Here is a 56,293-nt window from a genome sequence, read left to right as displayed (position 1 = left end):
GACTTCGGGTTCAACTACGTGGTGCGGGCCAACCGCGGCTGGTTCAAGAAGGCAGGCAACCTCAACCACGCCTTCGAGAAGACCGACGGCGAGCACATCCTCATCCTGGACGCCGACTTCGCGCCGCGCGCCGACCTGCTCGACGAGCTGCTGCCGCACATGGACGACGACGAGAAGGTCGCCATCGTGCAGTCGCCGCAGTTCTTCCGCATCGTCGACCGGCAGAACTGGATCGAGCGTGGCGCGGGCGCCGTGCAGGAGCAGTTCTACCGCTCCGTGCAGACCTCCCGCGAGGACAAGGACGGGTCCATCTGTGTCGGCTCGTGCGCGATCTACCGGCGCGCGGCCCTGGAGCAGACCGGCGGCATCACGCTGATCGAGCACTCCGAGGACATGTACACCGGCTTCGACCTGCGGGCCCTCGGCTGGAAGCTGCGCTACGTGCCCGTCGCGCTGTCCGCCGGTGTGTGCCCGGACACGGCCGGCGCCTTCCACAACCAGCAGTACCGCTGGTGCATGGGTTCGCTGGAGCTGATCACCAGCAAGCGGTTCTGGGACATGGACCTCAAGTTCAAGACGCGGCTCTGCTACATCTCGGGCTTCCTCTACTACCTCCAGACCGCGCTCGCCACGTTCATCGCGCCGATCATCCCGCTCGGTCTGATGATCCTGCGCCCCGACCTGATGCGCGCCGAGGCCGCCCTGTGGGTGCTGCCCAGCGTCGCGTACGTCACGCTGGTGCTGCCGCTGTGGCATCGGGCGCCGTACCGTCTTGAGGCCTGGTCCGTCCGCATCATGTACGGGTGGTCGCACGTCTTCGCCGTCTGGGACGTGCTGCGGGGCCGCCCGATGGGCTGGAAGCCGACCGGCTCGGCGGGCGCCAAGAAGAACGGCATGCGCCGCTACTGGAACTGCATGATCTTCTGGACCGGTGGCACCGCCGTGGTCTGGATCGTCGTCGCGGCCTGGCGCATGCTCACCCTCTATCCGCCGGATTTCGCGCTGATGCTGTCCGCCGGCCTCTTCTACGCGATGGTCGTCGGCCGTGTTCTCGTACAGCCGCGTGCCCAGGAAGTGCAGGAAACGACCGTATGAGTTTCTCCGTACACCAAGTACGGGCCCTGCGTCCCGTGCGGGCCCTGACCGCCGCGCTGCTCGCAGGCGCGCTGCTGGCCGGGTGCAGCACGTTCTCCGAGGAGGGCCGCGACCAGTACGAGCGCGGCCAGGGCGCGGAGCCGAGTGCCGACAGCACCGGCGAGGCAACCGAGTCCGCGAAGCCGGAGCCGCCGTACGACGTACGGCCGCTGCTGGAGCCGAAGAAGAAGTACCTGGGACTGGCAGCCGACGGTGCCCCCGCCAAGATGAACTCCGTCGAGGACTTCGCGAAGCGGGCCGGCAAGAAGCCCAACCTGATGGAGTTCTACTCGGCCTGGGGTGACCAGTACGAGCAGAAGCTGGTGCAGAAGTCCTGGGACTACGGCTCGCTGGCCTTCATCGCCTGGGAGCCCTTCGAGACGAGCCTCAAGGACATCGCGGGCGGCAAGGAAGACGAGTACATCCGCGAGTACGCGAAGTCCGTCAAGGAGCTCAACCTGCCCGTGGCGATCAGCTGGGCGCACGAGATGAACGGCTTCTGGTACCCGTGGGGCACCAGGAAGGTCACCGCTGCCGAGTTCACCGCCGCGTACAAGCACATCCACGACATCTTCGACGAAGAGGGCGCGACGCAGGTCATCTGGGTGTGGAGCCCGAACGTCACCCACCCGATGCCGAAGGTGAAGCTCAAGCCGTACTGGCCGGGCGAGGGCTACGTCGACTGGGTCGGCGTCATCGGCTACTACGCGGCCACCGGTCCCAGCACGTACCAGACGCTGTACGGGCCGACGATGACCCAGATCCGGACCTTCACGAAGAAACCGTTCATCATCGCGGAGACGGCGGCGCAGGCCGGCGAGCGCAAGCCCGCCGACATCAAGAGCCTCTTCCAGGGGACCGCCGAGCGCGACGACGTCATCGGATTCGTCTGGTTCAACTTCGACAAGGAAACCGACTGGCGCATCAACAGCGGCCCGCTGTCCGAGAAGACCTTCCGGGAGCAGGCCAAGAGCCCCAGCTTCGGATTCGATGTGAAGAAACCATGACCGACCGACGCACGCCTACCTGGGCGGACGACTCCGACTTGGGCGACCAGTACGCGTACGGGCAGCAGCAGAACCAGCAGCAGAACCAGCAGCAGAACCAGCAGCAGTACGGCAACGGCAACGGGTACCCGCAGCAGAACGAGCAGCACCAGCAGTACGGCCAGGGAAACCGGCAGCAGTACGGCCAGGGAAACCAGCAGCAGTACGGCCAGGGCAATCAGCAGCAGTACGGCCACGATGACGAGAGCCAGCAGCGGTACGCGCAGCAGCAGAGCCTGCGGCAGTACGCGCAACAGGCCCAGACCCGGCCTCGGGTGCAGCCGACCTACCCTCCGTACCAGGAGCAGGCCGGCGCCTATCAGGGCGGCTATGTCACCGAAACCGGCAGCTGGCGCTTCGACGTCCGCGACCGGACGTCCTCGTACACGGACCAGCAGGCGTACGACACTTACGCGCCCTACGACCCGTACGCCTCGTACACCGCGACCGAGCCGGAGCCGGTCGCCGAGCCGGTGGCGCCGGAGCCGGAGAAGCCGGGCTACACGCTGCCGCCGGTGCAGGAGTCCGCGTGGTCGCTGGACACCGGGCGCAGCCGGTTCCTGGGGCGCTGGGTGCTGCTCTGCGTCCTGGTGATCCAGGCGGGTCTTTCGCTGCGGCTGCGCGGCACCGCGTTCCAGGACGAGGCGCTCTACATCGCCGCGGGCCACTACGAGGTCGCGAACATCCTGGACGGCACTCCCGTGCCAGGAAACTTCGAGGGCTACTTCTCGGGCTACCCGAAGCTGTACCCGGTGCTCGCCGCGATGGTCGACAGCGTGGCCGGGCTCACCGGGGTGCGCATCGTCAGCCTCCTGTTCATGCTCGGCGCGACGAGCCTGCTGTACGCGACCACCCGCCGGATGTTCAACGTCCGGGCGGCGCTGGGCGCGGCGGCCCTCTTCTCGGTCATCCAGTCGACGTCGTTCCTCGGCAACTTCGCCACCTTCGACGCGGCGGCGATCTTCCTGCTGGCCCTGGCGATGTGGATCGTCGTACGGACCGGCCGGGCGAACGTCTTCGCGGTCGTGCTCGCGGCGCCGCCGGCGTTCCTGGCCTTCGGCACCAAGTACGCGTCGGGCCTGTACCTGCCGACCCTGGTGGTCCTGGCGGTGCTGACCGCGTACCGGTACCGCGGGGTGCTCGCGCTCGCCCGCGGTGTGCTGCTCGGCGCGGCCATGGTCGCCCTGCTGGGCGTCGCCTATGTCCTCACCGGGTCGCTCGGCGGTATCAGCCAGACCACCACCGACCGCCCCAAGGGCACCGACACCGCGCAAACGATCCTGCAGCACAGCGCGGAGTGGGGCGGCCTGATGTTCCTCGCCGCCCTCGGCGGTTCCATCGCCTACGCCATCCGCCCGGGAATGGGTGAGATGCCATGGCTCGACAGGCAGGGGCCCGGGCGGTGGCGGCGCATCTCGCTCGGTGTCCTGCTGACCGGAACCGCGCTGCTCGCCCCGGCCTACCAGATCAACCTCCAGACCGAGATCTCGCTCTTCAAGCACGTGGGCTTCGGTCTGCTCTTCGCCGGGCCGATGGCGGGCCTCGGCATGTCACGGCTCGTCGGACCGCACTTCCGGCACCCGCAGCTCGGGATCATGCTCTACGTCCTGACGCTGGTGTTCGGCATGGTGCAGTCGCAGTACGCGTACAGCTTCGCGGACTCCAAGGAGATGACGGCCATCCTGCGCACCATGGTCGACCGCAAGGGCAGCTACCTCGCCGAGGAGCACGAGGTCCCGGCGTACTACCTGCGGGACAAGACCGACTACGAGCAGTGGCAGAGCACGTTCGGCATGGACTACAAGGACAAGAAGGGCAAGCAGTACTCCGGCCCCGACGCCTACCGTGCCGCTGTCCGGGACGGGAAGTTCGACATCATCGTGTTGCGCGGGACGGTCACGCCCGAGGTCGACCAGGCCGTGATGGACGCGCTGCGCGGCAATTCCCACTATCGCCTGGCGGCCGTGACGCGCTTCACCGCCAGTAGAGGCCCCGGCGAGTTCCGGATTTGGGTGAAGCGATGAGCGTCAATTCCTCTCCTCCTTACGGCGGCGGATATCCCGAGGCCCCGGGCGGCCACGATCCGTACGCGGGTCAGGGCGCCTACAGCGGTCAGGGCGCGTACGCCGGGCAGGGCGGCTACGCCGATCCGGGGCAGGGCACGTATGCCGACCCGGGCGCGTACGCGGCTCCCGGTCAGTACGCCGATGCCGGTCAGTACGCGGATCCCGGTACGTATCCCCGGCAGCAGGACACGTACGCCGCCCAGCCCGTCGCACCGGAGCCCGTCGCACCGGATCCGGTCGCCCCGGAGCCGCCGGCGGACGAGCCCGGGGAAGAAGAGCCCGACAGCTCGAAGGGCGGGCGGCTCGCCGCCGTGGTGACCTTCCTGCTGCCCACGGTGCTCGCCTTCGCGATGATCCTGCGCGGGATCGGCGACCGGCAGCTGTGGCGGGACGAGCACGCCACCTGGTGGGCGGCCCAATTGTCGTTCCACGACCTGAGCCTGCTGATCCGCACCATCGACGTGGTGTTCACGCCGTACTACGTGTTCATGCACCTCTGGATCTCCGTCGCCGGGGACTCCGAGACCGCGATGCGCATACCGGGCGCGGTGGCCATGGCGGCGGCGGCCGGTCTGCTCGGCCTGCTCGGGCGGCAGCTGTTCACCACCCAGGCGGGGATCCTGGCGGGGCTCGCCCTCGCCGTCACGCCGATCACGACGCGATACGGGCAGGAGATCCGGCCGTACTCCTTCGCGGTGGCCGCGGTGCTGTTGTCGACGCTGCTGCTCGCGAGGGCGCTGGACAAGCCGTCGTTCAAGGTGTGGGTCGCCTACACGCTGTCGGTGCCGTTCATCGGCTGGAGCCACCTGGCCTCGCTCGCGGTGCTCGCCGCGCACCTGGTGATGATCCTGATCGCGCGGCGGTCGGGCGACAAGATCGTGAGCTGGGCCTACGCGGCGGCCGTCACCCTGGGCATGTGCTTCGTCTTTCCGATGGCCGTCTCGGGCTCGGGGCAGAGCGGCCAGATCGCCTGGAACCAACCGACGTTCGAGAACCTCCTCGAGTTCCCCAGGGACCTCTTCGGTTCCTGGGAGGTGGCCGTCCCGGTGATGGGACTGGGCGCGCTCGGGCTGATCTTCGCGGGCCGGTGGGCTCTTCCGCTGGCCGTCTGGATCGTGCTGCCGCCCGTGCTGACGTACGTCACCGCCGACCAGCTGCACCTCTTCCTGGCGCGCTATCTGCTGTTCACGGCTCCCGCGTGGGTGCTCCTCGCGGCCGTGGCCGTGGGCCGGCTCGCCGGTCCGGTGGCCGGGGCGAAGGCCGGTTCGGGCGCGGCTGCGCGGCGCGGCCTCGGCTGGGTCCTCGTGGCGGCCACGGTCGCCGGGATCGGCTTCCAGTCGCTGCCCGCCATCCGCGAGACCCGCCAGAACCCGTGGGGCGAGCCGGACTACCGCAGGGCCGCGCAGATCATCGAGGCGGAGCAGCGCAAGGGCGACGGCATCGCCTTCAGCGGTGTGATGGCCGAACGCCGGGGCATGGACTACGAGCTGCGCGACGCCGCCGACCGCCCGCGCGACACGCTGATGTACCGCACTCCGCAGGACATGGGCTCGTTCGGCGCGCTCGAATGCCCGCAGCCCGCGAAGTGCCTGGCGAAGGCCGACCGACTCTGGGTCGTGACGACGACGCTCGACGGGAAGCCGTACAGCGGCATGCCGAAGGAGAGCGCGACCGCGATCGAGAAAGGCTTCCGGGTCGTGAAGACGCGGAAGCTCAAGTACCTCCAGCTGGTGCTTCTCGAAAGGAAGCCCGACGCGAAGGTCGATGACTCGTCGGACGAAAAGGACGACGCGGCCAAGCGCAAGGTGCATACCTGAGCTGGATTTCCGGATGCGGGATGTCCCGCGTCCGGTGGGGGGCAATCAAATGGGGAGGGGAAAGAGATGACGTACGACGTGGGGGCGGGCGTGGCTGTCACCGTGGTGATGCCTACGTACAACGAAGCCGCCAACTTGCCGAGAATGGCCGAGGCGGTGCTTCAACTACCGCTCGACGGGCTCCACTTGAAGATCGTGGACGACTCCAGTCCGGACGGCACCGGGCGGATCGCCGAGGAGCTGGCGGAGAAGTACAACTGGGACGGGCGGCGCCGGATGAGCGTGCTGCACCGGACCGAGAAGGACGGCCTCGGACGCGCGTACGTCGCGGGCATGAGCGCCGCGGTCGACGAGGGCGCCGACTACGTCGTGCAGATGGACGCCGACGGCAGCCACCCCGTGGAAGCGGTCCCACGCATGCTCGGCACCGCCGTGGCCTCGGGTGTCGGCCTGGTCATCGGCAGCCGGTACGTCGAGGGCGGCCAGCTCGACGACGACTGGGGCGCGCACCGCGTACTGCTGTCCCGCTTCGCCAACCGGTACGCGCGCACGGTGCTCGGCACGAAGATCCGCGACATCACGGCGGGCTTCAACCTCTGGTCGGCCCAGACCCTCCGCGACGTCGACCTGCACTCCCTGGACAGCGCGGGCTACAGCTTCCAGGTCGAACTCAAGTTCAAGGCCGTACGTGCCGGCCACGCGGCCGTCGAGATCCCGATCCGCTTCGATCAGCGGATCGAGGGCGTTTCGAAGATGACCCTGCGCACGCAGCTGGAGTCGGCCGTGGTGCCGGTGAAGCTGCGGCTCAAGCACAAGTAGCGGTCAGGGGGCGGCCTGCCTGCGGGCGGGCCGCCCCCTTCGCGACCGGCCGGTGGCCGGTGGTGCCGGTGGCCGTGGGCGCGCCGGCCCGTCCAAAACGCGGCCTAGTTGTTGGCCGCCGCCGAAGCCTGGGCCTCGCCGCGGCGGTGGATCTGGCGGAAGGTGAACTCGCCCAGGTCGTCGCCGGTGGTGAAGACCGCGGTGTCCTTCTGGGTCACGTCCTTGCCGTTGGTGAAGCCGGCGACCGTGAAGTAGGTGTAGCGGCCGTACGAGTTGGTGGTCGAGCGGCAGATCGCCGAGCGGCAGAAGTCGGGGACTCCGGAGCCGGAGAGGGACTGCACGACGCTCTTGTTGTCGGCGTCGTTCTTGGCCTTGAGCGCTTTGGCCGCGGTGTCGAAGACGGCCACGCCGACCGTCACGGCCACGCCGTCCTTGGAGTACGTGACGCGCATCAGCCGCGTGCAGTCGTTCTTGGTGAGGACCGTGCCGAGCGTGCCCTGGGCGGCCGTCGCGCACCTCTTGGTGGACGCCATCTCGCCCTTTTTGTAGACCGTCTCACCCATGGTCAGGCGCGTACCCGGGAAGAGCAGGTCCGGGGCGAGCGGTGCCGTGTCCTTCGTGGCGCTGGATATGAAGTCCTTCGGGTCCAGCGGCGGAGGCGCCGAGGTCTCCGCGAAGGACGGGCCCGTACCGGCGGTGTCCGACGGGATGTCCGCGGTGGCGGGCAGCTGGGAGGCAGGCCTGTTCGCGGCCTGTTCGCTCCCGCCGTCCGCCGAGACCACGGCCACGGCGACCGCCGCGCCCACCGCGATCGTGCCGAGCGCGCCACCGCCGACCAGCAGCCATCTGCGGCGCCGGTTGCGCGCCTGGGACGCCTCGGCGAGTGCCGCCCAGTCCGGGGTCTGATTGCCCCATTGCGGCGGCTGAGAACCCGATCCCCCGGGGCCCCACTGGGGTCCCCCCTGCCCAAAGCTCATGGGCCGCATCTTAGACGGGACAAGGGGTGTGCTGGTCCGTATCAGGCAGCACTCGAACCTCTGGCGTGACAAGCGTGAATCAGGCCAAAGGGGGCATCTCAGGGTGGTTGGTACGGGCGGCGTCCTGGCGTGCGTGGGTGGTACAAGGGATGGCGCTGTGCGCCGGCGTCGCCGTGACCTCCCCGCGTCCAGCCGAGACCTCCCTGTGTGCAGGGGTGGCGGCGGTCGCGTGCGGGCGGAGGGACTGGTCGTGTGGCGGGCGGAAGGACCTCGCGTGCCCGCTCGGCGGTACCCTGAAACCCGGCGGACGCCCGCGGGCGACGTCGCGTTTTGACCCGTACGGGCCAGCAAAGGTATTCTTGCGGTTCGTTATGTGTATTGGCTTGCCCATTCTCACGTGGGGGGCCCTTACACCGGTCCACCGGGGCCGATGACCAGCGACCCACACGGTATGCGTCACCGATGTGCGGTCAGGGCTGTCGTGATCGTCCGTGGTGGCCTTGTCAGGACCCAACCACTGAAGAAGCGAAGGCTACGAACCGTGCGTACGTACAGCCCCAAGCCCGGCGACATCACTCGCCAGTGGCACGTCATCGACGCTCAGGACGTCGTCCTGGGTCGTCTGGCGACCACCGCCGCGACCCTCCTCCGGGGCAAGCACAAGCCGATCTACGCGCCGCACGTCGACGCTGGTGACTTCGTCATCATCATCAACGCGGACAAGGTTCACCTGTCCGGCAACAAGCGGACGCAGAAGATGGCTTACCGCCACTCCGGCTACCCGGGCGGTCTCCGCTCCGTCCGCTACGACGAGCTGCTCTCCAAGAACCCCGAGAAGGCCGTCGAGAAGGCCATCAAGGGCATGCTTCCCAAGAACACCCTGGGCCGCCAGATGCTCTCGAAGCTGAAGGTCTACGCGGGCGAGAACCACCCGCACGCTGCTCAGCAGCCGGTCCCGTACGAGATCACCCAGGTCGCGCAGTAGTTCCGGCCACCCCCTAAGACGAAAAGAAATCTGAGGAGAATCGTGGCCGAGACCACCGTTGAGCAGCCGGTCGAAGAGACCGAGGTTGTCGACATCGAGAGCTACACCACCGAGTCCGAGGCGCCCGTCGAGGGTCAGTTCAGCACCGAGGGCGAGGACCTCGCGGGCCGCTTCGGCGACCCGCAGCCGGCCGCCGGCCTGGGCCGTCGCAAGAACGCCATCGCCCGCGTCCGGATCATTCCGGGCTCCGGCAAGTGGAAGATCAACGGTCGCACCCTTGAGGACTACTTCCCCAACAAGGTGCACCAGCAGGAAGTCAACGAGCCCTTCAAGGTGCTCGAGCTCGACGACCGTTACGACGTTGTCGCCCGCATCTCGGGTGGCGGCGTGTCCGGCCAGGCCGGCGCCCTGCGCCTCGGCGTGGCCCGCGCGCTGAACGAGGCCGACGTGGACAACAACCGCGGCGCCCTCAAGAAGGCCGGCTTCCTCAAGCGCGACGACCGTGCGGTCGAGCGCAAGAAGGCCGGTCTCAAGAAGGCCCGTAAGGCCCCGCAGTACAGCAAGCGCTAAATCGCGCCCAGCTGTTCTGTCAGCTGTTCTGCACGAAACGCCCCGGCGGCACGTTCTGTGCCGCCGGGGCGTTCGTTTACCACGGCTGCCAACGGCTACCACAGCTTTGGAGCAGGCCTGGGAGATATACAGGGCCGGAAGATATACAGGGCCGGGGGATATACCTGACAGGGGTCGTAGCCGCACCCTGACAGGGGTCATAGCCGCACCCTGACAGGGGTCATAGCCAGGCCCTGACCGAGGTCATAGCCAGGCCCTGACCGAGGTCATAGCCAGGCCCTGACCGAGGTCACAGCCGGGCCCTGACCTAGGGCCAGAGCTGAACTCCCGGCCCGGGCCGCACGTTTCTGAGTAAGTCTGAGCAAGTTCTGACCAAAGTTCGGAGGACACCAGTGGGACGACTCTTCGGGACGGACGGCGTACGCGGTGTCGCCAACGCGGATCTGACGGCCGAGCTCGCGCTCGGCCTCTCCGTGGCGGCGGCGCACGTACTGGCCGAGTCGGGCACCTTCGAAGGCCACCGGCCGACGGCGGTGGTCGGCCGGGACCCGCGCGCGTCCGGGGAGTTCCTGGAGGCCGCCGTGGTGGCCGGCCTCGCCAGCGCGGGCGTGGACGTGCTGCGCGTCGGCGTGCTGCCGACGCCGGCGGTGGCGTATCTCACCGGCGCGCTCGGCGCCGACCTCGGCGTGATGCTCTCGGCCAGCCACAACGCGATGCCCGACAACGGCGTCAAGTTCTTCGCCCGCGGCGGCCACAAGCTCGCCGACGAGCTGGAGGACCGGATCGAGGCCGTCTACGAGGAGCACCGCACCGGCGCTCCCTGGAACCGGCCCACGGGCGCGGGCGTCGGACGGGTCAGGTCGTACGAGGAGGGCATCGAGAAGTACGTGGCCCATCTCGTCGCGGCGCTTCCGAACCGTCTGGACGGTCTGAAAGTGGTCCTCGACGAGGCGCACGGCGCGGCCGCCGAGGTCTCGCCCGAGGCCTTCACGAGCGCGGGTGCCGAGATCGTCACGATCGGCGCCGAGCCCGACGGCCTCAACATCAACGACGGCTGCGGCTCCACCCACCTGGGCAAGCTGCAGGCCGCCGTCATCGAGCACGGCGCCGACCTCGGCATCGCGCACGACGGTGACGCCGACCGCTGCCTCGCGGTGGACCACACGGGCGCCGAGGTCGACGGCGACCAGATCCTGGCCGTGCTCGCGCTGGCGATGCGGGAGCGTTCCGCACTCCGCTCCGACACCGTTGTCGCGACGGTCATGTCCAATCTGGGCTTCAAACTGGCCATGGAGCGCGAGGGGTTGTCGCTCATCCAGACCGCGGTCGGTGACCGTTACGTCCTGGAGGAGATGAAGGAGCACGACTACGCGCTCGGCGGCGAGCAGTCCGGGCACGTGATCATTTCGGACCACGCGACCACCGGGGACGGCACGTTGACGGGGCTGTTGCTCGCGGCACGGGTCGCCCAGACCGGCCGTACGCTGCAGGACCTCGCGTCCGTGATGGAGCGGCTGCCGCAGGTGCTCATCAATGTGCCGGACGTCGACAGGTCGCGGGTGAAGACCTCCACCGAGTTGGCGTCGGCTGTTGCCGACGCCGAGCGTGAACTTGGGGCCACGGGGCGGGTGTTGCTGCGGCCGTCCGGGACCGAGCCGTTGGTGCGGGTGATGGTTGAGGCCGCGGATATTGATCAGGCTCGGTCTGTGGCCGGGCGGTTGGCCGATGCGGTGAAGTCTGCGCTGGGGTAGGTGCGTTCCGGGTATGGGGTGGGGGTTCTGTTGTTGGCGGGCCGCGGGTTCGTCGTGGCTTGTCGCGCAGTTCCCCGCGCCCCTGAGGGGCGTGCCCCTCACGGGGCGTAGCGGCGGCCTCCCAGTCTTGACCACAGCCACTTCTGGGCGAGCAGGGTGAGGGTGCCGGCGAGGATGATGCCCAGCAGGTTGAGCAGGAGTTGCTCCGTCGAGCCCCAGGTCTGGCTCATGTCCCCGTAGCTCAGGGCCACCGCCGCGTTGGCGGCCGCCGGGACGGTCGTCACGGAGATGGCGACGCCGACCAGTGCGCCCGACTTGGCGGAGGTCAGCGAGAGCGTGCCGGCGGCGCCGGCGAGGGCCGCCACGATGAACGAGAACGCGTCGGGTGCGTAGACGAAGGCGGTGTTGGGCCGGTCGGCCTCCAACTGGCCCTCGCTGAACTGGCCGACGGCGTCCATGAAGAGGCTGAAGCCCACGGTCACTGCCATCGCCACGGCGAAGCCCACCAGGAGCGCGACCAGCGAACGCACCGCCAGCCGCGGATGACGCTGCACGACCGCCGTGCTGAACCCCGCGAGCGGTCCGAACTCGGGGCCCACCGCCATCGCGCCCACGATCAGGATCGCGTTGTCGAGGACCACACCGCAGGCCGCGATCATCGTGGCGATCGTGATGAAGGCGATGTACGTGATGGAGAGTGTCGACTCCTCGTGCGTGGCCTCCGCCAGGTGCTCCCACAGGACCGCGTCCGCGCCCTCGCCCGGCGCGTCCGCCTCCGCCTTCTCGGCGCGCTTCGACAGCGACAGGTGGATGTCGTCGACGGCGATCGAGCCGCACTTGTCGATGTCCAACGCCTGTAGCCCGCTGATCAGTTCGTCGCCCGCCTCGCGTGCGACGTCGCACGTCACGATGTCCCCGACCGGATTGCGGGCGGCTCCCGGAATGACGACGAGATGGGTGGCGCCGATCGTCTCCTCTATCAGGCGGACCACGTCGTCGGTCTTGTCGGCGGGGGTGATCAGGCGCAGGTGCAGCATGGGGGCAGAGTATCCGTGCCTGATTACGGCTGGTGGATCACAGCTGGTGGATCACGGATGGTGGGTCACAGCTTGCGCAGGCTCAGCCGCTGCACCTTGTGGTCCGGGCCCTTGCGTACGACGAGGGTGGCGCGGCCGCGGGTCGGGGCCACGTTCTCCAGGAGGTTGACCTTGTTGATGGTCCGCCAGGTGGTGCGGGCGTAGTCGAGGGCCTCCTCCTCGGAGACCTGGGTGTACTTGCGGAAGTACGAGGACGGGTTCTGGAAGGCCGTCTCGCGCAGCCTGCGGAAGCGGTTGAGGTACCAGCGCTCGATGTCCTCCGCGCGGGCGTCGACGTACACGCTGAAGTCGAAGTAGTCGGCGAGACCGACGCGGGTGCGACCGTCCTTGCCGGGGAGGGCGGGCTGCAGGACGTTCAGGCCCTCGACGATCAGGATGTCGGGGCGGCGGACGGTGAGCCGCCTGCCGGGCACGATGTCGTAGATGAGGTGCGAGTAGACGGGGGCCGTCACCTCGTCCTTGCCGGCCTTGATGTCCGCGACGAAACGGGTCAGCGCGCGGCGGTCGTACGACTCCGGGAAGCCCTTGCGGGACATCAGGCCGCGCGCCTGGAGCTCCTTGGTGGGCAGCAGGAAACCGTCAGTGGTGACCAGTTCCACGCGCGGGTGCTCGGGCCAGCGGGACAGCAGGGCCTGGAGGAGGCGCGCGACGGTGGACTTGCCGACGGCGACCGAGCCCGCGACGCCTATCACGAACGGCGTACCGGACTGGGATCCCTTCTCGCCGAGGAAGGTGTTCAGGGCGCCGCGCAGGCCGTCGGTCGCGCCGACGTAGAGATTGAGGAGCCGGGACAGCGGCAGATAGATGTCCCGTACCTCGTCGAGGTCGATGACATCGCCCAGGCCGCGCAGCTTCTCCACCTCCTCGGCGGTCAGCGGGAGCGGCGTCTTCTCCCGCAGCGCACTCCACTCCGAGCGGGTGAGGTCGACGTAGGGAGTCGCCTCCGGCCTGGGCCGGTGGGCGCTCCGCGGCAACGAGGAGACCGGTGAGATCACAGTCCATTGTTACGGGAGTTGGAACGGTGTGGCGGGTGGGGTCCGTCACGTCGGTGCGTTCTGCACGCGTCACTGGGTCTGTGCCGGGCGTGTGATCGGTATGTGCTCAGCATGTGCTCGTTCTGTGCTCGAGTCTGTCCGCAGGTCTGGACCGAGAGGGTGTACCGGGAATAGCGTCCGCCCATCCGGGAGTAAGCCGTCTTCCGGTGTGCTGGGGGGTTGGGGTGGTCGTCATGGCCGTACGTATCCGTGATCTTGTGCGCCGTAGACAGGCTCCCGTGTCTTCGGAGCCGGACGGACAGGAGCTGGCCGGACGCGTGAGCAGCGAACTGTCCGTCGATCTGCCGGACGAGGACTTGGGGGAGTACCTCTACGACTGCATCGACCTGTACGAGATGGGCAGCAAGCCGCGCTGCGAGGAGGTCGAGTACCTGGGGCTGGTGCAGGACGCGATCGACCGGGTCGAGCGGGGGGAGTAGCCAGATAGGCCAGATAGGCCAGATAGGGCAGGCAGTCAGGAAGGAACGGACCGCACGGGCGGGGATTTTCCGATATCGGGCACGCGGTGCCGGGGTGGGGCGTGGGCCGGCCCTTAGGCTGCCGCCATGTGCGGAATCGTGGGATACGTGGGGTCGCAGTCGGCGCTCGATGTGGTGGTGGCCGGGCTGAAGCGGCTGGAGTACCGGGGGTACGACTCGGCGGGTGTCGCGGTGCTCGCGGATGGTGGGATGGCCGCCGCCAAGAAGGCCGGGAAGCTGGTCAACCTGGAGAAGGAGCTGGTCGACCGGCCGCTGCCGACCGGATCCACCGGCATCGGGCACACGCGGTGGGCCACCCACGGAGGGCCGACCGACGCGAACGCCCATCCGCATCTCGACAACGCCGGACGCGTCGCCGTCGTCCACAACGGCATCATCGAGAACTTCGCCTGTCTGCGCACCGAGTTGGCGGAGCGCGGCCACGAACTCGCCTCCGAGACCGACACCGAGGTCGTCGCGCATCTGCTTGCCGAGGAGTTCTCGGCGTGCGCGGATCTCGCGGAGGCGATGCGGCTCGTGTGCCGGCGGCTGGAGGGGGCCTTCACGCTGGTCGCCGTGCATGCGGATGAGCCGGATGTGGTGGTCGGGGCTCGGCGGAACTCACCGCTCGTGGTGGGTGTGGGGGATGGTGAGGCCTTTCTCGCCTCCGATGTCGCAGCGTTCATTGCCCACACGCGGTCGGCGATCGAGCTGGGGCAGGACCAGGTGGTCGAACTGCGCCGGGACGGGGTGACGGTCACCGGGTTCGACGGGCGGCCCGGCGAGGTGCGGTCGTACCACGTCGACTGGGACGCTTCGGCGGCCGAGAAGGGCGGCTACGACTACTTCATGCTCAAGGAGATCGCCGAGCAGCCGAAGGCCGTCGCCGACACGCTGCTCGGGCGGATCGATGCGGGTGGGTCGCTGACGCTCGATGAGGTGCGGATCTCTCCCCGAGTGTTGCGGGAGGTCGACAAGATTGTGGTGGTGGCGTGCGGGACGGCCTTTCACGCCGGGCTGATCGCCAAGTACGCCATCGAGCACTGGACCCGGATCCCGTGCGAGGTCGAGCTGGCCAGTGAGTTCCGGTACCGGGATCCGATCCTGGACGCGCAGACGCTGGTGATCGCCATCTCGCAGTCCGGGGAGACCATGGACACGCTGATGGCCCTGCGGCACGCACGGGAGCAGGGAGCCAAGGTGCTGGCCGTCTGCAACACGAACGGTTCGACGATTCCCCGGGAGTCGGACGCCGTGCTGTACACGCACGCCGGGCCGGAAGTCGCGGTCGCCTCGACGAAGGCGTTCCTGACGCAGCTCGTGGCCTGTTATCTCGTGGCGCTGTATCTGGGCCAGGTGAGAGGGACCAAGTGGGGGGACGAGATCGGAGCTGTTGTTCGGGATCTGTCCCGGATCTCGTGCGAGGTCGAGCGGGTGCTGGAGACGATGGAGCCGGTGCGGGAGCTGGCGCGTTCACTGGCGGACAAGGACACCGTGCTGTTCCTGGGGCGGCACGTGGGGTATCCGGTCGCGCTGGAGGGTGCGCTCAAGCTCAAGGAGCTGGCCTACATGCACGCCGAGGGCTTCGCGGCGGGGGAGTTGAAGCACGGGCCGATCGCTCTGATCGAGGAGGATCTGCCGGTGGTGGTGGTCGTGCCGTCGCCTCGGGGGCGGTCCGTGCTCCACGACAAGATCGTGTCGAACATCCAGGAGATCCGGGCGCGAGGGGCTCGGACGATCGTGATCGCGGAGGAGGGGGACGAGGCGGTCGTCCCGTACGCGGATCACTTGATCCGGATTCCTGCGACGCCGACGTTGCTTCAGCCGCTGGTGGCCACCGTGCCGTTGCAGGTGTTCGCTTGTGAGTTGGCTACGGCTCGGGGGAACGAGGTGGATCAGCCTCGGAACCTGGCGAAGTCGGTGACAGTGGAGTGAGTGGTCTTTAGGGCGTCTATGAAGGGGGTGAAGGCTTCGGTCGGGAAGGTGATGGTGGCGTAGGTGGGATCTTTGGAGTCTCGTATGGCTACTCGGGTGCGGTCGCCTGCTATTTCCACGCAGGAGTCGCCGTCGCCGGGGCCTGAGTAGGACGACTTTCGCCAGTTGTCGGGGGTGTCCATGGGGTGCCTCACAGCTCTTTCGCCAGCCTGTGGATGAAGTCGCGAGACCGTTCGGGGTCGAGTGAATCGGCCTCCACTTTACGGAAGAGCGTTCGAAAGGCGTCGAGTTGGGCTTCGGAGTCGATGAAGGCCGCACCCTGGGGCGCATCGCGTACGACCGTGTCCAGCTTGGGTACGGGGCCTCCCACGTACGTCATAGCGCTCGCGGCGCCGGCGAACCGATCACCCGAACAATCCATCCCTTGATCCACATAGGTTGCGCACATGGTCACATCAGCTCACGAGGGCATGCACCGGATCTTCCAGGAGCGGCCCGAGATCCTTGCTCCCGTGTTCGGGTTACTGGGTGTCCCGTTTTCCGCCGAGGACCCGGAGGTTCCCGGGACCACTCATGAGCAGGCCTGAGCATTGGCCGATCAGCAAGAGGGGCAGCAGGACGACTCGCCGGAGCTGTTCAACCTCCTCCGGTTCGCTACGGCTTGTCTCGCGCTGGGCATTTTCCCGGACGAGGTCGACGAGGCGGCTGGTGACTACTTGTCAGGGCTGCACGACCTCAGACGGCAGGGGGTTCTCCGCCTCGAGGACCTGACTCAGGTGTACTCAAGAGATCCGGAGCATGTCGAGCGCTGGGCTGCCGGCTTTGCCGCGGGGTATCTCTCGGCCTGGGCCGCAGCGGTACTGCGTGTCCTGGACAGGCCCGATGTCGTCGTCGACAACCACGTTCTCCGGGCTCTCGACCTGTGCCCCGACGCGGATCTGCTCACCCGCTTCCTGGACCGGGCCGTCACCGCGGCGCGCAAGTCCGATCCGATCGTCGGGGAGGCGGGCCGCGGGGCGCCGGGTGGATCGTAGAGTGCCCGGATGAGCATCATCGGCGTCGGAATCGACGTGGCCGAGATCGACCGGTTCGCGGCGTCGCTGAAGCGGACGCCCGGGATGGCCGAACGGCTTTTCCTGGAGAGTGAGTTGCTGCTGCCGAGCGGTGAGCGCAGGGGTGTCGCCTCGCTCGCCGCCCGCTTCGCCGCCAAGGAGGCGCTGGCCAAGGCGCTCGGTGCGCCGCCTGGTCTGCACTGGACGGACGCCGAGGTCGTCGTCGAGGACAGCGGGCAGCCGCGCCTGCGGGTGACGGGGACCGTGGCGGCCCGCGCGGCGGAACTCGGGGTGCGCTCCTGGCACGTGTCGCTGAGTCATGACGCGGGGGTGGCTTCGGCAGTGGTGATCGCGGAAGGGTGACGGTTCTCGGGCAGCCTGGTCCCACTCGCCCGGAGGGCTGTTCTCGGTCGGCTACTGGCTCTATCGACGGGGGTATCTCAAGTGACGGCAAATCAGGTCAACCTCACTGTGTCCGTGGTGGCGGTTCTTTGTGCCGCGGAACTCGGCGCTGCCTACTTCCTCGGTGGTGGCCTGGTCCTGGACGGCATGGGAGTCGACTGCGACGAGAGCGGCAAGCGCATGGCGCAGGTCTCCTCGGCGTCCGTCGTCCCGCCGCCGCCCGTCGGTGCCACCCTTCTCGAGGGGCATGAGGACGCCGGTAGCGAGTGTGTGGACGACAGTGGCCAGGTGTGGCTCGCTGTCGACCGCTACTACCGGTTCGACGGTGACCAGGGGGCCGTGATCACCCATTACCGGCAGGCGGCGGAGAAGAGCGGCTGGACTCCGAGCAGTTCGGAACCAGCGGATGCGAGTGCCTCGGGGGCACCCGCCGATCTCTGCTTCGGCAAGGATCTGGCGGGCGCGCCGGCTCTCCTGCGGCTGCACGTCGACACGACGCGGACATTCCTTACGAGCGTCGAGTCCTCGCTGGACGGAGAGCCGATGGAATGCTGACGCGTCGTTGACGCCGGCTGTTCCAGCAGAAGCGACGGTTTCGAGAGAAACTCGTCTCCATGCGTACTGCGTACAGCGTGGAGACCGTAAGAACCGCTGAGCGGGAGCTGATGGCGCGGCTTCCGGAGGGCGCGTTGATGCAGCGCGCGGCCGCCGGACTGGCCGCCGTCTGTGCTCAGTTGCTGGGCCGGGTCTACGGCAGTCGGGTCGTGCTGCTCGTGGGGAGCGGTGACAACGGAGGCGACGCGTTGTACGCCGGGGCCCGGCTGGCCCGGCGTGGCGCGGGAGTCACGGCGGTGCTGCTCGCGCCCGAACGCACCCACCCCGGCGGGCTCGACGCCCTGCGCCGGGCAGGCGGCACCCTGGTGCGGGAGGCGGCCGCGGCCGAGGGCCCGATCCGTCGGGCCGACCTCGTCGTGGACGGCATCGTGGGCATCGGCGGGAAGGGCGGACTCCGGCCCGATGCCGCGCCGCTCGCGGACCTGGCCCGTGAGTCCCGGGCCGCCGTCGTTGCCGTCGACCTGCCCAGCGGCATCGACGCCGACACCGGTGAGGTGCGCGGAGCCGCCGTACGGGCCGATCTGACCGTGACCTTCGGAACGCACAAGCCGGGGCTGCTGGTCGATCCCGCGCGGGAGTACGCGGGGTCCGTACGGCTCGTCGACATCGGGCTGTCGCTGCCCGGTGAGGCCGCCGAGCTGGAGGCGTTGCAGCACGCCGACGTGGCGGCGCTGCTGCCCGTTCCGGGGGCCGAGAGCGACAAGTACCGGCGGGGGGTCGTGGGGATCGCCGCCGGGTCCGCCCGGTATCCCGGGGCGGCCGTGCTGGCCGTCGCCGGGGCCCTGCGCGGCGGAGCCGGGGCCGTGCGCTACGTCGGGCCCGCCGGGGACGCCGTGATCGCCCGCTTCCCCGAGACGCTCGTGTCCGACCAGGGGCCCAAGCGGGCCGGGCGGGTGCAGGCATGGGTCGTGGGACCCGGGGCCGGGGAGGACGCGGACGCCGTGGAGGCCGTGCTCAAGTCGGACGTGCCCGTTCTGGTGGACGCGGACGGTCTGCGGCTCGCGGACCGTGAGGTCGTACGAGCCCGTCGGGCGCCCACCCTGCTGACGCCGCACGCCGGTGAGGCCGCCGCGCTGCTCGGTGTCTCGCGCGAGGAGGTCGAGGGGGCGCGGCTGGCCTCCGTACGGGAGCTGGCGGGGCGGTACGGGGCGACGGTGCTGCTCAAGGGGTCGACCACGCTGGTGGCCGACTCGGGGGGTGGCGCCGTGCGGGTGAACCCGACGGGGACGTCCTGGCTGGCCACCGCGGGGAGCGGGGACGTGTTGTCGGGGCTGACCGGGTCCCTGCTGGCTGCCGGTCTCGGCGCCTTGGACGCCGGCAGCGCGGGGGCGTATCTCCATGGGCTGGCGGGGCGGTTCGCGGCGGACGGGGCACCGGTGGGGGCCCATGACGTGGCCGACGCGATTCGTATGGCTTGGCGGGACATCATGAGCTGAGGGCGGGGGTGGCGGAGTGCGCCGGTACGCCGCCGTCTGCGTGCGCACAACGGGCGACCCCTCCGCGCGGCTGACGCCGACACACCGCGCCGTGACGTTTCGCTGAGGGCATGGTCTGTCGAGTCCGTCACAGAACGGTGGCCGCCCTACTGGCCGTCGTCGTCCTGCTGCCCGTGCAGCAGAGTGCTGTCGCCCTGCCCGTGCAGCAGAGTGCTGTCGCCCTGCCCGTGCAGCAGAGTGCTGTCGCCGCGCCGCCGCCAGCCCCGCCCGCCCCGGGCGCCCCCGCCTCGCTCGGCGAGCTGGTGCCCGGGGTGCCCCCAGGTCCGTATCACCCCTGGCCGTTGGACACCCCCGACCAGGCACTGGCCCCGAAGGTGTACACGCCGACCGCCGAGGAGGACGCCGTCGAGCCGTGGGACGCCGCCGCGGAGAGCGACGCGCTGATCGAGTACGTGCCGATCAGTGACGCCGTGGCGAGGCACGCCGGGCGTGTGGTGTGCAGCAAGCGGACGGGGCCGTATCAGCGGCAGGTCGAGCGGTGGCTGCGGCGCACGGTGGACGGGAAGCAGTCGCCGAAGGACTGCGTGGCCATCCGCCGGTTTCAGACACGGCAGGGAATCCGGCCCGACAACGGCTTCGCCGGGCCTGTCACCTGGGCCAGGATGACGCTGCTGTCCGCGAAGCGGAACCCGAACGCCGCCGGAAAGTGTCCCGTACGGACCTACCGGACGGCCTGCGTCGATCTCACGCGGCAGCTGACCTGGGTGCAGCAGGGCAAGAAGGTGCTGTTCGGGCCCGTGGCAGTGCGCAGCGGCAGGGCCGGGTACCGGACCCGTACCGGCCGGCACCGGATCTACTGGAAGCACAAGAACCATTGGTCGTCGCTCTACAACACCCCCATGCCCTACAGCCAGTTCTTCAGCCGCGGCCAGGCCTTCCACGCCATCCGCGGCAGCGTCCACAACCCGCCCGGTTCGATGGGCTGCGTGAACCTGAGCCTCGCCGACGCCCGCACCCTGTGGAGCGTGCTGCGCAAGGGCGACCGCGTGTACCTGTGGGGCCGCAGGCCCGGCACCTGAGGGCCCTGTCGTACCCCTCTGAGACACTGGGCGCGATGACTGGAAATGCACCCGCGCGTGCCCGCGCCGAGATCGACCTGGCCGCCCTGAGGGCCAATGTGCGGACCCTGCGTGCCCAGGCGCCCGCCGCCGCCCTCATGGCGGTGGTCAAAGCGGACGCGTACGGGCACGGGGCGGTCCCGTGCGCCACGGCTGCCCTGGAGGCGGGCGCGACCTGGCTGGGCACGGCCACGCCCGAGGAGGCCCTGGCCCTGCGCGCGGCCGGCCTGTCGGGGCGGATCATGTGCTGGCTGTGGACCCCGAGCGGCCCCTGGCGGGAGGCCGTCGAGGCCGACCTGGACCTGGGGATCAGCGGGCTCTGGGCGTTGAAGCACGTCATTCGGGTCGCGCGTGCGTCCGGTCACACCGCCCGTGTCCAGCTCAAGGCCGACACAGGGCTCGGGCGCAACGGCTGTCAGCCCGCCGACTGGCCCGAGCTGGTGGCTCAGGCCCTGCGCGCACAGGCCCAGGGCCTCGTCCGCGTCACCGGCATCTGGTCCCACTTCGCCTGCGCCGACGAACCCGGCCACCCCGCCATCGCGGCCCAGCTCGACCGCTTCCGCGAGATGCTGGCGTACGCGGAGGGGCAGGGCGTCCGCCCCGACGTGCGGCACATCGCCAATTCGCCGGCCACGCTCACGCTCCCCGAGACCCACTTCGATCTCGTACGCACCGGGATCGCGGTGTACGGCGTCTCGCCCAGCCCCGAGCTAGGTACCCCGGCCGACCTCGGACTGCGCCCGGTGATGACGCTGGCGGCCTCGCTCGCCCTGGTGAAGCACGTTCCGGCAGGTCACGGCGTCAGTTACGGACATCACTACGTCACGGCCGGCGAAACGACCCTCGGCCTGGTGCCCGTCGGATACGCGGACGGCGTCCCGCGCCACGCCTCCGGGACCGGCCCTGTCCTGGTCGGCGGCAAGTGGCGTACCGTCGCGGGGCGGGTCGCGATGGACCAGTTCGCGGTCGACCTCGGCGGGGAAGAGCCGCCGGTCGGCGAGCGGGTGATCCTGTTCGGACCCGGCGACCACGGCGAACCGACCGCCGAGGACTGGGCCCAGGCCGCGGGCACCATCGCGTATGAAATCGTCACCCGGATCGGAACCCGGGTGCCGCGCGTCTACGTGAATAAGGAACAAGAGGGGTAACCCGCATAGGTGTCCCGGGCGGGACAGCGGGAACCAGCGGCACCGGCAGTGCCCGCACCACCAACAACAGAACGAACCAGACCCAGTAGCACCGGCCAAGTAACCCAAGTAACACAGACCCAATTGCACAGGCCAAGTAACACAGACCCAATTGCACAGACCAGTAGCACAGAACCAGGCATCACCCTGGTGAAGAGGAGCGGTACGTGAGCGAGAGCAGTGCGGAGGCCGCCGCGGAAGCGGCCACGGCCGCAGCCTCGGCCGTGGCCGCAGCGGGGGCCGCCGGGAACTGGCGCCGGGCCGGCCTCGCGGGCGCCGCGATAGGCGTGGTCGCCGCGGGCGCCGCCGCCGGAGTCGCGATCGAGCGACTCACGGTCGGCCGCGGCATACGCCGGAAGGCCCAGCTCGCCCTCGACTCGGCGGGACCGTACGGCTCGCTGCGCGGCATGCCCGGCACGGCCACCGCTGACGACGGCACGGAGCTGTACTACGAGATCGACGAGGTCGAGCAGGACGCCACCCTCACGCCCCGGCGCCGCAGACTCTTCGGACGCAAGGCCCCGGCCCCCGTCACCGTCGTCTTCAGCCACGGCTACTGCCTCAGCCAGGACTCCTGGCACTTCCAGCGGGCGGCGCTGCGCGGTGTCGTACGCACGGTCCACTGGGACCAGCGCAGCCACGGCCGCTCCGGGCGCGGAGTCGCGCAGACGAAGGACAACGTGCCGCTCGACATCGAGCAGCTCGGCCGCGACCTGAAGGCCGTCATCGACGCGGCCGCTCCCGAGGGCCCGCTCGTGCTCGTCGGCCACTCGATGGGCGGCATGACGGTGATGGCCCTGGCCGACCAGTACCCGGATCTCGTGCGCGAGCGCGTGGTCGGTGTCGCCCTCGTCGGTACGTCGTCGGGAAACCTCGGCGAGGTCAACTTCGGGCTGCCCGTGGCGGGCGTCAACGCGGTGCGGCGGATACTGCCCGGTGTGCTGAAGGCGCTGGGGCAGCGGGCCGAGCTGGTGGAGCGCGGGCGGCGGGCCACGGCCGACCTGTTCACCGGGATCATCAAGCGGTACTCGTTCGCGTCCAAGGACGTCGACCCGGCGGTCGCGCGGTTCGCGGAGCGGCTGATCGAGGGCACGCCGATCGACGTGGTCGCCGAGTTCTACCCGGCGTTCGCCGACCACGACAAGACGGAGGCGCTCGCGTACTTCGCCGAGCTGCCCGTGCTCGTCCTGGCCGGGGTCAAGGACCTCGTCACGCCGAGCGAGCACAGTGAGGCCATCGCCGACCTGCTGCCGGACGCCGAGCTGGTGCTCGTACCGGACGCCGGGCACCTGGTGATGCTGGAGCATCCGGAGGTCGTCACGGACCGTCTCGCCGACCTCCTCACGCGCGCGGGTGCCGTCCCGGCGGGCGCTACCGTTAGTGGCTATGGAAGCACCAGCAGCACCGCACAACCCGGCTGAGCCAGCGGAATCCTTGGCGCCCCCGGAGCCTTCCGTGGCCGGCATCAGCACCGAGATCACCGTCAACTCACCCGACCAGATGCGGGAGTTGGGCCGTCGGCTTGCCAAGCTGCTGCGCGCCGGCGACCTCGTGATGCTCACCGGCGAGCTCGGCGCCGGCAAGACGACGCTGACCCGCGGGCTCGGCGAGGGGCTCGGGGTGCGGGGCGCGGTCACCTCACCGACCTTCGTGATCGCGCGCGTGCACCCCTCCCTCGGCGACGGTCCGCCGCTCGTCCACGTGGACGCGTACCGCCTGGGAGGCGGGCTCGACGAGATGGAGGACCTCGACCTCGACGTCTCGCTGTCCGACTCGGTGATCGTCGTGGAGTGGGGCGAGGGCAAGGTCGAGGAGCTGACCGACGATCGGCTGCACGTCCTCATCCATCGGGCGGTCGGGGACACGACCGACGAGGTACGGCACGTCACGCTGACCGGGGTCGGGGAGCGGTGGGCGACGGTCGACCTCGACGTGCTCTCGGCCTGATCCCAGCCACTTCCGCGGCCTGCTCCCGGCGGCTTACCCGGCGTGATCCCAGCCGCTTCTCCGGCCCGTTCCCAGGCCGTTTCACAGTCCCGGCACACCAGCCTTCGTATCTTCGCCCCAACGTTCCGACAAGACGTCGGGAAGATGTTGCGCCAGGTGGCTTCGGCGTGTTCACATGGATGGAGGAGTTGGTTAGGTCTACCTAACCACGTCTGCTCCGGGAGCCCACAGGAGGCCGCCATGTCGACTTCGGAACGTGATGCGACGCGGCGTGTTCCTGCCGAGCCCGGCAGGGTGTCGATGCGCGAGCTGCTCGCGGCCGGTGCCGCCGCCCGTGCGGTGTCCACGCCCCCGCGCCCGCCGGCCCCGCCGGTGCGCGTGGAGGACGAGCGCCGCCGAGCCGCGTAAGCGCTCCGCTGGGAGCGCCGTCCGGGAGACGGCGTATGGAGACTGCGGGTCGGTTGCGGCTGGGCGCGCGGTTCCCCGCGCCCCTGGCGGGGACCGGGGCGCGGTCGTTTCCTACGTGATCACGTCCTACTTGATCACGAAGACCTTTGTGCCGATTATCGCGAACTGCCACATGGCGTCGCCGTCCTCGCGGGACTCGCGGATGCCGCCGAGCTTCTTCGGAGGGTTCGAGGTGTCGGGGGCGTCGGGGGCGGAGGCCGAGCCGTTGATCGCCGCGCTGAAGCCGACCGGGACGTCGTCCACGTTCGCGAAGCGGACGACGTGCTCGACAGGGACGCCGTCCGAGCCGGTGATCCTGCCGGAACGTGAGGTGACGACGTAGGTGGCGGGCGCCGGATCCACCGTTCCGGGCGCGACCGTGAACGTGCGCTTGACCCTGTCGCCCGCGCCGACCAGCCACACCCGGTCGTCGTCCACCGAGTAGACGACCCGCCGGCCCGTGCCCGACCCGGCGGGCAACGCCGTCGGGTGCTCCTCGTCCCGCGGGGCCTTCGCCGCGGTGGCCGCGGACGACTTGTCGGGCAGCTGTGTGCCCAGGTCGTCCGGCGCGTTCGCCGACGCCTGGTAGGCGAGGAATCCGATCGCGGCGAGCGCCGCCGCGGTGAGCCCGGCCACGATTCCCGAGCTGCTCCTAGCCACCTTGCGTGCCCACCTCTCGTACGGCATTTGTCCGTCCTGACACGGTATGACGGTAGCTGTGACGGTAGCAGCAGGTCCAAGCGGGATTGGGACGGCGATCCCTCGCACGTGGGCGCCGTAGGCTGTTCGCGTGCTCTTGCTCGCTCTGGATACCGCCACCCCCGCCGTCACGGTCGCCCTGCACGACGGGACGTCTGTCATCGCCTCGTCAAGCCAGGTGGACGCTCGTCGGCACGGGGAACTGCTCCTGCCGGCCGTCGACCGGGTGCTCGCCGAGGCCGGGCTGCGGCTCGACGCCGTCACCGGGATCGTCGCCGGCGTCGGCCCCGGCCCGTACACCGGGCTGCGGGTCGGCCTGATGACCGCCGACACGTTCGGGCTCGCGCTGGGGGTGCCCGTGCACGGACTGTGCACGCTCGACGGCCTCGCGTACGCGGCCGACATAGAGGGCCCCTTCGTCGTGGCGACCGACGCCCGGCGCAAGGAGGTCTACTGGGCGCGGTACGCCGACTCGCGCACGCGGATCACCGAGCCCGCCGTGGACCGGCCCGCGGACCTGGACATCGGCGGCCTGCCCGCCGTCGGCGCGGGCGCGCTGCTCTACCCCGACACCTTCCCGGTCGTGTACGGGCCCGAGCACGTCTCGGCGGCCGCGCTCGCGTCCCTGGCGGCGGAGCGGCTGGCGGCCGGCGAGGAACTGGAGGCCCCCCGGCCTCTGTACCTGCGCCGCCCCGACGCCCAGGTGCCCAAGAACTACAAGGTGGTCACCCCCAAGTGACGACCGCGGTGCTGCGTGAGATGCGCTGGTGGGACATCGAGCCCGTACTGGAGCTCGAGAAGGTCCTCTTCCCCGAGGATGCCTGGTCGCGGGGCATGTTCTGGTCGGACCTGGCCCACGCCCGAGGGCCGGAGGCGACACGGCGCTATGTCGTGGCCGAGGACGGCGGGCGGATCGTCGGGTACGGGGGCCTCGCCGCCGCCGGGGACATCGCCGACGTACAGACCATCGCCGTCGCCCGCGAACACTGGGGCACCGGACTCGGCGCGCTGATCCTGACCGAGCTGCTGAGGGCCGCGACCGCCTTCGAGTGCCCCCAGGTGATGCTCGAGTGCCGCGTCGACAACATCCGCGCCCAGAAGCTGTACGAACGCTTCGGCTTCGAGCCCATCGGGTTCCGGCGCGGCTACTACCAGCCGGGGAACGTGGACGCACTCGTGATGCGACTGGACAGAGCGTCCGACAGCGGCTCGGCCACAGGCTCAACCTCCGCACAGGGAACAGATATCCATGACTGACGAACCCCTCGTCCTCGGCATCGAGACCTCCTGCGACGAGACCGGCGTCGGCATCGTCCGCGGCCACACGCTGCTCGCGGACGCGATCGCGTCCAGCGTCGACGAACACGCGCGCTTCGGCGGAGTCGTGCCCGAGGTCGCCTCCCGCGCCCACCTGGAGGCGATGGTGCCGACCATCGACCGCGCGCTGAAGGAGGCGGGGGTGAGCGCGAAGGACCTGGACGGGATCGCCGTCACCGCCGGGCCCGGGCTCGCCGGCGCGCTCCTCGTCGGGGTTTCGGCCGCGAAGGCGTACGCGTACGCGCTGGGCAAGCCGCTCTACGGCGTCAATCACCTCGCGTCCCACATCTGTGTGGACCAGCTGGAGCACGGCGCGCTGCCCGAGCCGACGATGGCGCTCCTCGTCTCCGGCGGGCACTCGTCCCTGCTCCTGTCCTCGGACATCACCAGCGACGTACGGCCCATGGGCTCGACCATCGACGACGCGGCGGGCGAGGCCTTCGACAAGATCGCGCGCGTACTGAACCTCGGCTTCCCCGGCGGCCCGGTCATCGACCGGTACGCGCGAGAGGGCGACCCGGCCGCCATCGCCTTCCCGCGCGGGCTCACCGGCCCGCGCGACGCGGCGTACGACTTCTCCTTCTCCGGTCTCAAGACCTCCGTGGCGCGCTGGATCGAGGCCAAGCGGGCGGCGGGGGAGGAGGTGCCGGTGCGCGATGTGGCCGCGTCCTTCCAGGAGGCGGTGGTGGATGTGCTGACGCGGAAGGCCGTACGGGCCTGTCGTGACCAGGGCGTCGACCACCTCATGATCGGCGGCGGCGTGGCCGCCAACTCGCGGCTGCGGGTCCTCGCCCAGGAGCGGTGCGAGGCGGCCGGGATCCGGTTGCGGGTGCCACGGCCCAAGTTGTGCACGGACAACGGGGCGATGGTCGCCGCGCTGGGTGCGGAGATGGTGGCGCGGGGTCGGGCCGCCTCAGACTGGGATCTGTCGGCGGACTCGTCGTTGCCGGTGACGGACACGCATGTGCCGGGGCGCGCGCATGGCGACGATCACGACCACGATCATGTGCACGAGGTCAGCAAGGACAACCTCTACTCATGACCGTCGCGCTGATGTGGGAGGCCCGGGCCGTAGAAGGGCGGGGCGAGGAACTGCTCGCGTGGGTGCGGACACAGGACCTCCCGGCGCGGCCCCTGCGCCGGGAGGTCCTGCGGGCTCCGCAGGACCGGGTGCTGGTCATTACGTGGTGGGACGCGGCGTACGACGCCGACCTGCCCGAACTACCCGAGCCGGACGGCGAGTTGGTCACTCGGGCAGTACATCGGTGGCGGTTCGAGTCGGTGCCGGAGGACTGACGGGGGAGAAGGAAGCCGGCAGTTCGTGGTGTACCAACCTGTCATCGCATCCCCGGTGCTCCCCGCGCGGAGGTCATCCCACCCCCGACACCTCCGCCTCGCACCGCAGCCTCCGGTCCGGGCCCAGTACGCGTACCGGACCCGTGAGGGTCAGCCGCGCCGTGTGCCGTACGTCCGCGCTGGACGCCGACAACCGTAGTTCGAGCGCGCCCGGCTCAACCACCCGGCGCCCGGAACGGTCGGTGAACGCCGAGAGATCTCCGTGGAATCGGAAGGTCACCCGGCTCGCCTCGCCCGGCGCCAACTCCAGCCGCTGGTAACCGATGAGGCGCACATCGGGACGGGTCACGGAAGCCACCGGGTCGTGGAGGTAGAGCTGGACGACCTCCGCGCCTTCGCGGGGGCCGGTGTTGCGGACGGTGACCGAGACGTCGTAGGAGCCGTCCGTGCCGATCTCCGTCTCCGGCGGCGTCTCGGTGGCGTCCTCCCAGGTGAACTCCGTGTACGACAGCCCGTGTCCGAAGGCGTGCAGCGGCGTCGGGTCGAGGTTGCTGACCGAGCCGGCGAGGCCCAGTGGGGGCTGGAGGTAGGTCCAGGGCTGGCCGCCGGGGGCGTGCGGGACGCTCACCGGCAGCCTTCCCGACGGGTTGACGCGGCCCGACAGCACTCCCGCCACTGCCGGGCCGCCCTCCTCCCCCGGGAAGAACGCCTGGACCGACGCGCCGAGTCGGGTGTGCCAGCGGCCCAGCGCGTACGGGCGGCCGGTGAGCAGGACCAGTACGACGGGCGTGCCGGTCGCGGTCAGCACGTCCAGCAACTCGGCCTGCACGCCCGGGAGTTGGAGGCCCGCCACGTCGCATCCCTCGCCCGACGTGCCCCGGCCGAAGAGGCCGGCCCGGTCGCCCAGCACGGCCACGCAGACGTCCGCCTCGGCCGTCCGTTCGATGGCTTCCTCGAAGCCGGCGGTGTCCGGGTCGGTGGTGTCGCAGCCCTCGGTGAATGTGATCTTGGCGTCGGGGAGTTCCGTGCGGAGGGACTCCAGGAGGGACGGGATCTCGATGCCCATGGACGTCTCGGGGTGGTTCGGGAGCACGTGCGACGGGAACGAATAGCAGCCCAGCATGGCCAGGGCGTCGGCGGCCCGCGGGCCCACCACGGCGATCCGGGTGTCGGGGGCGAGGGGAAGCAGGTCGGCCGGGTTGGAGAGCAGGACGACGGATTCCTCGGCGAGGCGGCGGGCGAGGTCCCGGTTCTGGGCGGAGTCCAGATCGATCGTGGTGGTCCGCTCCGGGGTCCAGTCCTCGTCCAGCAGGCCCAGTTCGCACTTCTGGCGCAGGACCCTGGCAGCGGCCCGGTCCACGAGTGACTCCGGGACGTCGCCGGACCGTACCGCGTCCGCCAGTGCGTCCCCGTAGCAGCGCACCGTCGGCAGTTCCACGTCGATCCCGGCGGCCAGCGCCGCGTGCGCGGCCTCCGCCGTGGTGCCCGCGACCCGGTGCAGGGTCTGCAGGAAGCCGACGCCGAAGTAGTCCGCCACCACCGTCCCCGTGAAACCCCAGTCCTCGCGCAGGAGTTGGGTCAGCAGCCGCGGGTCCGCCGAGGCCGGGACGCCGTCGATCTCGTTGTACGCGGCCATCACCGAACGCGGCCCGCCCTCGCGCAGCGCGAACTCGAAGGGCGGCAGGGTGACGTCGGCGAACTCCCGGACACCGGCCCGTACCGGAGCGAGATTGCGGGCGCCGACGGAGGACGCGTACCCCGCGAAGTGCTTGAGCGTGGCGATGATCCCGGCGGACTCCAGGCCGCGCACGTAGGCGGCGCCGACCGTGCCGACCAGGTACGGGTCCTCGCCGATGGTCTCCTCGACCCGCCCCCAGCGCGGGTCGCGGACGACGTCCAGGACGGGGGCCAGACCCTGGTGGACGCCGACGGAGGCGAGGTCCTGGCCGATGCGGCGGGCCATCTCCTCGACCAGGGCCGGGTCGAAGGTGGCGCCCCAGGCCAGCGGTACGGGGTAGGCGGTGGCGCCCCAGGCCGTGAAGCCCGCCAGGCACTCCTCGTGGGCGATCGCGGGAATGCCGAAGCGGCCCGCCTCGCTGATTCGGCGCTGGGCGCGGGCAAGGGCCTGCGCGCCCAGCGCCGGGTCCACGGGGGCCGTACCGAAGGGGCGCGTGAGCTGGCCCAGGCCGCGGGTGATCAGCTCGTCCCAGTCGTAGTCCGAGGTCATCTCGTGCTGATGCGGGGCGACTCCGTCGCCGTCTCCGTCGGCGCCCACCCACACGCCGTACAGCTGGGCGGTCTTCTCCTCCAGGGTCATCCGGGCGAGCAGGTCCTCGACCCGGGTCTCCGGGAGCAGGGCGGGGTCGCGCCAGGGGGCGGTGGTCATGAAACTCCTGTCAGATACCGGAAGTCGGTTGTCACTTGCCGCCCACGCCCATCAGGCCGCCCACCAGCGCGCGGCGGGCGACCAGGTAGACGACGAAGATCGGGATACCGGAGAGAACGACCGAGGCGAGCAGGGCGGGGATGTTCACGCCGAACTGGCTGACGTAGTTGAACAGTCCGAGGGTGAGGACGCGCGGGCCGTCCGACTGCGTGAAGATGAGGGGGAAGATGAAGCCGTTCCAGGCCTGCAGCGACGCATAGATCACGACCGTGCTGATACCGCCCTTGGCCATCGGGATCGTGAGCTGGAACAGCATCCGCTGCGGCGAGGCGCCGTCCAGGGCCATCGCCTCGTACAGCTCCTCCGACACGTCCCGCAGGCTGCCCACGAGGACCAGCACCGATACCGGCATCGCGAAGGCCGCCGTCGGCAGGATGACCGCCAACAGGCTGTCGTACAGGTCGAGTTTGGCGATCATCAGGTAGAGGGGTACGACGACTGCCTGCGCCGGGATCGCCACGCCCAGCAGGAAGACGCGGAAGGCCGTGCCCGACCAGCGGTTGCGGGTGCGTACGGCGACGTAGGCGAGCGGGACGGAGAGGCCGAGGACGATGGCCACGACCGCCACGGCCACGATCGCCGTGTTGCTGAGCAGATGGCCGAAGCCGCTGTTGAGGACGGTGTTGTAGTTGTCGAGCGTCGGACTCGTGGGCGGCTTCAGCGGGTTGCCGGTGAGTGCCTTGTCCTGGCTGGTGAGAGAGGCCGACAGCATCGCGTAGATCGGAATGATGACGACCGCGAGCCAGACGACGGAACCCAGGCCCGCGAGGGGGTTGCCGCGCTTCGTCCAGTGCCGTCGGCGGCGTGTCGGCGGGGGCTGCGTGGCCGGCTCCTCGGTCTTCGCGGGACGCGGCAACGTATCGTGTGACACTCCGTCACATCCCTTCGCGGGTACTGCGCATGCCACCGAATCCGGTCAGCCGCACGAGGATCAGGGACAGCACGGTGGCGGCCAGGACCAGGAACGACGCGATGGCGCTCGCGTAGCCGAAGTCGTAGCTCTTGAAGCCCGCCTCGTACATCAGGTACGGCAGGATCGCGGTGTCCGTGCCCGGGCCGCCCTTGGTGAGGATCAGCACCGTCTCGAAGTACGTCAGTGAACCGACCACCATCAGGACGGTGGACGTCGTGATGGTGTGGCGCAGCTGCGGGAGTGTGATCGAGAAGAACTGGCGGTAGCGGCCCGCCCCGTCGATCGCCGCCGCCTGGTAGAGGACTCCGGGGATCTGACGGGCCCCGCCCTGGTAGATCAGGGTGTGGAAGGGGATGAACTGCCAGCCGCCGACGAACACGATCGCGAGGAACGCGCCGCTGGACGAGCCGAGGGTGTTCTTCTGGATGATGCCGAAGTTCGGGTCGAGCAGGGCGTAGAAGAGCAGCGCGATCGCCGTCGAGGAGAGCAGGAACGGAACGAAGAAGATCGCGGAGAGGACCGCCCGGTTGCGCTGGCGGCCGGCCGCCCAGACGCCGAGCAGTAGCGCGACGACCGTTTGGAACACCCAGCTCGCGGCCGTCAGCAGCACGGTCAGCCACAGCGACTGCATCATCCGGTCGTCGTTGATCAGCTTCTGCCAGTTGTCGAGGCCGACCGGTTGCGGGTCGCCGAGGCCGTCCCAGCTGGTGAAGGAGAGGTAGAAGGCCAGGCCCATCGGGACGACGGCGAAGAAGGCGAAGAAGAGCACGCCGGGCAGGGCCCAGGCTGCGTGCGGGCGGCCGACCGTGGCGGCTCTGGACTTCGTCTTCGGCGGCCGGACCTGGCCCCTCTCGTTCTCCTTCTCCGGAGTCAGTACGCTCACTTGAGCTCCTTGAGCGCCGAGACGAACTCGCTCGGCGAGGACTGCCCGACGAACAGCTTGTTGATCTCGGTGAGCATCGGCGTCGCGATGTCCGCGCCCAGCGCCTGGTCCCAGGAGAGCGTGAAGGCCGGCGCCTTCTCGACCATCTCGTACTGGAACCTGGCGAACTCCGGGTTGGGCGAGGCGTCGAGGAGTTTGGCCGCGTTGGAGGTCGTCGGGATGTCGCCGTTGGCCACCAGGGCCTTCGCGTACGTCTCCGACGCGCAGTCCTTCAGGAAGGCGATCGCGGCGTCCTTGTTCTTCGTACGGGCGTTGACGGACCAGTAGTTGGTGGGGTTGCCGACGACATTGCGGATGTCGCCCGTGCCGCCCTCGACCGTGGGGAACGCGAACCAGCCCAGGTTGCTCTTCGCGAAGTCCGGGAACTTGCCGAGCTGCGTCGAGTACTCCCACGAGCCCATCAGGTGCATCGCCGCCTTGCCCTTGGCGAAGACCGCCGGAGCGCCGCCGTTCACGTACGACACCGAGCTGAACTTGGAGCCGAAGGCGCCGTCGTCGATGAGTTCCTTGATCGTCTCAGCGGCCTTGAGGACGGCCGGGTCGCCCCAGCCGGACGTGTCGCCGCCCTGGATCTTCGCGAAGACCTCGGGTCCGCCGATGCGGTCGACCAGGTACTCCAGCCACATCAACTCGGTCCACGTGTCGGCGCCGCCGAGTGCGAACGGGGTGATCCTCGCGGCCTTGAGCTTGGCGTTGATGTCCTGCAACTCGGCCCAGGTGGTGGGTGGTTGGAGCTTGTGCTCGGCGAAGACCGACTTGTTGTAGAAGAGGATCACCGGCTGCATGCCGCGCATCGGGATGCCGTAGTTGCGGCCGCCGAGCTCGCCCGCCGCGAGCACCGCGGGCAGGAAGCCGTCCTTCAGGGCCGGATCGCCCGCGATGGTGTCGGTCAGGTCGACGAGCTGCTTCGCCTCCTGGTACGCGGTGATGGAGCCGCCGCCCCAGTTGAAGAAGACGTCCGGCTGGCGCGGGGAGCCCATCGCCGTACGGAGCTTGGCCGTGTAGTCCGAGCCCGGCACCTTCTCCAGCTTCACCTTGCCATCGGCCGACTTGGCGGCCGCGGACTTGTTGAAACGGTCGACCGCCGCCTGCTGGACCTTCACCGCGTCGTCCCCGTACACGAAGGCGGTGATCGTGCCGCCGCCCCCGCCGGAACCGTCGCTGGAGCCGCAGGCGGTGAGTCCGGTGGTGAGCAGGGTGGTGGCACCGGCGCCGAGGACCCAGCGCCTGCTGAACGTCCGGCTGCCCAGGCCTCCGACGCTCCCGGCAGTAGTGGGCTGCCCGCCTGTGGGCTGCCCACCGTTGGACTGCCCGCTGATCGACTCCATACAGCACCTCTCACGAACGGTTCAGGTGGCACTTCGAATACGAATGTTTCGCGTGTTACTTCGAATGTTCCGGGAACGTATGACCGTCGAAGGGCTTCGTCAAGAGGTTGCGCAGGGATACGATCCTGACCATGACTCGCCCGAATCCCGCCGTAGCCCAGTCAGCGACGCTGGCCGAGATCGCCCGCGAGGCGGGAGTCTCGGCCCCGACTGTTTCGAAGGTGCTCAACGGCCGTGCCGATGTGGCCCCCTCGACCCGGACCCGGGTCGAGGAGCTGCTGCGCCAACACGGCTATCGGCGCCGCCGCGCCGAGGCGTCCCGCTCGCCCCTCATCGACCTGGTCTTCCACGAGCTGGAGAGCGCCTGGGCGATGGAGGTCATCCGGGGCGTCGAGAACGTGGCGCGGGACGAGGGGCTGAGTGTGGTCCTCTCCGAGAGCGCGGGCCGGCTCACCCCCGGCCGCACCTGGGCCGACCAGGTCGCCGCCCGCCGCCCGCACGGCGTCGTCCTCGTCCTGAACGGGCTCGACGAGTCGCAGCGGGCGCTGCTCACCAGCCGCTCCATCCCGTTCGTGGTGGTCGACCCGGCGGGCGACCCCGGCGACGACGTGCCGTCCGTGGGCGCCACCAACTGGCAGGGCGGGCTGGCGGCGACCCGTCATCTCGCGGAGCTCGGCCACCGCCGGATCGGCGTGATCAGCGGGCCCTCGCGGATGATGTGCAGCAGGGCCCGGCTCGACGGCTACCGGGCCGCGCTCGACACGGCCGGGCTGCCGGTCGACCCCGAGCTGATCCGCACCGGCGACTTCCACCACGAGAGCGGCTACCGGGCGGGGCTTGAGCTCCTGAAACTTGCGGACCGCCCGACGGCCGTCTTCGCAGGCAACGACCTACAGGCCCTCGGCCTGTACGAGGCCGCCCGCGAGCTCGGTCTCCGCATCCCCGAGGACCTCAGCATCGTCGGCTTCGACGACCTGCCGGTGGCCCGTTGGGTGGGCCCGCCCCTGACCACCGTGCGTCAGCCGCTCACGGAGATGGCCGAGGCGGCGGCCCGGCTCGTCCTGGACCTGGGACGGGCGGAGCGGCCGTCGACGGCGACACGCGTGGAGCTGGCCACGAGTCTGGTCGTGCGGAGCAGTACCGCGTCGCCGGCGGGGGAGACGCGGGCGGCGTATTACGGGGCGTAGTGGGCGCAGGAGTCGCAGAGGTCGCAGGAGTCGCCCGAAACTTTCGAGAGCGCTGTCTGAGAAAAGGCCGCCAAATATGAGAATCTCTCAAGAAATCAAGTAAGGGGCTACTGCTCGTAATAATTCGGACTTACGTTCCTGTGTGTGAGTGGTGAAGAGGATCACGGGGACGGGGGCACCGGGGCCGGCAACGCGGGCCCCGCGAGACGCAGTCGACGAGGCTCACGGCTGTTCAAGGCGGCGGGAATCGCGCTCGGTTGCGTCCTGGTCGTCTCGGTCGCCGGTGCGGGCTGGGCGTACTGGCACCTGAACCAGAACATCAAGAGCGTCGACATCGACAGCGCACTGGGCGACGACCGCCCGCCGAGGGTGATGAGGGCGCCGACGAACTCCGCGTCCCCCTCCGCGTCCCCCACCCCGGTCCCGAGCGGCGCGCTCAACATCCTGGTCCTCGGCTCGGATTCGCGCAGCGGCAAGCGGAACCAGGAGCTCGGCGGCGGCAGCAGCACGGGCGCCCGCTCCGACACGGCGATGATCGTCCACCTCGACGAGGGCCGTACGGAGGCGACGGTCGTGAGCATCCCGCGCGACACCCTCGTCACGCGCCCCTCGTGCCCGCTGGATTCGGGCGGTTCGACATCGGTGGCGTACGGCGCGATGTTCAACAGCGCGTACTCGGTCGGCGGCCCCGTCTGCGCGGTCAAGACGGTGGAGTCCATGACGAACGTCCGCATGGACCACTACATCGAGATCGACTTCGCGGGCTTCGCCGACCTGGTGGACGCGCTGGGCGGGGTCACGGTGACGACGGACGAGGACATCTCCGACGAGGACAGCCACCTCGAACTGAAGGCGGGCACCCACGTCCTCGACGGCGCACAGGCTCTGGCCCTCGCCCGCACCCGGCACGGCATAGGCGACGGCAGCGACCTCGGCCGCATCGGCCTCCAGCAGAAACTGGTGAGGGCCCTCCTGGAACAGGTCGCCTCCACCGACCTCCTCACCAGCCCCACCCAGCTCTACAGCGTCGCCGACGCCCTGACCGGCAGCCTCACCACGGACACGGGCCTGAACTCCCTGAACGAACTGATGAGCCTGGGCGAGAGTCTGAAGGCCCTCTCCTCCGCCGGCACCGAGACGGTGACGATGCCGGTGGTGCCCGCGCCTTCCGACCGGAACCGGGTGGTGGCGGACGAGCCGGAGGCGGGGGAGTTGTGGGAGTCGTTGAGGTGAGGGGTTTTAAGTCCAACTACTCGCCGGACGCGATTACTTCGTTCGGGACTCGAAGCTCAACCGATCGGTGAAGGCCCCGAGTTGACCGTCACCGCCTCTGCGTGGGGGGGAGTTCGTCGCGTGCATCGGGGCTTGAGCTTCGAGGGTCGGGATTCGAGACTCTTCTTGTAAGGAATGGGAGGGTGGCTCAGCCCACCCTCCCTCCCCTGTGGCTGTGCGCGGCGGGCTCAATCGGCCCTCGGGCCAGGGGAGATGACTTTTTGTGATCGGGTCGCGGCGGAGCGTGGCGGGCGTGTAGCGTGCGCCGCAAAGAATTCGACCCCCGTAGGTGTTCTCAGCACCAGGCGGGGGTCTGACCACGATCGAATCGAGCCTTCGACCCATGGCTGTTGCCCAGCTTAGTGCTGCCCCGCGCCCGTCCGCCCATCCCATGGCCAATCCGGGGTACGGGAAGAAGTCGGCGCCCGATCAAGAGCCCCGCAGTGGACGGGACTTCGGCCATCTGCCCGCTCGCGAGGCATCGATCGCCGGGTACCTCGACCGGCTCGACGACGAGTCGGACATGTCCATCAAGACTCTGGCCAAGCACCTCTCGTACGGCCAGTGCGCGATCGGCACCGCCCTCAACAACCTCTCCGCCGCAGGTCATTTGCGCCGCGTACGCCGTCCCGTCACCCTCGACGGCTGCCCCCGCTGGGTGTGGCACACCTTCTTCTCACGGACGGCACGCGATGACGCCTGGTGGGACTCCTTTCTCGGCGGGGAGGTGCCGGTCACCGAGCCCTCGCGTACGGCACGGTCGACCGTGTACGACGCACTCGCCCGGCTCGGGCGTATCGACGCCCGGCTGACGCTCTCCGCTGCCGAGTGCGGTTCGCTGGAGGAGCAGGCCGCTGAGTGGTTCGCGCGGGGCGCGGGTGAGGCGCAGCTCGTGCAGGGAGTGATGGCGGGGCTTCCGGAGAAGGTGGAGCACCCATACGGGTTCGTACGGGCCCGGCTGCTCGGCAAGCTGCCGCCGGAGCTGCCCGAAACGCCGCGCCACGAGGCCCACTACGAGGTCGTGTGCACGGCCTGCGGTGAGCCGAGCGAAGGCGCTGGGATGCGAGGTGGGCTGTGCGAGGGCTGCCGGGGCAGGCGGCCCGGCCTCGCCGCCGATCAGGTTCACGCCCATGCGGGGCAGGTGCGCGCCGCCATGCGCACAGGGCGCACCGGGCGGCGTATGGAGAAGGGAGCACGCGCATGACGACCTTGCAGCACGGTCCGCCAGTGAGCGGGGCAGGATGGAAGGGAGGAGGCGACGCCATGAACCCCATGACTTCCGATCAGCCCCAGATGCTCGTCGAGGATTTCGAAGAGCTCGCCCGCCATGCGCCCGAAACGGTGTCGCTGGAGTTCTTGAACGGAAAGGTCGGGGTCAAGCCCATGCCGGACGGCAATCACGGGACGATCGTCGCCTGGCTCCTCCAACGATGTATGCAGCATCGTCCTGACTTGTTTCTCTTCCCTGAACAGGGGCTCAAGGTCGAGGCATACCGCAATGGGAGGGCCCGCCCGGACGGGTCGCTGGCGCCGCAGACGTTCTTCGAGGGCAAGGGTGAGTGGTCAGAACCCGAGGGAGTGCTGATGGTCGTCGAGGTCACGTCCCGTGACAGCGACGCGAACCGGCGTGACCGGATTGAGAAGCCGACCGGCTACGCGACCACTGGCATCCCCGTCTACCTGCTGATTGATCGTGAGGCGGCGACCATCACCGTCTACTCGGAGCCGAAAGGCGGCAGGTACCGCTCTGGTACCCCACAACCGTTCGGCACCGTGATCGAGCTGCCGGATCCTGTAGGGATCACCCTCGAGACCGCGAGGCTCAAGGACTTCGCCGACTGATGTGACCCGTCACCTGTGGAAAGGACCCCGGCGGAGATTCTTTCGAAGGAATCCGGCGAGCGTGTCGATCCCGCCGCCCCCCGTCCGACGCACAGGTGAGAGGCGGGAAGAGACCCCGCCCCGCAACCTGGACTGGACGGTGGGGACGTCCCCCCCCGCCCGCCTACCGAAGGAGTCACCATGCCCCGCTACCTCTCGATGGTTCGTATCGACGAGCAGAACGCCCCCGCCGAAGGCCCGAGCCCCGCGCTGATGGAGCGGATGGGGGAGCTGATCGAGGAGATGACGAAGGCGGGCGTGCTGCTGGACACCGCCGGGCTGACGCCGACCTCGGAGGGGACGCGCGTGCGGTGGGAGGGCGGCGAGCTGTCCGTGACCGACGGGCCGTTCACCGAGGCGAAGGAGGTCGTCGGCGGGTACGCGATTACGCAGGCCAAGGACAAGGCCGAGGCGATCGAGTGGACCAAGCGGTTCCTCCAGATCCACGAGGAGCACTGGACGGTCACCTGCGAGGTGCGGGAAATCGGCGAAGGCTGAGCCCTTGAGGCGTTGAGACTTGGCCGTACGGCCCGGTGGGTGTCTGATGGTGGTGCGTGAGACCAGAGCCAGCAGACCCAGCAGACACCCCGGGCCGCCGCCCGGCGGAGCCAGGCACGGCAGACCCCGCCGCCCGTGCCATCGAAACCGTCTTCCGCATGGAGTCGCCCCGCATCATCGCCGGCGTCGCGCGCATCGTGCGGGACGTCGGTATCGCCGAGGAGCTCGCGCAGGACGCGCTGGTCGCCGCGCTGGAGCAGTGGCCGCGGGACGGTGTGCCGGACAATCCCGGTGCGTGGCTCATGGCCACGGCCAAGCACCGCGCGATCGATCTGGTGCGGAGGCGGGAGCGGTACGCGCGCAAGCTGGCCGAGATGGGCCGCGACCTGGAGACGTCCGCGGCGCACGGCTACGGCTACGTCGACGAGCCGTCCGATCCCGATGACATCGATGATGATCTGCTGCGGCTCGTCTTCACCGCCTGCCATCCGGTTCTGTCCGCCGAGGCCCGCATCGCCCTCACTCTGCGGCTGCTCGGCGGGCTGACCACCCCCGAGATCGCCCGCGCCTACCTCGCCCCGGAGGCGACCGTCGCCCAGCGCATCGTGCGCGCCAAGCGGACGCTGGCCGCGAAGGGCGTCGCCTTCGAGGTGCCGTACGGGCCGGAGCGGGAGGCGCGGCTCGGGTCCGTACTGGAAGTCATCTATCTCATCTTCAACGAGGGGTACGCCGCCACGGCGGGCGACGACTGGCTGCGGCCCTCGCTCTGTGAGGACGCCCTTCGACTCGCCCGCGTGCTGGCCGAGTTGATGCCAAAGGAATCCGAAGTGCACGGGCTGGTCGCGCTGTTGGAGCTCCAGACGTCGCGGTCGGCCGCGCGCACCGGGCCCTCGGGGGAGCCGGTGCTGCTCAAGGACCAGAGCCGGTCCCGCTGGAACCGCATGCTCATCCGCCGAGGTTTCGCCGCCCTCGCGCGCGCCGAGGCCGTGTCCACGGGCGGTGGACCGGGGCCGTACGTCCTCCAGGCCGCCATCGCCGCCTGCCACGCCCACGCCTACACGTACGAGGAGACGGACTGGACGCGGATCGCCACGCTGTACGGGCTGCTCGCCGCCCGTATGCCGTCGCCCGTCGTCGAGCTGAACCGCGCGGTCGCCGTCTCGATGGCGGAGGGACCCGAACCGGCCCTCGCCCTCGTCGACGCGCTCGCCGCCGAACCCGCTCTGCGCGACTACCACTTGCTGCCCAGCGTGCGCGGGGATCTGCTGGCGCGGCTCGGGCGTACGGAGGAGGCGCGGACGGAGTTCGAGCGCGCGGCCTCGCTCACGCGCAACGAGCGGGAACGGGAGCTGCTGCTGGCGCGGGCAGCGGAGTGCGGCGGCCGGGGACCGGGCGCCTCGTAGGGCCCAGCGCGGGACGTACCCCATACGCCCCACCCACCGAGACCGCGCCCCGCTCCCGTGTCACGGTGGCTGTACCTGTCGCCACCATCGGACCCCGGAGCGCCGCCATGGCTGATCTGCAGGACGAACTGCACACCACCGCCGAGGCCGTCGAACTGGACCACCCTGCTCTTGAGGACGAGTTCGAGCCGGATCTCCTCGATGCCCCGGACGACCTCGAGGTTCCGGACGACCTTGAAGCCGGGGGCGAGCTCGAACCTGCCGATGCCGATGCCGATGCCGACGCGGCCGGTGACCTCCTGGCCCATGCGCACGCACTGCTCGCCGCCCACCCCGTCGCCGACGGATACAGCGGGCTGCCGTGGGCGCTGCGGCATCTGCCCTGGTACGACCTGGAGCTCGGGGAGAGCGCGATCGACACGGATATGCCCAGGCTGCGGGAGGGGCACGTGGGCGCGTTGTTCTGGTCGCTGCATTTGCCCGAGGGGCTGGTCGGCGAGCGGGCGGTCGGGGCGACGCTGGAGCAGCTCGACCTGGTGAAAACGGTGGTGGAAGCGCATCCGGAGGGTCTGCGGATGGCGTACAGCGGGGCGCAGGCCACGGATGCCAGGAACTGCGGGCGGGTGGCCGTGCTGCTCGGACCGGCGGGCGCTGCCGCGCTGGACGACTCGCTGGGCATCCTGCGCGCGCTGCACACACTCGGCCTGCGCGTCCTCACCCTGTCCGGCGTGTCCTGGGCCGGCGAGAACGGGCTGACCAGGTTCGGCGAGGAGGTCGTCCGTGAGATGAACCGGCTCGGTGTGCTCGCCGATCTCTCCGGAGCCTCCGACCCGACCGTCCGGCGTGTCCTGACGGTCTCGAAGGCCCCGGTGCTGTTCACCCGCTCCGCGTCCCGCGCCCTGCGTCCGCATCCGGCGAACCTCCCCGACGACGTGCTGGCCGAGCTCGGCGCGGGCAAGGGCCTGTGCCTGGTGCCGCTGACGGCCGCGCAGACGGGCCCGTCGGTACGGGACGTAGCGGACCACCTCGACCACGTACGCGCGATCGCGGGCCCGGAGTGCGTCGGCCTCTCGGGGACGTACGACTCCGGGGCCGCGCACCCGCAGGATCTGCCCGACGCCACGGGCTACCCGAGGCTCGTCGCCGAACTCCTGCACCGCGGCTGGTCCGAGTCCAACGTCGCCCTCCTCACCTGGGGCAACGTCCAACGCGTCCTGCGTGGCGCGGACTTCACGGCCCGCGCCCGGAGCCGCCGCGAGCCGTCCACGGCGAAGATCGCCAAGCTGGACGGCTGAATCAGCAGGCGCACAGGCAGAACGGGTGGCCGGCCGGGTCCGCGTACACCCGCCAGGTCCGTGTCCGGTCCTCCGTGTCGAGCGCCTTCGCGCCCAGCGCCAGGACCTCCCTCTCCGCCGCGTCCATGTCCTCGACGGTCAGGTCCAGGTGGAACTGCTGCGAGGCGTCCGGCGCGGGCCACTTCGGTGGTACGTGGCCGGGGGCGGCCTGGAACGCCAGCGTCTGTCCGTCGGGCATCCGCAGGTCGAACCAGTCGTCACCGTCCGCCTCGACGGTGCCGCCGAGCACCTCGGCGTAGAACCCCGCGAGCGCACGTGGATCCGGACAGTCCAGGACAACGGCACCCAGCTTGGCGAGAGCCATGACTCCTCCTAGTTACCTGTAGGCCGCTCTAAGCGGTAACGGTTACTGCATGCTCCCGCATAAGGGGTAACGTCGCAACCATGAATGACCGAGCGCCCGCTCCCGGCGGACTGGCCCTGATCCAGTCACTGGTGAACACCCTGGACATCGAGTCGGGCGCCGACTCCCTGGACACGGCGGAGGGGCGTGCCGCGCTGGGCCTGACGGAGGCGGGGGCGGAGGCAGAGGTGGCGGCGGAGGTGGCGGCCGCGCGCGAGCTGCGGGAGTCGCTGCGTGCCGTCTGTCTCGCGCACGCGGGCCACCCGGCACATCGCGAGGTACGCCCCCTCGACGAGCTGCTCGCGTCGGCCCCGCTCATCGTCACCGTCTCCGCGGCGGACGGCTCGGCGACCCTCCGCCCCGCGGACCCGGCCTCCCTCGCCTCCCGGGTGGCCGAGGCCGTCGCCGAGTCCCTCGCGGCCGGCACCTGGCTCCGCCTCAAGGCCTGCGAGGCCCCGGACTGCCACTGGGCGTACTACGACCGCAGCCCGGCGGGCCGCGGTCGCTGGTGCTCGATGTCGGTGTGCGGGGCACGGGCGAAGATGCGCCGCTACCGCGCCAGGTAGCCCGTGCCCGTGTCCACAGCTCGTTCTTCGGGGCCCTCTCTACTTCGAGTCCTGCCCCTCCCTCGCCGCGGAGCGCGAGCCCACCACGAGGAGGCACAGTACGGCGACCCCGGCCACCGATCCGGCCCCGGCACTCACGCACGCTCGTCAGAAGTCATACGGCGCCCAGCGCCAGCCTCTTCCGACATTGTTCTGTGCAATGCGGCTGCGAAGAATTCGCGCACGGTGCGGCAATTCCATCACTACTCCAATGCAATTCGAACCCATTGGAGAGGTGAAGTGCAGGGTATATCCCTGACAGGGCCGAGGGGTGCGACTCAGGCCGACGGCCGTCCCATCGCCCGGTACCTCCAGCCCGCCGCCCGCCACGTCGCCGGGTCGAGGGCGTTGCGGCCGTCCAGCAGCACGCGGTCCGTCGCGACCTCGCCGAGCGCCGCCGGGTCCAGCTCGCGGAATTCCCGCCACTCGGTGAGGTGCAGGACGGCATGGGCGCCGCGCACGGCGTCCACCGCGGTCTCCGCGTACGCCAGCGTCGGAAAGAGCCGCCGCGCGTTGTCCATGCCCTTGGGGTCGTAGACCGTGACCTGACCGCCCTGCAGATGAATCTGCCCGGCGACATTCAGCGCGGGTGAATCCCGGACGTCGTCCGAATCCGGCTTGAACGTCGCACCGAGTACCGCGACCCGCTTCCCGAGGAAAGAACCGCCGCCCAACGCCTCACGCGTCATTTCCACCATCTGACCGCGGCGCCGCATATTGATCGAGTCGATCTCGCGCAGGAAGGTCAGCGCCTGGTCGGCGCCCAACTCGCCCGCCCGGGCCATGAACGCGCGGATGTCCTTCGGCAGACAGCCGCCGCCGAAGCCGATCCCCGCGCGCAGGAATTTCTTCCCGATCCGCTCGTCGTACCCGATCGCCTCGGCGAGCTTCAGCACATCAGCGCCGGCGGCCTCGCAGACCTCGGCCATGGCGTTGATGAAGGAGATCTTGGTGGCGAGGAAGGAGTTCGCGGCGGTCTTCACCAGCTCCGCGGTCGGGAAGTCGGTCAGCACGAAGGGCGAGCCCTCTGCCATCGGCGTCGCGTACACCTCGCGCAGCAGCTTCTCGGCGCGCTCGCTGCGGACGCCGACGACGATGCGGTCGGGGTGCAGCGTGTCCTGGACGGCGAAGCCCTCACGGAGGAACTCCGGGTTCCATGCGAGCTCGGCGTCCTCCCCGGCGGGGGCGAGCTCCGCGAGCGTCCGCGCCAGCCGGTCCGCCGAGCCGACGGGCACGGTGGACTTGCCGACGACGAGCGCGGTGCCCTTCAGGTGCGGGGCGAGAGAGGTGAAGGCGGCGTCGACGTACGACATGTCAGCCGCGTACTCACCGCGCTTCTGCGGTGTGTTCACGCAGACGAAGTGGACGTCGCCGAATTCCCCGACCTCGGCCCAGTCCATGGTGAACCGCAGCCGCCCGCTGGAGCCCTCGATCCCGGCGACATGCTTGCGCAGCAGGTCCTCGAGCCCCGGCTCGTACATCGGGACCTGGCCCTGCTGGAGCATCTCGATCTTCTCGGGGACGACGTCGAGTCCCAGCACCTCGAAGCCGAGTTCGGCCATGGCCGCGGCGTGCGTGGCGCCTAGGTAGCCGGTGCCGATCACGGTGATCTTGAGGGCCATGGGTGTGCTCCTGGGTGGGCGTCCTTGGGTGCGCTGCCTGAGCATAGTCGGGGCTTGCGCGAGCCCCTCACCGGGCAGATTTCCCCCTGTCGTCAAGCTCACGTATCACTCGCGTGGGCGGACCTCTAAAATTTGGGTTACTTAACGGTAATTAGCGTCTTTGGAGCGTGAGAGACCTTGGCCGGATCGGCTGATTTCGACCTGTACCGCCCGTCCGAGGAGCACGACATGCTCCGCGACGCTATCCGCTCACTGGCCGAGGCGAAGATCGCGCCGTACGCCGCCGTGGTGGACGAGGAAGCCCGTTTCCCGCAGGAGGCCCTGGACGCGCTGGTCGCCTCGGACCTGCACGCGGTGCACGTACCGGAGTCGTACGGCGGCGCGGGCGCCGACGCGCTCGCCACCGTCATCGTGATCGAGGAGGTGGCCCGCGTCTGCGCGTCCTCCTCCCTGATCCCCGCCGTGAACAAGCTCGGCTCGCTCCCCGTGATCCTGTCCGGCTCCGAGGAGCTGAAGAAGAAGTACATGACGCCGCTCGCCAAGGGCGACGGGATGTTCTCGTACTGCCTCTCCGAGCCCGACGCGGGCTCGGACGCGGCCGGGATGAAGACGAAGGCGGTCCGCGACGGCGACCACTACATCCTCAACGGCGTGAAGCGCTGGATCACCAACGCCGGCGTGTCCGACTACTACACGGTGATGGCGGTCACGGACCCCGCCAAGCGCTCCAGGGGCATCTCGGCCTTCGTGGTCGAGAAGTCCGACGAGGGTGTCTCCTTCGGCGCCCCGGAGAAGAAGCTCGGCATCAAGGGCTCGCCGACCCGCGAGGTCTACCTGGACAACGTCCGCATCCCGGCAGACCGCATGATCGGCGACGAGGGCACCGGCTTCGCCACCGCCATGAAGACCCTGGACCACACCCGCATCACCATCGCCGCCCAGGCCCTCGGCATCGCCCAGGGCGCCCTCGACTACGCCAAGGGCTACGTCCAGGAGCGCAAGCAGTTCGGCAAGGCCATAGCCGACTTCCAGGGCATCCAGTTCATGCTCGCGGACATGGCCATGAAGCTGGAGGCGGCTCGTCAGCTGACGTACTCGGCGGCGGCGAAGTCGGAGCGCGGCGACAGTGACCTGACCTTCTTCGGCGCGGCCGCCAAGTGCTTCGCCTCGGACGTGGCGATGGAGGTCACCACGGACGCGGTCCAGTTGCTGGGTGGGTACGGGTACACGCGGGACTATCCGGTCGAGCGGATGATGCGTGACGCCAAGATCACGCAGATATATGAGGGTACGAACCAGGTCCAGCGGATCGTCATGGCCCGCAATCTGCCCTGATTCAGCCCTGATTCAGCCTTGATTAAGGGGTCATTCAGCCCTGATCAAGGGGTCGTGGGGAGGGGAGGCGGCCTTCGGGCCGCGCCTCGCCACGCGTATGCCCCCGGCGGCCCGGGGTCACCGATGCTCGGCAGGCCGGTCGCCACCGGCCGGCCCTCGATCACGAACAGCCGGTGCCTGGCCTCCATGCCGGACATGGCCATGATCCCGCCCGTCGGCTCGCCCTCCTCGGCCAGGTGCGCGATGTCGGGGAACAGCGCCACCGCCCGTTGCCAGGCGCCGGGTTCACGCAGGGCCCGCAGCGCGCGGTCGCCGGCGGACACCCCCAGGGACAACGCCCAGGTTCCGGCGTCGCCCTCGATGGCGACGGTCGTCACGCTGTCGTAGTGGGCCACCCGCCAGACCGTCCACTCGGGCCCTCCTTCTCGAACGCCTCGGTCGTGGGCTCGTCTAGCCGGCCGTCGACCTCGACCGCCGAGCGTCCCGCCGTGCGTGCCTCGGCCGCCAAACGGCGCAGCAGCGTGGACTTCCCGATGCCGCCGGGCCCATGCACGTACAGCACGACGGGCGCCTTCGCGTCGCCGGACAGCGCGCGGAGCGGAAGACGCCCCTCGGCCGCCCGCCCCGCGAAGACGCGGTTCCGCGCCCGTTGTACGCGGTCCCCCACTCTGTTCGTTCCGTCGTCGTTCATGGCCCCCCTCTTCCGACCAACGGAAGACTCACTCACAGAGGCTCGCCGGCAAACTGACTGACCTTCATGAGTGCGGTGGGGCAAGGGGTTGCTGTCCTGGGCGATCGGTTGTCCGCGACAGGATGATCGGAGCCTGTCGGATTTCCTCAACTGCCTCACAAGTAACGGCCGTTGGGTCAAGATCGGCTCAGTCTCCGCGCACACCGGTGCGGCCGGGAGCGACTCAAGAATGAGAAAGGGCGTGCATGAGCACCAAGACCGGACCCCAGCGCTACCCCGGCTCCAGCCGCGCGAACTGGTACCAGGACGACTTCCCCGGGGACGCGATGGAGATCAACGTCGTCGTCCTGCACACCACGGAGGGCCGCTCGCTGCCGGGCTACGGCGGCGGCTCCTCGGCACCCAACCTGACCGCGGTTCCCGACTTCGCGGCCAAGAAGCTCAGGTGGTACCAGCACTTCGACATCGAGACCTCCTCCCGGGCCCTGGTCAACCTTCGTGGCGGCGTCGACACCAACACCCTGAACGTGTGCCAGGTCGAACTGGTCGGCACCTGCGACCCCAAGACCCACGCCAAGTGGAAGGCCGCCGACCAGGCACACGTCTACTGGCCGGACGCCCCCGACTGGGCCCTCCAGGGCGTCGCGCGATTCCTGGCCTGGACGCACGAGGAACACGGCGTGCCCCTCTCCGCCCCCACGTCCTGGCCGGCCTACCCGAAGTCGTACGCGAACGGCGGCGGCCAGCGGATGACCGGAGCCCGGTGGTCCGCGTTCAAAGGCGTGTGCGGCCACATGCACGTCCCCGAGAACAGCCACGGCGATCCCGGCGCGATCGACTTCGCCCGGATCCTCAAGTACGCCGGGGCCGAGCTGGACCTGGACGACGACACCCCGGAGACGCCCGCGCCCGCCAAGCCGACGGTGCCGGCGTTCCCCGGCCGGAAATACTTCAGCGCCGGCGCATCGAACCAGTACGTCCTCCAACTCGGCAAGCAGCTGGTCAAGCGCGGCTTCGGCGACCACTACAAGGTGGGCCCCAGCCGGACGTGGGGCGAGGCAGACCGCCTCAACGTCCGCGACTTCCAGAAGTCCCGCAAGGAGCTCCGCGGTGACGCGGACGGCCGGCCCGGGCCACTGACCTGGCGTCTGCTCTTCTCCTGACCGGAAGGCCCCGCTCCTGACCGGGCGAACTCCGGGCTGGTCCCGCACGGCCGACCCCGCACGGCCGGGGCCCCGCCGAATGGATCGGCGGGGCCCCGGGCGCGTATGGCGGAAGCGGATCAGGAAGCGGGTCAGTTGCCCGACACCGTCACCTTCTCGTCGTTCTTCAGCTGGTCCACCAGGGTCTTGACCTTCGCGGTGTCCCACTGGAGGTTGCCGTTGGCGGAGTTGCCGGAGATGGGCATGTTCATGGACTTGCCCTCGCCTCCGGTGACGCCCTTCATGGCCCAGAACATGGAGGCGAGGTTCCAGAGGGACATGTCCTTGTCGACGGTGAGGGTGTCGAGGCCGGAGCCCAGCGTCGGGTAGAGCTTGAAGGGGTTGAGGACCGTGGACGGGGTCGCGGTCTGGCTGGCGAGGGCCGCGAGGAACTTCTGCTGGTTCTTCGTGCGGTCCAGGTCACTGCCCGCGAACGCGTACCGGGTACGGACGAAGGCCAGCGCCTCCTCGCCGTTCAGGGTCTGCTTGCCCGCCTCGAAGTCGGCGCCGGAGTTCTTGTCCTTGAAAGCCTTCGGGATGTCCATCTCGACACCGCCCACCGCGTCGACGATCTTCGCGAAGCCGGCGAAGCCGATCTCCGCGTAGTGGTCGATGCGCAGCCCGGTGTTGGCCTCGACGGTCCGCACGAGCAGCTCGGGCCCGTCCTCCGCGTAGGCCGCGTTCAGCTTCACCTGGCGGCCCGTGCCGGGGAAGGTCTTCCCGGACTCGGAGCCCACGAACGTGGGTATCGTCACGTTCGAGTCGCGCGGCAGCGAGATCATCGTGTTCCCGTTGTCGCCGACGTGCAGGATCATCATCGAGTCCGTGCGCTTGCCCTCGGCGGAGCCCGTGCGGAGCTTCTTCTTCTCCTCGGCGGACAGGCCCTCGCGGCTGTCGGAGCCGACGATCAGGTAGTTCGTGCCTTCGCCCGCGTCGGGCCGGTCGATCACCTTCGACAGGTCGACCTCACGCTTGAGCTTCGAGTCCGCCCAGAAATACGTGCTCACGGACACCACGACCAGCACGGTGACCACCGTGATCGCGGTCCACTTGATGCGCTTGCGCCAGTTCGGCGCGGGTCGCGCACCGCGTCCGTACCCGTTGGGCGGGTCCTGCGGACCGCCGCCCCCAGGCGACCCGTACACCTGGCCCGTGTTGTACCCGCTGTTGTACGGGTCCTCGCCGTAACCGTCGTCGTACGTCGGCTGCGGCGGAACCCCGCGGGGCGGCGCGGACCGGCCCGGGACGGAACCCGGGCCGCGCTGCACCTGCCGCATCACGCGGGCGCCCTCGGGCTGGGCGCCCGCGCTTCCGCGGCCGTACTGGTCGCCGCCGTTGTTTCCGGATCCCTGGGGCCAATCGCTCATGCGCCCCAGTGTGCAGTGCTCGACTGTGTGGCATACAAGGGTCTACAGAAAATCGGACCACGGCTGTTGCAGAGCTGATGCAAAGTGAGCCTTGCGGGCCCCGGCATAAGGTGGTCGCCATGACAGACCAGGCCCCAGCCCCGGAACCCGAAATTCCGGGCAAGCCGACCTCGGCGTCCCGGACGACTCTCAGCCACATCATGACCCACAACGACACCAACCTTCTGGGCACGGTGCACGGGGGCGTGATCATGAAACTGGTCGACGACGCGGCCGGCGCGGTGGCCGGCCGGCACTCCGGAGGGCCCGCCGTCACTGCCTCCATGGACGAGATGGCGTTCCTGGAACCGGTGCGCGTAGGCGACCTGGTCCATGTGAAGGCACAGGTGAACTGGACCGGTCGTACGTCCATGGAGGTCGGCGTCCGCGTCCTCGCCGAGCGTTGGAACGAGTCCACGCCACCCCAGCAGGTCGGTTCGGCCTACCTCGTCTTCGCCGCGGTCGACGCCAACGGCAAGCCCCGTCGGGTACCTCCGGTGGTTCCGGAGAGCGAACGTGACGAACGTCGCTATCAGGAGGCCCAGATACGTCGCACTCATCGGCTCGCGCGGCGCCGGGCGATCCTGGAGTTGCGGGAGAAGCGCGCGGCGGAGGGGCTGGACCTGTAGGCGCTCCGCGGGTGGGCTGTTGGTTGGCCGCGGGTTCGTTGTGGCTGGTCGCGCCCGCGCGGCGGAGCCGCGTATGTCACAGCCCCGCGCCCCTACGGGGCGCAGCCCACCTCGTCGCCCGTCACCACCGAATCCGGCTGCGTCGGCACCTCCGCCCTTACCTTCCGTACCTCTCTGAAGTCCGCCCCCGCGATCACCTTCATCAGCGGGCCCTGTCCCTTCCTCGCCCGTAGCTCGCTGCCGGGCAGGGCCGCCGCGAGGGACTTCGCCGAGCGGTCCCAGCGGGGGTCGTACTGCACGACGGTCCGCACGACCGACCGGTCCCGCGCGTTCACGGGGACCCGCGTCGTACGGAACCCGGTGGCGGCCAGCCCGCTGTCCACGCGCCTGGCGAGCCCGACGGTCAACGTGCCGTTCTCGACCTGGACCCGGATCTGCTGCGGGGCGACATCGACGCGCAGGGCCTTCGAGCGGACCCGGTGCGGTGCGAGCGGCTTGTCGTCGCGCAGGGTGCGGAAGAGCCTGCCCGCCTTCTTCTCGTCCCACTTCAGGGTCGAGCCGATGCCCTTGACGGCGTAGCCCATCTTCCCGATCGGGACCGTCGTGAACTCCGAGGAGGACGGCGAGAGGCTCCGCATCGCCTGCCCCAGGTCGAGCAGTTCGTCCGTTCCGAACCCCTTGTCCGCGCGCACCGAGCCGAGCACGGCCCGTGACATGTCACGGAACTTGATCGGGTTGAGCAGCACCCCGGACGACGTGGCCCGGGCGATCAGCGCGGCCATGAACCGCTGTTGGCGCTGCATCCGGCCGAGGTCCGAGCCGCCGTCGAGGTGCCGCGAGCGCACGTACTGGAGCGCCTGGCCGCCGTTCAGATCGTGCGCCCCGGCGGCCAGGTCGAGCCCGGTGTACGAGTCCTTCAGCGGCCGCACCGTGCAGATCCGCACCCCGCCGAGCACGTCCACGGTCTTCATGAAGCTGGTGAAGTCGACCTCCATGTAGTGGTCGATCTTCAGGTGGGTCATGTTCTCGACGGTCCGTAGTGTCAGCTGGGGCCCGCCCTCCGCGTACGCGGCGTTCAGCTTGAGCGGGTGCGGGCGGTGCCGTTCGCCGGTGGCCCGGTCGGTGTGCGCGGGCGTCTCGGCGTACGAGTCGCGCGGCAGGCTCACGAGGCTGGCCCGCTGCCGGTCCTCCGAGAGGTGCGCGATCATCATCGTGTCCGTGCAGCGGCAGGGGGCGCCGCCGAGCCGGTACCTCTTCTTCTCCGCCTCCGTGATCCGGTCCCGGCCGTCGGTGCCGACCAGCAGGACGTTCATGCCGTGGCCGCGCGCGGGACGGTTCTTCATGTCCTTGAAGGGGTCGATCCGGTTGATGTCGGAGTCGAGGCTCGTGACCACCGCGTGCCCGATGCCGGCCGCCGTGAGCACCGCCACGGAGAGCGAGGTCACCATCCGCATCGTCCAGCGCGGCCGCCTGCGCCGTACAGGCGGCCGCGCTGGACGGCGCCGCTGAGGGCGCGTGGGGGAGCGGGGCGGCGTGGGCAAGGCGGACACCTCCGCGTCGGCCGGGTGTGGGGGTCCGTGAGCACCGTAGGCCCATACGATCTGCGGCCCGGGGCAGCGACCGGGCGGCGCGCGTCCGTGTCCCCCATTCGCGGTAACCTGACCCGCGATGAACGCCAAGCCCGACGTGCCGCTTCCCGCCGTTTCCGTGATCATGCCCGTCCTCAACGAGGAGCGGCATCTGCGCGGAGCCGTCCAAGCGATCCTCGCCCAGGAGTACGGGGGGGAGATGGAGGTCGTGATCGCCATCGGTCCCTCCACGGACCGTACGGACGAGATCGCGGCCGAACTCGTACGAGAAACCGCGTCCGACAAGAACAAGCGCGTGCACACGGTCCCGAACCCGACCGGCCGCACGCCCGCCGCGCTGAACGCCGCGATCAAGGCGTCCCGCCACCCGATCGTCGTACGCGTCGACGGGCACGGCATGCTCTCGCCGAACTACATCGCGACCGCCGTCCGCCTCCTGGAGGAGACCGGCGCGCAGAACGTCGGCGGCGTCATGCACGCCGAGGGCGAGAACGACTGGGAGCACGCGGTCGCCGCCGCCATGACCTCGAAGATCGGCGTGGGCAACGCGGCCTTCCACACGGGCGGGGAAGCCGGTCCGGCCGAAACGGTCTATCTCGGCGTCTTCCGGCGCGAGGCGCTGGAGCAACAGGGCGGCTACAACGAGGAGTTCATCCGCGCCCAGGACTGGGAGCTGAACTTCCGGATCAGGGAGGCGGGCGGGCTGATCTGGTTCTCGCCCGAGCTGCGGGTCTCGTACCGTCCGCGCCCTTCGGTGAAGGCGCTGGCCAAGCAGTACAAGGACTACGGCCGTTGGCGGCACGTCGTCGCCCGCTACCACGAGGGCTCCATCAACCTGCGCTACCTCGCTCCGCCGGTCGCGGTCTGCGCGATCGTGGCGGGCCTGGTGCTGGGCGCGGCACTGACTCCCTGGGGCTTCCTGATCCCCGGCGGCTACCTCGCGGCCATCGTGGCGGGCTCGCTGCCCGCGGGCAGGGGCCTTCCCGTGAAGGCCCGGCTGCGGATCCCGCTCGCCCTCGCCACGATGCACATGTCGTGGGGGTTCGGCTTTCTGACGAGCCCGAAGGCACTGGCCAGGAAGGTGATCGCGAGTCGGCGCCCGGCGGTTCTCGCGAGCGCCGACCCGGCCTGATCGGCTGTCAGGAGCTGCAGACCGCGCAGAAGTACCTGTAGAACCCGTAGAACTCGCAGTACCTGTGGGACCTGGTGCGGGCCCCTCCCCGGCAAGGGGAGGGGCCCGCTCTCGTCAGGGTCAGGCGAAGGCCGTCACGACCAGGTGAAGTCCGGGTTCACGTGCATGCAGGCCTTGTCGTTCGCGCCGTTGAGGGCCTCGGCCGTCCCCGGAGTCCTGTCGTCCTCCTTGGGGGCCCGGTACGTGTCGCCCTCGCGCCAGTCCGCTCCCACGACGAGCGTGACGCCGGAGACGTTCGTCGTCCTCTTCACCGAACTCAGCGGAATCCCGAGGGACTTGGCGACCGCCTGGGCGTCGCCCTCCAGTTCGGCGCTCGGGTAGCGGACGACCGTCCTGGCCTCGCTCGGGAACAGGCTCGTGTCGGTGACCGCACTGGCGAAGCCCTTCTCCGCGAGCAGCCCGGTCACGGTGTTCGCACGCCCGTTGACGGCGCCCAGCGTGTCGGTACGCGTGCCGTTCTGCACCTGGACCGCGATCTCGCCGTCGGCGGCCGCCGGATCGTCCGAGACCTTGTCCTCCGCCGACTCGGTCTTCTTCTTGCCCTTGCCGTCCAGCGCGATGTCCTCGCGCACCAGCCGGAAGAGCTTCTCGGCGTCCTCCGTGGGCTCCACGCGAGAGCCGACGTACCGGTTGGGCATCGTGGTCATGGTGATGCGCTTCGGCTCCACCTTCCGCAGCTCGTTGCTGAGGTCGTAGAGCTTCTTGACCGTGTCGAGGCCCGGGTCGACGGTGATGGCCTCGGTGGCCTTCTCGGCGAGCTTGCGCAGCTTGTTGGGGCTGCTCAGGGTGGCGTTCTCGCGCAGCACGCGGACCATCGAGTTCATGTACTGGTGCTGTGCCTTGGCGCGGGCGAGGTCGCTGCCGTCCTCGAAGCCGTAGCGGGTACGCAGCCACTGCAGGGCCTGCTCGCCCTTCACGGGGTGTGTGCCCTCCTTCAGCTTCAGGCCCGAGCCCTCGCCCCCTCGGGTCTTGGAGTGGATGTTGGCGTCCACGCACACCGGGACCCCGCCGATCGCGTCAGCCATCGACACCACACCGGCGAAGTCGATCTGCATGAAGTGGTCGATGTGGATACCGGTCAGTTCCGTCCAGGTGGCCACCGTGCAGCCGGGACCGCCGTTGCCGAGGCTCCGGTTGGTCAGCGTCCGGCCGTTGCTGGCCGGGTACTCCTCGTCGTCCTCCGGATCCGTGCACTTGGGGATCTGGACCAGGGTGTCGCGGGGCATGCTGATCACCGACATGTTGCTGCGATCGGCGGACACGTGCAGCAGCATCTGGACGTCGGCGAGCGGAGTCGCGCCGAACGTCTCCTTGGCGCCGCCGAGTTTCTGGTTCTCCTTGGAGTCCCGCGCGTCGGAGCCGATGAGCAGGATGTTCAGAGGAGTCTGGCCGGCCGCGTTGGGCGTCGGCTTGGCGACCTCCTTGTCCCCAAGGTTCAGATCGTCCTTCTTGATCTTGTTGTTGAGGTGCTCGTAGTAGAGGTAACCGGCGCCCGCGGTGCCGAGTATCAGTACGGCCAGGACCATGGCGACCCAGCGCAGCGGGCGTCTCTTGCGGCGCTGTGGACGCGACCCACCGCCTCCGCCCGCGCCTCCGCCGCCATGCCGTCTGCCGTGCCGGCTCCGCCCCTGCCGCCCCGGATCCTCCTCGGGCGCGCCGCCCCCCGAACCCGGCTCACGGGTGTGCTGGACGCGTGGTCGCGCTCCCTCCCCGCGCACACTGCTGCCTACCATCTCCCTGCCCCTCCCACCCTGCTCCCACCCCTGTGCCTGACGAACGGGTCCGCCCCGTGCCCAGTTGGACGCTTGGGTGCCCCTATTGGTTGGACACCCGCGTCCGGTTAGACGTGAGACGGACCCGTTAGGTCATCAGCTGGCGCACACCGTCTTGTCCGCCGTGGACTTGTCGACGTCAGGAGCCGCCACCGGAGCGGTGAGTGACACCCCGGCCCCCTTGAAGTCCTTGCCCAGGGTCAGCACGATCGCGGGCAGACCCTGTGCGCTCTCCTCGCTCTCCCCGGGCTTCAGCGCCGAGGCCGGCAGCCCCATGAGGTCGGCCAGCTTGCGCGCCTGGTCGGCCTGGTCGGGAGAGTACTCGAGGGTCGTCTTGCTCAACGGCGCCTCGGCGTTGCCGAGTTGGCTGGACTTGAGCACGCCCTCCTCGATCTGCAGCCAGTTGAGAGTCTCCTGTGCGGAGCCGGCCGGGGCCCCGCCGTTGTAGACGTTGACCCGGATGTCGGCGGCGGCGGACCGCTCGCCCTTGAGCCGGGCGGCGACGGCTGCCTTCTCCTTCTTCTGCTTCTGCTTCACCGCGGTGAAGGAGACGTCGTCCTTGATCGCGGAGAAGACCTGGGGAGCCCTCGTCTCGTCGACGACGACCGTTGCCTTGACCTTCTCGGCGGGGTTGTCGACGACCGGCACCGTCGTGAAGGTGATGTTCTTCGGCGGCACCTTCTTCAGCTCCAGCGCCACGTCCTTGAGCGTGCCGACCTTCCCGATGGCCTTGTCCACGGTCAGCGCCTTGGTGGCCGCCTCGGCCAGCTTCAACAGCTTGCTCGGGTTGGTGAGGGTGTCGCCCGACGACATCTTGCGCATGAGCGAACCCAGGAACTGCTGCTGCACCTTGATGCGGTCGAGGTCGCCCTGGTTGCCGAAGCTGTGCCGGGTCCGCACGAAGGCCAGCGCCTGCTCGCCCTCGACCTTGGACGTACCGGCCGGCAGATTGAGCTTCGACTCCTTGTCGTTGACGGCCTTCTCCACGCAGACGTTGACGCCGTCCACCGCCGTGGTCAGGGTCTTGACGGCGTTGAAGTCGGCCATCATGAAGTGGTCCATCGGGATGCCGGTGACCGTCTCGACCGTGCGCATGGTGCAGCCGGGGTCCCGGCCGCTCTGGCCCAGGCTCGTGTTGAAGCGCTGGCCCTGCGTCCCCGAAATGACCTCTTTGGAACCGTCGTCCTTGATGGTCTCGCAGTCCGGAATGTCGACGATCAGGTCACGCGGAATGCTCATCGCGGTCGCGTTCGTACGGTCCTTGGAGACGTGCAGCAGGATGTTGGTGTCGGCGTGCCCGACGTTGCCCGTGTCGCCGTAGCCCTGGTTGCCCGCGCCGGTGCGCTTGTCCGTGCCGATGATGAGGATGTTGAAGGCGTCGTCCTTGCTGAAGCCGCTCGCTCCCGCGCTGCCGACATCCGTCGTGTTCACGTTGCCCTCAAGGTGCTTGAGGTAGAAGTACGCCGCGCCCGCGACGCCGACCAGCACGAAGGCCATGCCGCCGCCGGTCCACAGCATTATCTTCTTGCCCCGCGACTTCTTGGGCTTCGTACGCGACCGACGGCGCCCCGGAGGCTCCTCCGGGGCAGGGCGGCGTCTGCGCGGTCCTGGCAGATCGGTGCCGGGAACCTCGCGGTCCTGGCCCGGCACGGTGCGCGGGCGCGGCGTCGCCACGCCGGTCGCTCCGGCGCGAGAGGCGGTTCTACGGGGACCGGGAACCGGTGACTGCGGTGCGGAAGCCTGCAGTCGCAGTTCGTAGTCGCCGGTGTTCGGGTTGAGTACCCACTGGTCTGCGGGGTCGATATCGTCCGCCCGCCCACGGCCTTGCGCGTCCACGGTTGTCTGAGTCCTCCGTCTGGGCCACGCGGCGCCTTTCCCCCTCAAAAGGCGCTCGGTCAGTCGGTCCAACGGTGCTCGGCCTCAGGGCAGACCTGGTGGCCGGGTACACCGGATCGCTCACACTATCCGGCCGGTTCCAGGTCAAGTGACGCCAGTGACAAATTCCACGTCCCTACAACTGGGCAATCCGCCGCATTTCTTAGAGCAGTTGTTCCCCGGCTTGGCGTGCGCTTTACCCGCAGGTGTCCTCGGCGGCCGTGTTCCCGTGGAAAGTCGGTGCCGGTTCCGGAGTGTCGACGGTGTCGCCGGGCCGTTTTCCGCCCGGCTTCCCGTCACCGTACGACTCCTCTTCGTAGTCGTACGAGGAGTCGTACGCGTCTTCTCCACCACCCTCGCGCGAGCTCTCCTCGCGCTGCGATTCCGCATTACCGCTCTTTGTTCCGGAATCCTCCGGTAGTTCCTCCGTGACCTCCAACGGAGCGTCCATGCGCAGCCGTTCGAAGAGTTTCTCCGCCTCGGCTTCCACGAGCTGGTCACGATTCGCGTTGTAGGCGTAGGACTCGCGGGGCACCGTCAGAAATTGCACACGTTCGGTGGGGATGTTGCGCATGCCGCGCACCAGGTCGTACAGACCCCGCAGGTTCGCCAGCCCCGGGTCGGTGGTGAGCGATGAGGTCGCCGCGTCCAGCACCGGGTAGAGCTTCACCGGATTCAGCAGTACGCCGTTGCTGCGGACCTTGTTGACGAGCGCGGCCAGGAAGCGCTGCTGGCGGTCCATCCGGTCGGTGTCGCTGCCGTCGCCGATGCTCTTGCGGGCGCGTACGTAGCCGAGGGCCTCCTCGCCGTCGAGCCTCACCTTGCCCGCCGGGAGCTTCAGCTTGGCGGCGGGATCGTCGATCGGCTCCGCCAGGCACACCTCGACGCCGTCCACCGCGTCGACCATGTCCTTGAACCCGTTGAAGTCCACGACCACGTGGTGGTCGATCCGGATGGTGGTCAGCCTCTCGACCGTACGAATGGTGCAGGCCGAACCGCCGCTCTGGAACGCGTAGTTGAACATCGCGAACATGGGCGCGCTGCGGCTGCCGTCCGGGCGGCGGCAACTCGGCACGTCCACCATCAGGTCCCGGGGGAGTGAGACCGCGGTGGCGCTGCGCCGGTCCGCGGCGAGATGCAGCAGGATCGTGGTGTCGGACCGCTCGGTGCCGAAGTCTCTGCCGTACTTCCCGTTCCCGTCCCCCGACCGGGAGTCCGACCCGATCACCAGAATGTTCTGCGCGTCACGCACCAGCGCCGTGGGCCGCTCCTTCTCGTACCGGGCGAGCTCCGCGGCGGCGTCGTTGTCCGACGTGATGTTGCCGTCCAGCTTCTCGTACATCGCCCACCCGGCCCCCACGGCCCCCAGTACGACGACAGCGACCCCGATCGCCGTGTACCGCAACCACCGCCGCCGACGCCGACGCCGCGCGACACCGGCCCCGGTGGGGGACGCGCCCACCCCGGGGCCGACGGCGCCGCTGTCGCTCACGTCTGGATCCACCCCTCATGGCGTACGGGACTGCTCTTACGACCATGGCCCGGGTGGGGGCGGGGGGCTTTGGGGGTTGGGCTGAATG

General features: G+C 69.5%; 54 protein-coding genes and 1 pseudogene (1 of these 55 cut by a window edge). 36 read left to right on the top strand and 19 right to left on the bottom strand.

The features are described 5' to 3' along the window. From ACTWQR_RS21295 to ACTWQR_RS21275, 5 genes are all read left to right on the top strand, one after another. On the top strand, positions 1-1,095 hold the 3' portion of the coding sequence (locus ACTWQR_RS21295; RefSeq protein ID WP_443228717.1) for a glycosyltransferase family 2 protein. The gene continues 501 nt to the left of window position 1, outside the view; the window shows 1,095 of its 1,596 coding nt (coding positions 502-1,596); its start codon lies off the left edge, out of view; its stop codon occupies positions 1,093-1,095. Continuing rightward, positions 1,092-2,141, top strand: coding sequence for a glycoside hydrolase family 26 protein (locus ACTWQR_RS21290; RefSeq protein WP_443228716.1), 1,050 nt, complete (start codon positions 1,092-1,094; stop codon positions 2,139-2,141). The genes ACTWQR_RS21295 and ACTWQR_RS21290 overlap by 4 nt, the downstream gene beginning before the upstream one ends. Next, entirely contained in the window at positions 2,138-4,204 is a 2,067-nt protein-coding gene (locus tag ACTWQR_RS21285) for an ArnT family glycosyltransferase (protein WP_443228715.1), read from the top strand. Before ACTWQR_RS21290 ends, ACTWQR_RS21285 begins: the two co-directional genes overlap by 4 nt. Beyond that, a complete protein-coding gene (locus ACTWQR_RS21280) occupies positions 4,201-6,063 on the top strand; it encodes a glycosyltransferase family 39 protein (protein WP_443228714.1) in 1,863 nt (620 codons plus the stop codon). Before ACTWQR_RS21285 ends, ACTWQR_RS21280 begins: the two co-directional genes overlap by 4 nt. A 66-nt stretch (positions 6,064-6,129) precedes the next feature. Continuing rightward, on the top strand, positions 6,130-6,882 hold the full coding sequence (locus tag ACTWQR_RS21275; protein ID WP_443228713.1) for a polyprenol monophosphomannose synthase: 753 nt from the start codon (positions 6,130-6,132) through the stop codon (positions 6,880-6,882). A 104-nt stretch (positions 6,883-6,986) separates the two neighbouring features. Here ACTWQR_RS21275 and ACTWQR_RS21270 read toward each other — a convergent pair whose 3' ends face one another. After that, positions 6,987-7,859: a hypothetical protein gene (locus ACTWQR_RS21270; protein ID WP_443228712.1), complete on the bottom strand. Its 873-nt coding sequence runs from the start codon at positions 7,857-7,859 to the stop codon at positions 6,987-6,989. 541 nt (positions 7,860-8,400) lie between these two features. On the opposite strand from ACTWQR_RS21270, the gene rplM reads away from it, so the two are divergent. The 3 genes from rplM (at position 8,401) to glmM (ending at position 11,165) form a co-directional block, all read left to right on the top strand. Then, positions 8,401-8,844, top strand: coding sequence for a 50S ribosomal protein L13 (rplM, locus tag ACTWQR_RS21265; protein WP_443228711.1), 444 nt, complete (start codon positions 8,401-8,403; stop codon positions 8,842-8,844). Positions 8,845-8,886: 42 nt separating this feature from the next. Continuing rightward, positions 8,887-9,414, top strand: coding sequence for a 30S ribosomal protein S9 (rpsI, locus tag ACTWQR_RS21260; RefSeq protein WP_443228710.1), 528 nt, complete (start codon positions 8,887-8,889; stop codon positions 9,412-9,414). A 392-nt stretch (positions 9,415-9,806) separates the two neighbouring features. Beyond that, positions 9,807-11,165, top strand: coding sequence for a phosphoglucosamine mutase (gene glmM, locus ACTWQR_RS21255; protein ID WP_443228709.1), 1,359 nt, complete (start codon positions 9,807-9,809; stop codon positions 11,163-11,165). A gap of 98 nt (positions 11,166-11,263) precedes the next feature. Here the strand turns inward: glmM and ACTWQR_RS21250 are convergent, their stop codons facing one another. Together ACTWQR_RS21250 and coaA are read right to left on the bottom strand one after the other, a co-directional pair. Further along, entirely contained in the window at positions 11,264-12,202 is a 939-nt protein-coding gene (locus ACTWQR_RS21250) for a DUF389 domain-containing protein (RefSeq protein WP_443228708.1), read from the bottom strand. A 65-nt stretch (positions 12,203-12,267) separates the two neighbouring features. Beyond that, positions 12,268-13,257 (bottom strand): type I pantothenate kinase, encoded by a 990-nt coding sequence (gene coaA, locus ACTWQR_RS21245; RefSeq protein WP_443228707.1) that lies wholly within the window; start codon positions 13,255-13,257, stop codon positions 12,268-12,270. A gap of 278 nt (positions 13,258-13,535) precedes the next feature. Between coaA and ACTWQR_RS21240 the strand changes: the two genes are divergently transcribed. Then, positions 13,536-13,736 carry a hypothetical protein gene (locus ACTWQR_RS21240; protein ID WP_443228706.1) on the top strand — a complete coding sequence of 67 codons (201 nt, stop codon included), beginning with the start codon at positions 13,536-13,538 and terminating at the stop codon, positions 13,734-13,736. Positions 13,737-13,862: 126 nt separating this feature from the next. Beyond that, the gene (gene glmS, locus ACTWQR_RS21235; protein WP_443228705.1) at positions 13,863-15,710 is read left to right on the top strand and encodes a glutamine--fructose-6-phosphate transaminase (isomerizing); all 1,848 of its coding nucleotides are present in this window, start codon (positions 13,863-13,865) and stop codon (positions 15,708-15,710) included. Here the strand turns inward: glmS and ACTWQR_RS21230 are convergent. Together ACTWQR_RS21230 and ACTWQR_RS21225 are read right to left on the bottom strand one after the other, a co-directional pair. Then, on the bottom strand, positions 15,671-15,892 hold the full coding sequence (locus tag ACTWQR_RS21230) for a DUF397 domain-containing protein (RefSeq protein WP_443228704.1): 222 nt from the start codon (positions 15,890-15,892) through the stop codon (positions 15,671-15,673). The two genes, glmS and ACTWQR_RS21230, sit on opposite strands and share 40 nt — an antisense overlap. Positions 15,893-15,900: 8 nt before the next feature. Continuing rightward, positions 15,901-16,116, bottom strand: a pseudogene (locus tag ACTWQR_RS21225) (Scr1 family TA system antitoxin-like transcriptional regulator); the annotation flags it as partial. A 40-nt stretch (positions 16,117-16,156) separates the two neighbouring features. Here ACTWQR_RS21225 and ACTWQR_RS21220 point away from each other — a divergent pair. The 10 genes from ACTWQR_RS21220 (at position 16,157) to ACTWQR_RS21175 (ending at position 23,875) form a co-directional block, all read left to right on the top strand. After that, positions 16,157-16,297 carry a hypothetical protein gene (locus ACTWQR_RS21220; RefSeq protein WP_443228703.1) on the top strand — a complete coding sequence of 47 codons (141 nt, stop codon included), beginning with the start codon at positions 16,157-16,159 and terminating at the stop codon, positions 16,295-16,297. A gap of 3 nt (positions 16,298-16,300) precedes the next feature. Continuing rightward, on the top strand, positions 16,301-16,744 hold the full coding sequence (locus tag ACTWQR_RS21215; protein WP_443228702.1) for a hypothetical protein: 444 nt from the start codon (positions 16,301-16,303) through the stop codon (positions 16,742-16,744). Positions 16,745-16,753: 9 nt separating this feature from the next. Next, positions 16,754-17,125, top strand: coding sequence for a holo-ACP synthase (locus tag ACTWQR_RS21210; protein WP_443228701.1), 372 nt, complete (start codon positions 16,754-16,756; stop codon positions 17,123-17,125). Positions 17,126-17,206: 81 nt separating this feature from the next. Then, positions 17,207-17,719 carry a hypothetical protein gene (locus tag ACTWQR_RS21205; RefSeq protein ID WP_443228700.1) on the top strand — a complete coding sequence of 171 codons (513 nt, stop codon included), beginning with the start codon at positions 17,207-17,209 and terminating at the stop codon, positions 17,717-17,719. Positions 17,720-17,778: 59 nt separating this feature from the next. Beyond that, the gene (locus ACTWQR_RS21200; RefSeq protein ID WP_443228699.1) at positions 17,779-19,215 is read left to right on the top strand and encodes an NAD(P)H-hydrate dehydratase; all 1,437 of its coding nucleotides are present in this window, start codon (positions 17,779-17,781) and stop codon (positions 19,213-19,215) included. 110 nt (positions 19,216-19,325) lie between these two features. Next, positions 19,326-20,294 (top strand): L,D-transpeptidase family protein, encoded by a 969-nt coding sequence (locus ACTWQR_RS21195; protein WP_443228698.1) that lies wholly within the window; start codon positions 19,326-19,328, stop codon positions 20,292-20,294. A 35-nt stretch (positions 20,295-20,329) separates the two neighbouring features. Next, positions 20,330-21,481 (top strand): alanine racemase, encoded by a 1,152-nt coding sequence (gene alr / locus ACTWQR_RS21190; RefSeq protein ID WP_443228697.1) that lies wholly within the window; start codon positions 20,330-20,332, stop codon positions 21,479-21,481. 206 nt (positions 21,482-21,687) lie between these two features. Then, positions 21,688-22,941, top strand: coding sequence for an alpha/beta fold hydrolase (locus ACTWQR_RS21185; RefSeq protein ID WP_443228696.1), 1,254 nt, complete (start codon positions 21,688-21,690; stop codon positions 22,939-22,941). Next, positions 22,907-23,467: a tRNA (adenosine(37)-N6)-threonylcarbamoyltransferase complex ATPase subunit type 1 TsaE gene (gene tsaE / locus ACTWQR_RS21180; protein WP_443228695.1), complete on the top strand. Its 561-nt coding sequence runs from the start codon at positions 22,907-22,909 to the stop codon at positions 23,465-23,467. Before ACTWQR_RS21185 ends, tsaE begins: the two co-directional genes overlap by 35 nt. A 240-nt stretch (positions 23,468-23,707) precedes the next feature. Beyond that, on the top strand, positions 23,708-23,875 hold the full coding sequence (locus tag ACTWQR_RS21175) for a hypothetical protein (protein WP_443228694.1): 168 nt from the start codon (positions 23,708-23,710) through the stop codon (positions 23,873-23,875). A 126-nt stretch (positions 23,876-24,001) separates the two neighbouring features. Here ACTWQR_RS21175 and ACTWQR_RS21170 read toward each other — a convergent pair whose 3' ends face one another. Beyond that, positions 24,002-24,574 carry a hypothetical protein gene (locus ACTWQR_RS21170; RefSeq protein ID WP_443228693.1) on the bottom strand — a complete coding sequence of 191 codons (573 nt, stop codon included), beginning with the start codon at positions 24,572-24,574 and terminating at the stop codon, positions 24,002-24,004. A 130-nt stretch (positions 24,575-24,704) separates the two neighbouring features. Between ACTWQR_RS21170 and tsaB the strand changes: the two genes are divergently transcribed. Genes tsaB through ACTWQR_RS21150 form a run of 4 tightly spaced genes read left to right on the top strand, consistent with a single transcriptional unit; the run spans position 24,705 to position 27,226 of the window. Next, complete coding sequence (tsaB, locus tag ACTWQR_RS21165; RefSeq protein ID WP_443228692.1) at positions 24,705-25,352, top strand: tRNA (adenosine(37)-N6)-threonylcarbamoyltransferase complex dimerization subunit type 1 TsaB; 648 nt, start codon at positions 24,705-24,707, stop codon at positions 25,350-25,352. Positions 25,353-25,372: 20 nt separating this feature from the next. Then, a complete protein-coding gene (gene rimI, locus ACTWQR_RS21160) occupies positions 25,373-25,870 on the top strand; it encodes a ribosomal protein S18-alanine N-acetyltransferase (RefSeq protein WP_443228779.1) in 498 nt (165 codons plus the stop codon). Further along, the gene (gene tsaD, locus ACTWQR_RS21155) at positions 25,863-26,972 is read left to right on the top strand and encodes a tRNA (adenosine(37)-N6)-threonylcarbamoyltransferase complex transferase subunit TsaD (RefSeq protein WP_443228691.1); all 1,110 of its coding nucleotides are present in this window, start codon (positions 25,863-25,865) and stop codon (positions 26,970-26,972) included. Before rimI ends, tsaD begins: the two co-directional genes overlap by 8 nt. Beyond that, positions 26,969-27,226 (top strand): hypothetical protein, encoded by a 258-nt coding sequence (locus tag ACTWQR_RS21150; protein ID WP_443228690.1) that lies wholly within the window; start codon positions 26,969-26,971, stop codon positions 27,224-27,226. The genes tsaD and ACTWQR_RS21150 overlap by 4 nt, the downstream gene beginning before the upstream one ends. 73 nt (positions 27,227-27,299) lie before the next feature. Here the strand turns inward: ACTWQR_RS21150 and ACTWQR_RS21145 are convergent, their stop codons facing one another. From ACTWQR_RS21145 to ACTWQR_RS21130, 4 genes are read right to left on the bottom strand one after another with little or no spacing between them, the layout of a single operon-like run. Then, complete coding sequence (locus tag ACTWQR_RS21145) at positions 27,300-29,612, bottom strand: beta-xylosidase/alpha-l-arabinosidase (protein WP_443228689.1); 2,313 nt, start codon at positions 29,610-29,612, stop codon at positions 27,300-27,302. 31 nt (positions 29,613-29,643) lie between these two features. Next, on the bottom strand, positions 29,644-30,543 hold the full coding sequence (locus ACTWQR_RS21140) for a carbohydrate ABC transporter permease (protein WP_443228688.1): 900 nt from the start codon (positions 30,541-30,543) through the stop codon (positions 29,644-29,646). A gap of 4 nt (positions 30,544-30,547) precedes the next feature. Next, positions 30,548-31,459, bottom strand: coding sequence for a carbohydrate ABC transporter permease (locus ACTWQR_RS21135; protein ID WP_443228778.1), 912 nt, complete (start codon positions 31,457-31,459; stop codon positions 30,548-30,550). Between the two features lie 5 nt (positions 31,460-31,464). After that, positions 31,465-32,856, bottom strand: a complete 1,392-nt coding sequence (locus tag ACTWQR_RS21130) for an ABC transporter substrate-binding protein (RefSeq protein ID WP_443228687.1) — start codon at positions 32,854-32,856, stop codon at positions 31,465-31,467. A gap of 131 nt (positions 32,857-32,987) precedes the next feature. Between ACTWQR_RS21130 and ACTWQR_RS21125 the strand changes: the two genes are divergently transcribed. The 7 genes from ACTWQR_RS21125 to ACTWQR_RS21095 all read left to right on the top strand — a co-directional run bounded on the left by ACTWQR_RS21125 (position 32,988) and on the right by ACTWQR_RS21095 (position 40,392). Further along, entirely contained in the window at positions 32,988-34,043 is a 1,056-nt protein-coding gene (locus tag ACTWQR_RS21125) for a LacI family DNA-binding transcriptional regulator (protein ID WP_443228686.1), read from the top strand. Positions 34,044-34,187: 144 nt separating this feature from the next. Next, on the top strand, positions 34,188-35,276 hold the full coding sequence (locus ACTWQR_RS21120; protein WP_443228685.1) for an LCP family protein: 1,089 nt from the start codon (positions 34,188-34,190) through the stop codon (positions 35,274-35,276). Between the two features lie 430 nt (positions 35,277-35,706). Beyond that, positions 35,707-36,519 (top strand): hypothetical protein, encoded by an 813-nt coding sequence (locus tag ACTWQR_RS21115; protein ID WP_443228684.1) that lies wholly within the window; start codon positions 35,707-35,709, stop codon positions 36,517-36,519. Between the two features lie 59 nt (positions 36,520-36,578). After that, entirely contained in the window at positions 36,579-37,157 is a 579-nt protein-coding gene (locus ACTWQR_RS21110; protein ID WP_443228683.1) for a Uma2 family endonuclease, read from the top strand. A 180-nt stretch (positions 37,158-37,337) separates the two neighbouring features. Next, positions 37,338-37,694, top strand: coding sequence for a YciI family protein (locus ACTWQR_RS21105; protein WP_443228682.1), 357 nt, complete (start codon positions 37,338-37,340; stop codon positions 37,692-37,694). A gap of 158 nt (positions 37,695-37,852) precedes the next feature. After that, on the top strand, positions 37,853-39,097 hold the full coding sequence (locus ACTWQR_RS21100; RefSeq protein ID WP_443228681.1) for an RNA polymerase sigma factor: 1,245 nt from the start codon (positions 37,853-37,855) through the stop codon (positions 39,095-39,097). A 107-nt stretch (positions 39,098-39,204) separates the two neighbouring features. Then, positions 39,205-40,392: a dipeptidase gene (locus tag ACTWQR_RS21095; RefSeq protein WP_443228680.1), complete on the top strand. Its 1,188-nt coding sequence runs from the start codon at positions 39,205-39,207 to the stop codon at positions 40,390-40,392. A gap of 1 nt (position 40,393) precedes the next feature. Here ACTWQR_RS21095 and ACTWQR_RS21090 read toward each other — a convergent pair whose 3' ends face one another. Beyond that, positions 40,394-40,756: a VOC family protein gene (locus ACTWQR_RS21090; RefSeq protein WP_443228679.1), complete on the bottom strand. Its 363-nt coding sequence runs from the start codon at positions 40,754-40,756 to the stop codon at positions 40,394-40,396. 80 nt (positions 40,757-40,836) lie between these two features. Between ACTWQR_RS21090 and ACTWQR_RS21085 the strand changes: the two genes are divergently transcribed. After that, on the top strand, positions 40,837-41,361 hold the full coding sequence (locus ACTWQR_RS21085; RefSeq protein ID WP_443228678.1) for a CGNR zinc finger domain-containing protein: 525 nt from the start codon (positions 40,837-40,839) through the stop codon (positions 41,359-41,361). A 317-nt stretch (positions 41,362-41,678) separates the two neighbouring features. Here the strand turns inward: ACTWQR_RS21085 and ACTWQR_RS21080 are convergent, their stop codons facing one another. Further along, positions 41,679-43,022, bottom strand: a complete 1,344-nt coding sequence (locus tag ACTWQR_RS21080) for a UDP-glucose dehydrogenase family protein (protein WP_443228677.1) — start codon at positions 43,020-43,022, stop codon at positions 41,679-41,681. A gap of 177 nt (positions 43,023-43,199) precedes the next feature. Between ACTWQR_RS21080 and ACTWQR_RS21075 the strand changes: the two genes are divergently transcribed. Next, positions 43,200-44,357, top strand: coding sequence for an acyl-CoA dehydrogenase (locus ACTWQR_RS21075; RefSeq protein WP_443228676.1), 1,158 nt, complete (start codon positions 43,200-43,202; stop codon positions 44,355-44,357). Between the two features lie 44 nt (positions 44,358-44,401). Here ACTWQR_RS21075 and ACTWQR_RS21070 read toward each other — a convergent pair whose 3' ends face one another. Further along, positions 44,402-44,752 (bottom strand): hypothetical protein, encoded by a 351-nt coding sequence (locus ACTWQR_RS21070; protein ID WP_443228675.1) that lies wholly within the window; start codon positions 44,750-44,752, stop codon positions 44,402-44,404. Beyond that, on the bottom strand, positions 44,731-45,048 hold the full coding sequence (locus ACTWQR_RS21065) for a hypothetical protein (protein ID WP_443228674.1): 318 nt from the start codon (positions 45,046-45,048) through the stop codon (positions 44,731-44,733). The genes ACTWQR_RS21070 and ACTWQR_RS21065 overlap by 22 nt, the downstream gene beginning before the upstream one ends. 245 nt (positions 45,049-45,293) lie before the next feature. On the opposite strand from ACTWQR_RS21065, the gene ACTWQR_RS21060 reads away from it, so the two are divergent. Beyond that, positions 45,294-46,211, top strand: coding sequence for a peptidoglycan-binding protein (locus tag ACTWQR_RS21060; RefSeq protein ID WP_443228673.1), 918 nt, complete (start codon positions 45,294-45,296; stop codon positions 46,209-46,211). A 131-nt stretch (positions 46,212-46,342) separates the two neighbouring features. Here ACTWQR_RS21060 and ACTWQR_RS21055 read toward each other — a convergent pair whose 3' ends face one another. Then, positions 46,343-47,617 (bottom strand): LCP family protein, encoded by a 1,275-nt coding sequence (locus ACTWQR_RS21055; RefSeq protein ID WP_443228672.1) that lies wholly within the window; start codon positions 47,615-47,617, stop codon positions 46,343-46,345. Positions 47,618-47,736: 119 nt separating this feature from the next. Between ACTWQR_RS21055 and ACTWQR_RS21050 the strand changes: the two genes are divergently transcribed. Then, positions 47,737-48,285: an acyl-CoA thioesterase gene (locus tag ACTWQR_RS21050; protein ID WP_443228671.1), complete on the top strand. Its 549-nt coding sequence runs from the start codon at positions 47,737-47,739 to the stop codon at positions 48,283-48,285. Positions 48,286-48,377: 92 nt separating this feature from the next. Here the strand turns inward: ACTWQR_RS21050 and ACTWQR_RS21045 are convergent, their stop codons facing one another. Then, positions 48,378-49,826: an LCP family protein gene (locus tag ACTWQR_RS21045; RefSeq protein ID WP_443228670.1), complete on the bottom strand. Its 1,449-nt coding sequence runs from the start codon at positions 49,824-49,826 to the stop codon at positions 48,378-48,380. Between the two features lie 127 nt (positions 49,827-49,953). Between ACTWQR_RS21045 and ACTWQR_RS21040 the strand changes: the two genes are divergently transcribed. Then, entirely contained in the window at positions 49,954-51,006 is a 1,053-nt protein-coding gene (locus tag ACTWQR_RS21040; protein ID WP_443228669.1) for a glycosyltransferase family 2 protein, read from the top strand. A gap of 134 nt (positions 51,007-51,140) precedes the next feature. On the opposite strand, the gene ACTWQR_RS21035 is transcribed toward ACTWQR_RS21040, so the two are convergent. The 3 genes from ACTWQR_RS21035 to ACTWQR_RS21025 form a co-directional block, all read right to left on the bottom strand. Further along, positions 51,141-52,799, bottom strand: coding sequence for an LCP family protein (locus ACTWQR_RS21035; RefSeq protein ID WP_443228668.1), 1,659 nt, complete (start codon positions 52,797-52,799; stop codon positions 51,141-51,143). A gap of 135 nt (positions 52,800-52,934) precedes the next feature. Further along, positions 52,935-54,674 (bottom strand): LCP family glycopolymer transferase, encoded by a 1,740-nt coding sequence (locus tag ACTWQR_RS21030; RefSeq protein WP_443228667.1) that lies wholly within the window; start codon positions 54,672-54,674, stop codon positions 52,935-52,937. A 235-nt stretch (positions 54,675-54,909) separates the two neighbouring features. Further along, complete coding sequence (locus ACTWQR_RS21025; protein WP_443228666.1) at positions 54,910-56,205, bottom strand: LCP family protein; 1,296 nt, start codon at positions 56,203-56,205, stop codon at positions 54,910-54,912. Positions 56,206-56,293: the final 88 nt, after the last annotated feature.

Source organism: Streptomyces sp. 2A115 (assembly GCF_052245575.1).
Taxonomy (GTDB): domain Bacteria; phylum Actinomycetota; class Actinomycetes; order Streptomycetales; family Streptomycetaceae; genus Streptomyces.
This window is presented reverse-complemented; position numbering and strand designations above follow the sequence as displayed.

Coding starts and splice junctions, on each gene's coding strand:
- ACTWQR_RS21290 (WP_443228716.1), top strand. CDS start 1,092: ATGAGTTTCTCCGTACACCAAGTACGGGCCCTGCGTCCCGTGCGGGCC.
- ACTWQR_RS21285 (WP_443228715.1), top strand. CDS start 2,138: ATGACCGACCGACGCACGCCTACCTGGGCGGACGACTCCGACTTGGGC.
- ACTWQR_RS21280 (WP_443228714.1), top strand. CDS start 4,201: ATGAGCGTCAATTCCTCTCCTCCTTACGGCGGCGGATATCCCGAGGCC.
- ACTWQR_RS21275 (WP_443228713.1), top strand. CDS start 6,130: ATGACGTACGACGTGGGGGCGGGCGTGGCTGTCACCGTGGTGATGCCT.
- ACTWQR_RS21270 (WP_443228712.1), bottom strand. CDS start 7,859: ATGAGCTTTGGGCAGGGGGGACCCCAGTGGGGCCCCGGGGGATCGGGT.
- ACTWQR_RS21250 (WP_443228708.1), bottom strand. CDS start 12,202: ATGCTGCACCTGCGCCTGATCACCCCCGCCGACAAGACCGACGACGTG.
- glmS (WP_443228705.1), top strand. CDS start 13,863: ATGTGCGGAATCGTGGGATACGTGGGGTCGCAGTCGGCGCTCGATGTG.
- ACTWQR_RS21230 (WP_443228704.1), bottom strand. CDS start 15,892: ATGGACACCCCCGACAACTGGCGAAAGTCGTCCTACTCAGGCCCCGGC.
- ACTWQR_RS21220 (WP_443228703.1), top strand. CDS start 16,157: ATGGTCACATCAGCTCACGAGGGCATGCACCGGATCTTCCAGGAGCGG.
- ACTWQR_RS21210 (WP_443228701.1), top strand. CDS start 16,754: ATGAGCATCATCGGCGTCGGAATCGACGTGGCCGAGATCGACCGGTTC.
- ACTWQR_RS21200 (WP_443228699.1), top strand. CDS start 17,779: ATGCGTACTGCGTACAGCGTGGAGACCGTAAGAACCGCTGAGCGGGAG.
- ACTWQR_RS21195 (WP_443228698.1), top strand. CDS start 19,326: ATGGTCTGTCGAGTCCGTCACAGAACGGTGGCCGCCCTACTGGCCGTC.
- alr (WP_443228697.1), top strand. CDS start 20,330: ATGACTGGAAATGCACCCGCGCGTGCCCGCGCCGAGATCGACCTGGCC.
- tsaE (WP_443228695.1), top strand. CDS start 22,907: ATGGAAGCACCAGCAGCACCGCACAACCCGGCTGAGCCAGCGGAATCC.
- ACTWQR_RS21175 (WP_443228694.1), top strand. CDS start 23,708: ATGTCGACTTCGGAACGTGATGCGACGCGGCGTGTTCCTGCCGAGCCC.
- rimI (WP_443228779.1), top strand. CDS start 25,373: ATGCGCTGGTGGGACATCGAGCCCGTACTGGAGCTCGAGAAGGTCCTC.
- tsaD (WP_443228691.1), top strand. CDS start 25,863: ATGACTGACGAACCCCTCGTCCTCGGCATCGAGACCTCCTGCGACGAG.
- ACTWQR_RS21150 (WP_443228690.1), top strand. CDS start 26,969: ATGACCGTCGCGCTGATGTGGGAGGCCCGGGCCGTAGAAGGGCGGGGC.
- ACTWQR_RS21145 (WP_443228689.1), bottom strand. CDS start 29,612: ATGACCACCGCCCCCTGGCGCGACCCCGCCCTGCTCCCGGAGACCCGG.
- ACTWQR_RS21130 (WP_443228687.1), bottom strand. CDS start 32,856: ATGGAGTCGATCAGCGGGCAGTCCAACGGTGGGCAGCCCACAGGCGGG.
- ACTWQR_RS21125 (WP_443228686.1), top strand. CDS start 32,988: ATGACTCGCCCGAATCCCGCCGTAGCCCAGTCAGCGACGCTGGCCGAG.
- ACTWQR_RS21115 (WP_443228684.1), top strand. CDS start 35,707: ATGGCCAATCCGGGGTACGGGAAGAAGTCGGCGCCCGATCAAGAGCCC.
- ACTWQR_RS21110 (WP_443228683.1), top strand. CDS start 36,579: ATGAACCCCATGACTTCCGATCAGCCCCAGATGCTCGTCGAGGATTTC.
- ACTWQR_RS21105 (WP_443228682.1), top strand. CDS start 37,338: ATGCCCCGCTACCTCTCGATGGTTCGTATCGACGAGCAGAACGCCCCC.
- ACTWQR_RS21100 (WP_443228681.1), top strand. CDS start 37,853: ATGGAGTCGCCCCGCATCATCGCCGGCGTCGCGCGCATCGTGCGGGAC.
- ACTWQR_RS21095 (WP_443228680.1), top strand. CDS start 39,205: ATGGCTGATCTGCAGGACGAACTGCACACCACCGCCGAGGCCGTCGAA.
- ACTWQR_RS21090 (WP_443228679.1), bottom strand. CDS start 40,756: ATGGCTCTCGCCAAGCTGGGTGCCGTTGTCCTGGACTGTCCGGATCCA.
- ACTWQR_RS21085 (WP_443228678.1), top strand. CDS start 40,837: ATGAATGACCGAGCGCCCGCTCCCGGCGGACTGGCCCTGATCCAGTCA.
- ACTWQR_RS21080 (WP_443228677.1), bottom strand. CDS start 43,022: ATGGCCCTCAAGATCACCGTGATCGGCACCGGCTACCTAGGCGCCACG.
- ACTWQR_RS21065 (WP_443228674.1), bottom strand. CDS start 45,048: ATGAACGACGACGGAACGAACAGAGTGGGGGACCGCGTACAACGGGCG.
- ACTWQR_RS21060 (WP_443228673.1), top strand. CDS start 45,294: ATGAGCACCAAGACCGGACCCCAGCGCTACCCCGGCTCCAGCCGCGCG.
- ACTWQR_RS21055 (WP_443228672.1), bottom strand. CDS start 47,617: ATGAGCGATTGGCCCCAGGGATCCGGAAACAACGGCGGCGACCAGTAC.
- ACTWQR_RS21050 (WP_443228671.1), top strand. CDS start 47,737: ATGACAGACCAGGCCCCAGCCCCGGAACCCGAAATTCCGGGCAAGCCG.
- ACTWQR_RS21040 (WP_443228669.1), top strand. CDS start 49,954: ATGAACGCCAAGCCCGACGTGCCGCTTCCCGCCGTTTCCGTGATCATG.
- ACTWQR_RS21035 (WP_443228668.1), bottom strand. CDS start 52,799: ATGGTAGGCAGCAGTGTGCGCGGGGAGGGAGCGCGACCACGCGTCCAG.